The following is a 56,547-nucleotide window of genomic DNA, read 5'->3' on the forward strand; positions in this document are numbered from 1 at the left end:
ACCGAACTCCAGTCGAGCAACCCGGCCGTGATCGCCTTCCTGCGGGAGTACGAGGACGACCTCGTGCTGTGCGTGCACAACTTCTCCCGCTTCGCCCAGCCGACCGAACTCGACCTGCGGCCCTTCACCGGGCGGCATCCCGTCGAGCTGTTCGGCGGGGTGCGCTTCCCGGCGATCGGCGAGCTGCCGTACCTGCTGACGCTGGGCGGCCACGGCTTCTACTGGTTCCGGATCAGGAAGGACCCCGTGTAGCCGTACCGAAGTGCCCGGCAACGCGACGGTGGGGCGGTTTCCACCGCCCCACCCGGGGCACCCATCAGTGACACCCCGACGATCTGCCCGGGGAAAGGACACGACGCCATGGCGGAAACGGTCATCCCTTCCGGCACGACAAGTCCCGGCACCCTCCTCGCGTCGCTGGATCCGCTGTTGCGGGAGTGGCTGCCGCGACAGCGGTGGTTCGCGGGGAAGGGGCGTCCGGTCACCGGGTTCACGCCGGTCGCCACCACCGAACTGCTGCCGACGGGCAGCCGGGTCGGCCTGCTGCATCTGCTGGTTCGCGCCCATCAGCCGTCCGTGCTGGGCGCCCCGCCCCACCCCGGCGACTGCTACCAACTCCTCATAGGCGTGCGCGAGGCCCTGCCGCCCCGGCTGGCACCCGCGCTGATCGGACACGTGACGCAGGGCCCGCTCGCCGGACGCACGGTGTACGACGCCCTGTACGACCCCCGGCCCGCCGAGGTGCTCCTGGAGGCGCTGCGCTCCCAGGCCCGCATCGGCGGTCTGCGCTTCGAACGGGACCCCGGCCGCGAGATCGGCGGCGGCCTCGTGGCCCGCCTGATGACCACCGAGCAGTCCAACTCGTCGGTGGTGTACGGCGACACGCTCATCCTCAAGCTGCTCCGCCGGGTCGTGCCGGGCACCAATCCCGACCTGGAGCTGCCGCTGGCCCTGGCCCGGGAGGGCTGCGCCCGGGTGCCCGCGCCGACGGCGTGGCTGCGGGGATACGTAGAGGACCACGCGGAGCAGGCGCACGAGGCGTACGTCCTGGCCGTGCTGCAGCCCTTCGTGCGGGGCGCCTCGGACGGCTGGGAGCTGGCGCTGCGGGAGCTGGCCAAGGGCGAGGACTTCGGCGCCGAGGCACGGGCGCTGGGCCGGGCCACCGCCGAGGTCCACACGGCACTCGCCCACGCGCTGCCCACGGTCACCCTGGGCCAGAGCCAGCTGGGGCCACAGGTCGACGGCATGGCCGAGCGGCTGGCGGCCGTCGCGCAGGCGGTGCCCGCGCTGCGTCCGTACGAGGCCGGGCTGCGCTCCGCCTACGAGGCGCTGGCCGACCTCGCGGCCGAGGGCCACACCTGGACCGCCCAGCGCGTCCACGGCGACCTGCACCTCGGCCAGTGTCTGCGCGCGCCCTCCGGACAGTGGTCGCTGATCGACTTCGAGGGCGAGCCGGCCCGCCCGCTGGCCGAACGGCGCATGCCGCAGCCGCCGTTGCGGGACGTCGCCGGGATGCTGCGCTCCTTCGACTACGCGGCGCGCTCGGTGACCCCGCCGGCGCCGGGTTGGGCGGCCGCGTGCCGGGCCGCGTACTGCACCGGGTACGCCGAGGCCGCCGGCCACGATCCGCGGACCGACCCGGTGCTGCTGCGGGCCTACGAGACCGACAAGGCGGTCTACGAAGTCGCCTACGAGGCCCGCCACCGCCCCGACTGGCTCCCTGTCCCCCTGTCCGCGGTACGCCGCCTCGCCACGTCCGAGCTCAGCTGACCCTCTCCCGGGAGAACGCGTCCGTGACGTCCAAGAAGCCAGCACCCGCCAAGAAAGCCACGAAGACCACGAAGGCCGAGAAGGCCGAGGAGTCGGCCGCCGAGAAGACCGCCAAGAAGGCCACGGCCGGCAAGAAGGCCGCGCAGAAGGCCACTCGGAAAGCCGCGCAGAAACCCGCGCAGAAGTCCGCGCCGAAAGTCCCCCGGCAGGCCGGCCCGAAGACGGCCGCGCGGCAGGCGCCGGTGTCCCCCGCCGTCGCCGCCTCCGACCGCGAGCGCCTGCTGAACGGCATCCATCACGACCCGCACTCCGTCCTGGGCGCCCACGCGGTGGCCGGCGGGGTCGCCTTCCGCGCCTTCCGCCCGTACGCCCGCTCCGTCACCGTGGTCTCGGGCGGGCTGCGGGCCGAGCTGCACGACGACGGCGACGGCTTCTTCTCCGGGCTGCTGCCGCTGCGCGAGGTCCCGGAGTACCGGCTGCTGGTGGCGTACGAGGGCACGGTCCAGGAGACGGAGGACGCGTACCGCTTCCTGCCCACGCTCGGCGAGTTCGACCTGCACCTGATCGGTGAGGGCCGGCACGAGCGGCTGTGGGAGGTGCTCGGCGCGCACCCCATGACGCACCAGGGCGTGACCGGCACCCGCTTCTCGGTGTGGGCGCCGAACGCGCGCGGCGTGCGGGTGGCCGGCGGCTTCGACTTCTGGGACGGCACCGGTCACCCGATGCGCTCGCTGGGCTCCTCCGGCGTCTGGGAGCTGTTCGTGCCCGGCCTCGGCGAGGGCGAGCTGTACAAGTTCGAGATCACCCGCCCGGACGGCTCCCGCACCCTGCGCGCCGACCCGCTGGCCCGCCGCACCGAGACCCCGCCGGCCACGTCCTCGGTCGTGACGGCCTCACACTTCGAGTGGGGCGACCAGGAGTGGCTGGCGCACCGCGCGGACACCCCGGTGCACGAGGCGCCGTTCTCCGTGTACGAGGTCCACCTCCCCTCCTGGCGCCCCGGACTGACGTACCGCCAACTGGCCGAGCAACTCCCGGCGTACGTCAGCGACTTGGGCTTCACCCACGTGGAGTTGATGCCGGTCGCCGAGCACCCCTTCGGCGGTTCCTGGGGCTATCAGGTCACCGGCTTCTACGCGCCGACGGCACGCCTCGGCACGCCCGACGACTTCAAGTACCTGATCGACGCGCTGCACCGGGCCGGCATCGGCGTCATCATGGACTGGGTCCCGGCCCACTTCCCGCGTGACGCGTGGGCGTTGGCGGAGTTCGACGGGCGGCCGCTGTACGAGCACGAGGACCCGCTGCGTGCCGCCCATCCCGACTGGGGCACGCTCGAGTTCGACCTCGGCCGCCGTGAGGTGCGCAACTTCCTGGTGGCGAACGCCGTGTACTGGTGCGAGGAGTTCCACATCGACGGCCTGCGGGTGGACGCGGTGGCCTCCATGCTCTACCTGGACTACTCGCGCGAGGCGGGCCAGTGGACGCCGAACGCGCACGGCGGCCGGGAGAACCTGGACGCGGTGGCGTTCCTGCAGGAGATGAACGCGACCGTCTACCGGCGCTGTCCGGGCGTCGTCACGATCGCCGAGGAGTCGACGGCCTGGGACGGGGTCACGCGCCCCACGCACCACAAGGGGCCGAGCGGCTTCGGCGGTCTCGGGTTCGGGCTGAAGTGGAACATGGGCTGGATGAACGACTCGCTGCGCTACATGCGGCACGAGCCGGTCCACCGCAGGCACCACCACCACGACATGACGTTCTCGATGGTGTACGCCTACAGCGAGAACTACGTCCTGCCCATCTCCCACGACGAGGTCGTGCACGGCAAGCACTCCCTGGTGTCGAAGATGCCGGGCGACTGGTGGCAGCAGCGCGCAGACCTCCGCGCCTACCTGGGCTTCATGTGGGCCCACCCTGGCAAGCAACTCCTGTTCATGGGTCAGGAGTTCGCCCAGGGCGCCGAGTGGTCGGAGACGCACGGCCCCGACTGGTGGCTGCTCGACCCCGCCTACGGAGCGGCGGCGGACCACCGCGGCGTACGCGACCTGGTCCGCGACCTCAACACGGTGTACGGCGCCACCCCGGCCCTGTGGCAGCGCGACACCGACCCGTCCGGCTTCCAGTGGGTCGTCGGGGACGCGGCCGACGACGACGTGCTCGCCTTCCTGAGATTCGACGCCCACGGCAACCCGCTGCTCGCCGTCTCCCACTTCTCCCCCGTCGTCCGCCACGACTACCGCCTGGGCGTGCCGGACGACGTCCCCGCCTGGCTGGAGATCCTCAACACCGACGCGGCACGCTACGGCGGCGGCGACGTCACGCAGCCGCACCCGGTCAAACCGGAGCCGCACGCCTGGCACGGCCGGGCGGCGAGCATCCGGCTGACCCTGCCACCGCTGGCTACGGTGTGGCTGCGGCCCGACTGAGCCCCTCGGGCAGCGCGCCCCGGTGCAGCACCCCGAGCCGCTGCGTGGCCCGGGTCAGGGCCACGTACAGATCACTGGTGCCGTAGGCGCCCGGCTCCACGACCAGGACCGAGTCGAACTCCAGCCCCTTGGACTGGCGCGGGTCGAGCAGGACGACGGTGCGGGAGAGGTCCGGCTCGGCGCCGGCCGTCACGCCGTCCAGCCGCGCGGCCAGCGCCCGGTGCAGCTCGCGCGGGGCGATGACCGCAAGGCGGCCTTCCGCCGGCGTGAGCTCGGCGACCGCCTTCTCCACCGCGCCGGGCAGGTCGTCGGGCACGTGCCGCACCCAGGGCCGTACGCCGGTGGAGCGGACCGAGCTCGGCGGGCGGAAGTCCGGGTTCCCGGCCTGGACCACGGCCGCGGCCAGGTCCATGATCTCGGACGGGGTGCGGTAGTTGACGCCGAGGCGGGTGTGCTCCCAGCGGTCCTCGACGTACGGCTCGAGGATCTGCGACCAGGAGCCGACACCGTCCCCCACTGCCGAACGCGTGGGAGGCACCCCCACCTCGGCCGCCTGCGCCGGGTCGCCGACCAGGGTCATGGAGCGGGTGGGGCTGCGCCGCATGAGCAGCCGCCACGCCATCGGCGACAGCTCCTGCGCCTCGTCGACGATGATGTGCCCGAACGCCCAGGTGCGGTCGGCCGCCGCGCGCTCGGCGGCGCTGCGTGCGTCCTCTTCCTCCTGCCGTTCGGCGAAGCGCTCGGCGTCGATGATGTCGTGCGCGGAGAGGACCTCACTGTCCTCGTCGTGCTTGTCCTCGAACTCGTAGGTCCGGGAGGCGTACGACACGTCGAGGACGCCCTGCGCGTACGCCACCTGCGTCTCGCGCTCCCGCTCGGCCCGCGCCCTGGCCGTGCGCTCGTCCACGCCGAGCAGTTCGGCCGCCTCGTCGAGCAGCGGTACGTCCGACACGGTCCACTTGCGGGTGACCGGGCGGCGGATCGCGGCCGCGTCCTCGTCGCCGAGGTACCCCTCGGGCTCGGCGAGGAAGTCGGCGACGAGCCGCTGCGGGGTCAGCACCGGCCACAACCGGTCGATGGCGGACCAGACTTCGGGGTTGTCGGCGAGCTCGTCGCGGATCTGGGTGATGTCGCTGGGGTCGAGCAGGTTCGTACCGTCGTACGGGTCCGTGCCGATGCGCTCGGCGACCATGTCGGTGAGGGTGTTGAGGATGTGGCCCTCGAAGTGCTCGCGGGCCACGTTGTGCGGCAGCTTCGCCGCACGGGTGCGCTCGCGGGCGACGTTCACCAGGCCGTCGTCGAGCATCAGGACCTCACGGTCGTGCTCGATCGCGATGACCGGCTCGGGCAGCGCCTGCCGGTCGCGTACGACGGCGGCGAGCACGTCGGCCATGTCGTCGCGGCCCTTCACGGCGGCCGCGCGGGGGGTGTCCTGGGCCGTCGCCTTCACCCCGGGGAACAGCTCGCCGACGGTCGCGAGGAGCACGCCCGTCTCACCGAGGGAGGGCAGCACCTCGCCGATGTAGCCGAGGAACGCCGGGTTGGGGCCGACGATCAGGACGGCGCGGCGGGCGAGCAGTTCCCGGTGCTCGTAGAGCAGATACGCGGCCCGGTGCAGGGCGACGGCCGTCTTGCCGGTGCCGGGGCCGCCCTCGACGACCAGCACCCCGCGGTGCGGGGCCCGGATGATCTCGTCCTGCTCGGCCTGGATGGTCTGCACGATGTCGCTCATGCGGCCGGTGCGCGCGGAGTTGAGCGCGGCGAGCAGCACGGCGTCGCCGGTGGGGTCCTCGTGGCCGGTGCGGGTGGCGTCGCCGAGGTCGAGGATCTCGTCGTGCAAGGACGTGACGGTGCGGCCGCTGGTGGCGATGTGCCGCCGGCGCCTGAGCCCCATCGGGGTGTGCCCGGTGGCCAGGTAGAAGGGCCGGGCGACGTCGGCCCGCCAGTCGACGAGCAGCGGGGTGCGCTCGGTGTCGTCGGCGCGCAGACCGATGCGGCCGATGTGGTGGCCGGCGCCGGAGGTCAGGTCGATGCGGCCGAAGCACAGCGAGCCGTCCACGGCGTTCAGCGCCGCGAGCAGCCCGGAGCGCTCGGCGACGGCGATGTCCCGCTCGAGCCGGGCCTGCATGGGCTTGTCACCCTGGGCCAGCGCGTCCGCGACGCCGGCCTCGGTCTCGCCGCGCAGGGTGTCCACGCGGGCGTACAGTCCGTCGATGAATTCCTGCTCGTGGCGCAATTCATCGTCTGGAAATTCGCTGTTTGACAATTCCACTCCCGCCCGGATATACTGTGCTCACTGAACTTCTTTGCGACCCAATTTATGGAAGTCGCGAATCATCGAATATACGCAAAGAAATCCCCCGAGCGCAATCGCTCGGGGGATTTCTTTGGTTTTCGCGTCGCTCTACAGCACGTCGGACAGCTCCTCCAGCAGCCGTCGCTTGGGCCGGGCGCCCACCATCGCCTTCACGGGCTCACCGCCCCGGAACACCATGAACGTCGGCATCGACAGCACCTTGTAGGCGTTCGTGGTCGTCGGATTGGTGTCCACGTCCAGCTGGACCACCTTCAGCCGCTCCCCCTCCTCGCCGGCGAGCGCGCCGAGCACCGGTCCCATCTGCCGGCACGGCGGGCACCAGTCGGCGGTGAACTCCACCAGCACCGGCAGGTCCGCGCCGAGCACCTCGGCCTCGAAGTCCGCGTCCGTCACCTCGGTCACTCCGGGTGCCTTGATCACTGCTCCTGCCCTCCCAGTTCGCACAGGGGCTCCGGACTCCCCGGAGCATGCGCCTCGGCGGCCAGCTCGTCCCTGGCCCGCTCGGCCCTCGCCAGCTGGGCGCCGACCTGCGCCCGCACCGCCTGGAGCTCGCCGATCAGCGCGTCGAGCTCGTCCAGCTTGCGCCGGTAGACCGCGAGCGACGCGGGGCACGCGTCCCCCTCCGGGTGCCCGGCCCGCAGACACTCGACGAAGGGCCGGGTCTCCTCCAGCTCGAACCCGAAGTCCCGCAGCGTCCGGATCTGTGTGAGCAGCCTCAGGTCCCGCTCGTCGTACGCCCGGTACCCGTGCTCGTCACGCCGCGCGGGCAGCAGTCCCCGTGACTCGTAGTACCTGAGCGTGCGCGTGGTGGTCCCGGCCCGCTCGGCCAGCTCGCCGATTCGCATGAGTGCGACGGTAGGCGTTGACGCCGACGTGAAGGCAAGGCCCGGCGGCAGGGCCCTATGCGGGGACGCCCGCCGCCTCACCGACCTCCATCAGGGAGGCGCTGTGGCGCTCCTCGTCGAAGGCCTCGCGGCCGCCGCGCAGGCCGAACAGGCGCTTGGCGAGGGCGATGTAGAGGACGGCCAGGATGTTGAGGACGAGAGTGGCGATCTTCAGCCAGCTGATGTGCTCGGTGAGTTCGTAGATCTCCAGCGGGAGGAAGGCCGCAGTGGCGACGACGGTCAGGTACTCCGCCCAGCGCTTGGCGTACCAGAGGCCGACCGCCTCGACGAGTTCGGTCAGCGCGTACGCCAGGAGGAGGGCGGCGACCAGCATCAGCGTGGAGTGCCCGTAGCCGAACGTCTTCTGGACCGAACCGACGACCGGTGAGTGGTCGAGGTCGTAGTGGAAGTGCCGGAAGACGGGCCGGAAGACGTCGAGGTACTGGTCGAAGAGCCGCCGTACCGCGTCCTGGCTGTTGCTGAACTTCCACACCGCCACCGCGACCAGCACGATGAACACCCCGCGCACGGCCCGCTCGATCGCCAGGAACCGCAGGACGAACAGGTCTCGCAGCACCTTCCCGCGCGGCACCAGGGGCGCGTCGGCGGCCGGTCCCGAGCCGTGCGGCTCGCCGAGGACGAAGTCGCCGCAGCGCAGGCACCGCCAGACCTCCCCGAGCGCGGTGTCGGCGCGCAGCCGCATCCGGAGCCGTGCGGCGTCGGGCGCGTAGGTGACATGGCCCTTGCGGGCGCAGGTGCGCCGGTCCCAGTCGATCTTCATCCCCCGTACCTCCTCACACACAAAGACGGCTACCACGAGCGTGCCGTTCCGGACGGTCCGGCACGGCACGGCACGGCACGGCACGGCACGGCACGGCACGCTAGCGGATGGGCGCAGAGCCACGGCCCGGAGTCAGGCCGCCGCGCTGTCCACGAGCTCCTTCTCCTCGGCCTGCTCCTTTGCTGCGTCATGCTCCCGGCGCGGCAGCAGGACGGTCACCAGGAGCGTGCCGACGCCCAGGATCACCGCGCCGACCAGGCTGGTGTGGGCCACCGCGTCGGAGAAGGAGGAGCCGACGGCGTGTGCCATCTGCCGGGCCCCGGCCGTGAGGGCCTGAGCCTGTCCCTTCAGCTGCGCGGCCTGGTGCGGGTCGCTCGCCCGCGCCGCCTGGGCCGCGAGCCCGCGGGCCTTGTCCCCGATGCCCCGCGCGACGGCGTACCCGGCGCCGACCGAGTCCTGCGCGGTGGCCAGGGTGTGGGCGGGCAGCTTGCTCCCCTTCGTGGCGTCCCCGAGGTGGTGGTCGTACGACGTCGACAGGAGCGAGCCGAGGATCGCGATGCCGAGCGAGCCGCCGAGCTCCAGCGACGTGTCGTTGGTCGCACCGCCGACGCCCAGTTCGGACTCCGGGAACGCCCCCATGATCGCGTCCGTGCAGGGCGAGAGCGCGAGGCCGATGGACAGACCGAGCACGATGAGCGGGGCGACGAAATCGCCGTACGACGACGAGACGTCCACCCGGGTCAGCAGGGCGAGCGCGGTCGTGCCGCCGGCCATGCCCGCGCCGACCGTCCACTTCATGCCGACGCGCGGGGTGAGATACCCGGTCAGGGCCGAGCCGACCAGGACGGCGCCGGCCAGGGGCAGCATGCGCAGGCCGGTCTCCAGGGCGTCGTAGCCGAGGACGAACTGGAGGTGCTGGGTGAGGTAGTAGAAGGCGCCGAAGACGGCGAGGAAGAACAGGGCTACGGCGATGTTGGAGCCGGCGAACCGGCGGTTCGCGAAGCGGCGCACGTCGAGGACCGGGCGCGGGTGGCGCAGCTCCCACAGGACGAAGGCGAGCAGCCCCACGCCTGCGACGACCGCGGCGGTGACGGCCTTGGCGCCCCAGCCGAAGTGCGGCCCCTCGATGATCATGTAGATCAGCGAGCCGGTCCAGAGCACCGACAGCAGCCCGCCGACGTAGTCGATCCGGGCCGGGCCCCCGTCGCCCCTGTGGGCCTTGGACGGCGGGACGAGGGCGAGGGCGGCGACGATCGCGACGGCGGCGATGGGCACGTTGATCAGGAAGGTCGACGCCCAGCCGTGCCGGCGCAGCAGCGCGCCCGCGACCACCGGTCCGGCCGCGATGGCGAGCCCGGCGGTGGCGGTCCACAGCGTGATGGCCTTCGCACGCTCCTCGCGCGGGAAGGTCGCGGCGAGCAGGGAGAGCGTGGCAGGCATGATGAGCGCCGCGCCGACGCCCATCACGGCGCGGGCCGCGATGACGGTCGTGGAGCTGTCGGCGAGATAGCCGAAGACGGCGCCGCCCCCGAAGACGACGAGCCCGAGGATGAGCGCGCCCCGGCGGCTGTACTTGTCGCCGATCACTCCGAGCAGCAGCATCAGGGCGGCGTACGGGACGGTGTAGCCGTCGATCACCCACTGCAGGTCGGCGCTGGACAGACCGAGGTCACGGGTCATGTCGGGGGCCGCGACGGTGAGGGCCGTGTTGGCCATCACGATGATCAGCAGGCTCAGGCAGAGCACGAGGAGCGCCCACCAGCGCCGTGCGTAGGGGCGGTCCATCCTTTCGACCGGTTCGTTCGCGACGAGTCGCATGGGCAGGAGTCGCCTTCCTCACAGGTGCACACGACACAGATGCACACGACGCAGGTGCACACGATGGAATTGGTGATTTGCACAGTGGAGTGCAATTGCACAACGCTGTGCAATGTACGCCGCTGCACATTGATGTGCAAGTCGAGTGAAGGCACAATGATCGCCATGACCACGGGTAACACCAGTCGCGCCGACGCGAACCGGCGCCGCATCCTCGACGTCGCCCTCGCCGAGCTGCTGCGCGACCCCGACGCCTCCATGGACCAGATCGCGCGCGCCGCGGGCGTCGTACGGCGCACGGTGTACGGGCACTTCCCCAGCCGCGAGGCGCTGATCAGCACGCTCGTCGACGAGGCCGTGGCGTGCCTCATGACCGCGAAGGACGCGGGCCACGGCGGGGCCGAGGACCCGGCGGAGGCGGTGGCCCGGTCGGTGCTCGCCGTCTGGGAGATCGCCGACCGCTACCGGCTGCTGATCGCGCTGGCCCAGCGCACCGTCACCGTGCAGGGCATCCGCGAACGCCTCGCGCCGGCCCGCGAGTCGAGCGCCGAGCTGCTCCGGCAAGGCCTGGACGAGGGCGTCTTCCACTCCGTGCTGCCCGCGCCGGCGCTGGCGTACGTGCACGAGCAGATGCTGTTCGCACTGATGGAGGCGGTGAACGACGGACTGCTGGCAGCCCAGGAGGCGGGCCGCTCCGCCGCGATCACCGTGCTGACCGCGTCGGGCATGCCCGCCGCGCAGGCCACCGAGCTGGTGGCGAAGCTGAGCGACTGAGCGCTCGGGGCGGTGAAGGCCCCAGGGACGGCGAAAGCCGGACGCCCGGCCCCAGTTCAGGTGGGGCCGGGCGTCCGGCGTACGGGTGCGGTGGTCCGGTGTCAGGCCTGGGCCGGCTCCTTGTCGCCCGCACCGCCGCCGCGCTGCCCGGGCAGGCCGGCGGCCGGGGCGTCGTCGTGGTCGTCCAGCAGCGTCGTCTCGTCGAAGGGCAGCTCGCCGGCGAGCACCTTCTGGACGCGGTCCTTGTCGATCTCCTTGGTCCAGGTGCCGATCAGGACGGTGGCGACGGAGTTGCCCGCGAAGTTCGTCAGGGCACGGGCCTCGCTCATGAAGCGGTCGATGCCGACGATCAGGCCGACGCCGTCGACCAGCGCGGGCTTGTGCGACTGCAGACCGCCGGCCAGCGTGGCCAGACCGGCGCCGCTGACGCCCGCCGCGCCCTTCGAGGCGAGCAGCAGGAACAGCAGCAGCGGGATCTGCTCGCCGATGGACATCGGGGTGCCCAGGGCGTCGGCGATGTAGAGGGACGCCATGGTCATGTAGATCATGGTGCCGTCGAGGTTGAAGGAGTAGCCGGTCGGGACGGTGATGCCGACCACCGGCTTGCTCACGCCCAGGTGCTCCATCTTCGCGATGAGCCGCGGCAGCGCGGACTCGGAGGAGGAGGTGGACAGGATGAGCAGGAACTCCCGGGCCAGGTACTTCAGCAGGGAGAGGATGTTCAGCCCGGAGACGATCCGCAGCAGCGCGCCGAGCACGACGAAGACGAACAGGAAGCACGTCACGTAGAAGCCGAGCATCAGCACGGCCAGGCTCTTCAGCGCGTCCAGACCGGCGGATCCGACCACGGCCGCGATGGCACCGAAGGCACCGATCGGCGCGGCCCACATCACCATGGCGAGGATGCGGAAGACGAGCCGCTGGATGTGCTCGACGCCGCGCAGGATCGGCTGACCCACGGGACCCATCGCCTGCAGCGCGAACCCGGCGAGCAGCGCGACCAGCAGGGTCTGCAGCACCTGGCCCTCGGTGAAGGCGGAGACGAAGGTCACCGGGATGATCGACAGTACGAAGTCGACCGGCGGCAGCGCGTCCGGCGCCACCTGGGCGTGCCCGGTCTGCTTGAGCGCGGCGGTCAGGTGCAGCCCCTCACCGGGGTGCAGGACGTTGCCGACGACGAGGCCGATGGCGAGCGCGACGAGCGACATCACGAGGAAGTAGCCGAGCGCGATACCGCCGACGGCACCGACCTTGGCGGCCTTCCGGACGGACCCGATCCCGAGCACGATCGTGCAGAAGATGATGGGCGAGATCATCATCTTGATGAGGTTCACGAAGCCCGTGCCGACCGGCTTCAGCGCGACACCCGCGTCGGGCCAGATCAGTCCCACCGCGATGCCGAGCGCCACCGCGACGATCACGGCGATGTACAGGTAATGGGTGCGGTCCCGCTTCGTGGGGGGTGCGGCAGGTGCCGTATCGGGGGTACTGGCGGCGGCCACGGCAGTTCTCCTTGACGTCTTCGTCGGCTCACCGGCGTGCGGCTCACGTCCGGAGGTGGGGGAATGCCGTGACTATCTCCTGGTCTGTGGGGGCGGTCACCCTTCCGTTCATTGAGTTCACCGGGCATTTACCGCACCGGCCGACCGCCCCTGCGGCGAGCGTCGGCCTTACGCGGCGGGCGGGGGGACGACGGGCACGAGGAGGGCGCGGCTCGCCGTCCCGACCAAGAGGGCGAGGGTCTCGACGTGGCCCTTGTAGATCAGGGGCAGCCCCCTCTCGTGCCACAGGTTCTCGGCGATGGTCCAGGCCGTCTCGCGGGCCGTGTCGATGCTGAAGGTGCCCACCGCGTGCTTGAGGGCCTCGGCCGGCTGGGTCGCCACATGGAAGAGCCGGGTCTCGAACTCGGCGCGGACCTCGGCCTCCACCTCGGCGAGCAGGTCGTTGACCTTCTCGTAGTCCTGGTGCACCGGCGGGGTGCCGGGAGTGGTGCCGCGCTCGGTGCAGGTCTGTACGACCGCCAGGGGCAGGTCGTGGTTGATGTGCGCGTTCATCCCGGCGAACGCGAACTGGATCGGCCAGATGACGTCGTTGTCGCGCAGATCGAACAGCGGCTGCCACGAAGGGTCGACCCGGCGGCCGTCCGCGGCGGCGTCGACCTGGCTCAGGTAGAGGTTGGCGAAGATCACGTCCAGGCGCTCGAGGAACGCGTCGTCCTGGAACGTGCCCGCGCCGACGTGCTGCTTCACGAGACGGGTCACCTTCAGGTACATGCGGTTGAAGCAGGCCACGCCGTCGCGCGGGGCGAGCTGGTCGTCGATCCGCTGCATCCGGTCGATGACCTGGTCGATGGTCGTGGGCAGAGTCTGGGTGGTCATCTCAGTCCTTGGGGGTCGGGGTGACCGCGAGAGATTGCAGGTTGCCGGTCCGGCGCCCCGGACGTCAGGAGCGCCGCGACCCCGCCACCCGGGCGGCCGATGCCGTATCGATCCGGCATCCCCACCGGAGCGGCCCCCTTCGGACGGACGGTCTGCGGCGCAGCGGAAACCCCCGCGGCGCCTCCCGCTCGACCCGCCAGGCAGACTGGCCGGATGCGTTTCCCCGTCGTCCCCCGGCCCCGCAGCCTGGCCGGGCAGCTGTTCGCCATGCAGGCCGTGCTGATCGCGGTCGTCGTCGCGGGGTACGCGCTGTTCACCTACGTCAGCGACCGCCGCCAGGGCGAGGAGGCGGCGCGCCGTCAGGCCATGGCGGTGGCCCGCGCCGTCGCGGACGCCCCCTCCGTGCGGACGGCGATCCGCACCTCCGACCCCACGGCCCGCCTCCAGCCGTACGCGCTCCGGGTCACGCGCGACACCGGAGTCGACTTCGTCACGATCATGACTCCACGGGGAATCCGCTGGACCCACCCCGACGAGCGCGAGATCGGCAAGCGCTTTCTCGGCCATATCGCTGCCGCCCGCCAAGGCGGGTCCTTCACCGAGACCTACACCGGCACGCTCGGCGCGTCGGTCCGCGCGGTGACCCCGGTCGAGGACGACGGCCACGTCATCGGTCTGGTGAGCGCGGGCATCCGGGTCGACGCGATCAGCCGGCGCGTGCAGGAGCAGGTCACCGCCCTGCTCGGCGTCGCCACCGGCGCCCTGGTGCTCGGCGCGGTCGGCACGTACGTCGTCAACGCCCGGCTGCGCCGGCACACCCACGGCATGAACGCGGCCGAGCTCAGCCGCATGCACGACTACCACCAGGCCACGCTGCACGCCGTCCGCGAGGGGCTGCTGATGCTGGACGGGCAGTACCGGGTGGCCCTCGTCAACGACGGCGGCCGGGAGCTGCTCGGCGTCGGCCCCGAGGAGGACGTGGTGGGCAGGTCGGTGGCGGGCCTAAGGCTGCCGGCACCGCTGACCGGGGCGCTGCTGGCGTCGGAGCCCCGGGTGGACGAGGTGCATCTGACGGCGGACCGGGTGCTGGTCGTGAACACGTCCCCGGTGTCGGGCGGCGAGCGCCGCGGCACCGTGGTCACGCTCCGGGACGTCACCGAACTCCAGGCCCTGACGGGCGAGCTGGACTCCGAGCGCGGCTTCACCCAGGCCCTCCGCTCCCAGGCGCACGAGGCGGCGAACCGCCTGCACACGGTCGTCTCGCTGATCGAACTCGGCCGCGCGGAGGAGGCGGTGGACTTCGCGACCGCCGAACTGGAACTGGCCCAGGCGCTGACCGACCAGGTGGTGGCGGCGGTCGGCGAGCCGGTGCTGGCGGCACTCCTGCTGGGCAAGACGGCCCAGGCCCACGAACGGGGCGTCGAGTTGGTGGTGTCACCGGACAGCCGCCTCGACGACGGCCTGCTCCCGGAGAGCCTGTCGGCACGCGACCTGGTGACGATCCTGGGCAACCTGATCGACAACGCGGTGGACGCGGCCCAGGGCAGCACGCGGGCGAAGGTGACGGTGACGGCGTACGGCACCGGGACCGTGGCCGGGGAACTGGTGCTGCGGGTGGCCGACACCGGCACAGGTGTGGACCCCGCTCACGCCGATCTGGTATTCCAGCGAGGGTTCTCGACGAAGCCGGCCGCCGGACCCGGCGGCCGCGGGCTGGGGCTCGCGCTGGTGCGCCAGGCGGTCACCCGACTCCAGGGGGCACTCACGGTGACGGAGGGCGAGGAGGGCGGCGCGGTGTTCGAGGTACGGCTGCCCTTGGGCACGCCCGCCGCTCCGGCCGGGGCGACCGGACGCACGATGCCCCGAGGTGCCGTATGACAGCCGGGGAACCCATCCGCGTCCTCGTCGTGGAGGACGACCCCGTCGCGGCGGACGCCCACGTTCTCTACGTCGGGCGGGTCCCGGGCTTCGTGGCGGTGGGCACGGCGCACACCGGCGCGGAGGCCCGGCGCCTGCTGGACCGCACGCCGGTGGATCTCCTCCTCCTCGACCTCCACCTCCCGGACGTCCACGGCCTGCAGTTCGCCCGGTCGCTGCGGGCGGCCGGACATCTGGCGGACGTGATCGCGGTGACGTCGGCCCGCGACCTGACCGTGGTGCGCGAGGGGGTGTCGCTCGGGGTCGTGCAGTACGTGCTGAAGCCGTTCACCTTCGCGACCCTGCGCGACCGGCTGGTGCGGTACGCCGAGTTCCGTACGGCGGCCGGCGAGGCGAGCGGACAGGACGACGTGGACCGAGCGCTCGCGGCCCTGCGCGCCCCGGGCCCGGCCGCCCTGCCGAAGGGCCTGAGCGCCCCCACCCTGGAACGAGTCACGGCAGCCCTGCGGGACCACACGTCCGGCCTCACCTCGACGGGCGTGGCCGAGGCGGTCGGCATCTCCCGCATCACGGCCCGCCGCTACCTGGAACACCTGGTGGACACGGGCCGAGCGATCCGCAGCCCGCAGTACGGGACCGTGGGGCGGCCGGAGTTGCAGTACCGGTGGACGAAGAGACCGTGAATCGGGGGCAGTTCGCATGCATACGGCCCGACACCCAAATCCCGCACGCACATTGACCTGACTAGACCACTCCTCTTACCTTCGCACGGCAACCACCAGGCCACAGTCCAGTGAGCCCGCAGGAGGTCATGCCGTGCGCACCAATGCCGCCCGCACCGCCCTCGCTCCCCTCCTCACCACGGTCCTCGCCGCATCGATGCTCAGCGCCTGCGGCAGCGGTTCCGGCAGCAGTCCGGACACCGTCAGGGTCAGCTTCAAGCAGTCGACGGACAACAACGTCAAGGTGATGGACAACTTCCTCGCCGACGTCAAGAAGCAGTTCGAGAAGAAGTACCCGGGCAAGAAGGTCGAGCTCGTCCCCATCAAGGCGCCGGACTCGGAGTACTACACCAAGCTCCAGCAGATGCTCCGCTCCCCCAAGACCGCGCCCGACCTGGTCTACGAGGACACGTTCCTCATCAACTCGGACATCACCAGCGGGTACTTGAGACCGCTCGACCCGTACCTCGACAAGTGGTCGGACTGGAACCACTTCATCGACACCGCGAAGACCGCCGCACGGGCCGAGAACGGGAAGACGTACGGCGTGCCCGACGGCACCGACACCCGCGGACTCTGGTTCGACAAGGGCGTGTTCGAGAAGGCCGGGCTGCCGGGCGACTGGCAGCCGAAGACGTGGGACGACGTCCTCGCCGCCGCGCGCACCATCAAGCAGAAGGTCCCCGGCGTCACCCCGCTCAACGTCTACACCGGCAAACCGGCGGGTGAGGCGTCCACCATGCAGGGCTTCGAGATGCTGCTCTACGGCACGGGCGACGGCAGCTCCGATCCCCTCTACGACCACGCCACCAAGAAGTGGATCACCGCGGGCAAGCCCTTCAAGGACGCCCTCTCGTTCGTGGAGACCCTCTACAAGGAGAAGCTCGGCCCCGACCCCTCCGACGCCCTCGACCCCAACTTCCCCGTCACGATGGCCGGCGAGCTCCTCCCTCAGCACAAGGTCGGCATCGACCTCGACGGTTCCTGGCTCCCGCAGTACTGGCTCCCGGGCAGCGGTCACGCCTGGCCGAACTGGTCCAGGGAGCTCGGTCTCGCCGCCATGCCCACCCAGCACGGCCAGGCCCCGGGCAAGGTGAGCATGTCCGGCGGCTGGACCTGGGCCGTCCCGTCCAAGGCGGGCAACCCCGACCTCGCCTTCGACTTCATCAAGACGATGCAGACGGAGACGAACGCCAAGAAGTGGTACATCGCCAACTCCGGCATCTCGGTCCGCAAGGACGTCGCGAGCGACCCCTCGTACGCGACCGCCCAGCCCGGCATCAAGTTCTTCACCGATCTGGTCGCCACCACGCACTACCGGCCCGCGTACCCGGCGTACCCGAAGGTCTCCACGGCCATCCAGGAGGCGATGGAGGGAGTGACCACCGGTGACGCCACGGTCGACAAGGCGGCGAGCGCCTACGACGACGCGCTCAAAGCGGCCGCCGGCAACCAAGTGACCCAGAAGTGACCGTGACGTGATACGCCGCCGTCTGGCCCGTGCCCTGCCCGTCACCCCCGCCGTCGTCCTCCTGCTGCTCTTCCTCGCGGGCCCGATCGTCTACTGCGTCGTCATCGCCTTCACCGACCTCCAGCTCACCGGCCAGGCCCACTCCTCCTTCGTGGGCCTCGCCAACTTCCGTACGGCGTTCGGGGACGAAGACTTCCTGAACGCCGTATGGCTGACGCTGGTGTTCACGGTCGTGTCGTCGCTGGTCGGGCAGAACACACTGGGCCTGGCCCTGGCCGCCCTGATGCAGCGTGCGTCGAAGCCGGTGCGCACGCTCACCGGGGGGATCGTCATCACGGCGTGGGTGCTGCCGGAGGTCGTCGCCGGCTTTCTCCTCTACGCCTTCTTCCGTCGCGAGGGCACCCTGAACGCCATCCTCGCCTGGCTCCATCTCCCCACCCAGAACTGGCTGTTCACGCTCCCCATCCTGGCCGTGTCCTGCGCCAACGTCTGGCGCGGCACGGCCTTCTCGATGCTCGTCTACACCGCCGCGCTGGGCGAGATACCCCAGGACATCACGGAGGCCGCCGAGATGGACGGCGCGGGCGGCTGGCGGCGCATGTGGCACATCACGCTGCCGATGATCCGCCGCTCCATCGGCACCAACCTGATGCTCAACACCCTGCAGACGCTGTCGGTCTTCGGGCTGATCTGGGTGATGACGAGGGGCGGCCCGGGCAACCGCAGCCAGACGCTGCCGCTGTACATGTACGAACAGGCCTTCCAGGACAGCATGATCGGATACAGCACGGCCGTGGCCCTGCTGCTCCTCGTGGTCGGCTCCCTCTTCTCCGTCGTGTACCTGCGCCTGCTGCGCACGGAGGTGTGACGACACCCATGGCACGGACCCTCTCCACCCGCCGCACGACCCGCCGACTGGCCGCCGACACCGGCCTGTTGGCGGTGGCCGCCGCCTTCGCGCTCCCCCTCGCCTGGGTGGTCCTGTCCGCCCTAGACCCGGACGCCAGCCTCAGGGTGAAGGCACCCGGCAGTCTCACCCTGGGCAACTTCGACGCGGTCCTGACCCCGGACATCACGCTGACGCCGCTGCTCAACAGCCTGATCCTGTGCGGGACCGCCACCCTGCTGACCGTGGTCTGCGCCGCGCTGGCCGCCTATCCCCTCTCCCGCTTCCGCTCGCGCCTGAACCGCCCGTTCCTGCTGACGATCCTGTTCGCCACGTCCCTGCCGATCACCGCGGTGATGGTGCCGGTGTACGCGCTGTTCGTGCGGGTGAACCTCATCGACACGATGCAGGGCACGATCCTGTTCTTCGCCGCGTCCCAACTCCCCTTCGCCATCTGGCTCATGAAGAACTTCATGGACGGCGTGCCGAAGGAGCTGGAGGAGGCCGCGTGGACGGACGGTGCGTCGTCGCTTCAGTCGCTGGTGCGCGTCGTGCTGCCGCTCATGGGGCCGGGGGTCGCCGTGGTGACGGTCTTCGCGTTCGTGCTGATGTGGGGCAACTTCTTCGTCCCCTTCATGCTGCTGCTCACCCCGGACCAGCTGCCCGCCTCGGTCAGCATCAACGAGTTCTTCGGCAACCGGGGCGCGGTGGCCTACGGCCAGCTCGCCGCGTTCTCCGTCCTCTACTCGACGCCGGTGATCCTGCTGTATGTGCTGGTGGCGCGGCGGTTGGGGGGTGGGTTCGCGCTGGGCGGGGCGGTCAAGGGGTGACATCCCCGCACCAGAGGTGCTCCTAGAACACCGACTCCGCCTCGTCCATCCGGTCCTTGGGCACCGTCTTCAGCTCGGTCACCGCCTCCGCCAGCGGCACCATCGCGATGTCGGTGCCGCGCAGCGCGGTCATCTTGCCGAAGTCGCCCCGGTGTGCGGCCTCTACCGCGTGCCAGCCGAAGCGGGTCGCGAGGACGCGGTCGTACGCGGTCGGGGTGCCGCCGCGCTGGATGTGGCCGAGGATGACCGGCTTGGCCTCCTTGCCGAGGCGGCGCTCCAGTTCGTAGGCCAGGGCCGTGCCGATGCCCTGGAAGCGCTCGTGGCCGTACTGGTCGATCTCGCCGTGGCCGTAGTTCATGGTGCCCTCGGCGGGGTGGGCGCCCTCGGCGACGCAGACGACGGCGAACTTCTTGCCGCGGGCGAAGCGCTCCTCGACCATCTTGACCAGGTCGGCGGGGTCGAAGGCGCGCTCGGGCAGGCAGATGCCGTGGGCGCCGCCGGCCATGCCGGACTCCAGGGCGATCCAGCCGGCGTGCCGGCCCATGACCTCGACGACCATCACGCGCTGGTGGGACTCGGCCGTGGTCTTCAGGCGGTCCATGGCCTCCGTCGCCACGCCGACGGCCGTGTCGAAGCCGAAGGTGCGGTCCGTGGAGGAGATGTCGTTGTCGATCGTCTTCGGGACGCCCACGACCGGCAGGCCGGCGTCGGACAGCATGCGGGCCGCCGTCAGCGTGCCCTCGCCGCCGATCGGGATCAGCGTGTCGATGCCGAATTCGGCGGCCATGTCGGTCGCCCGCTCGCAGGCTTCGCGCAGTCGGTCGCGCTCCAGTCGGGAGGAGCCGAGGATGGTGCCGCCGAGGGAGAGGATGCCGCTGACCGCGTCCAGGTCGAGGGTGCGGAAGTGGCCGTCGAGCAGTCCCCGGTAGCCGTCCTCGAAGCCGATCACCTCGTCGTCGTACTGGGTCACCGCCCGGTGCACGACCGACCGGATCACTGCGTTCAGACCGGGGCAGTCGCCGCCTGCGGTGAGAATTCCGATACGCATCGTGCTGTGTCTCCTGCTCGCTGTTGATACCGGTGAGCCAGTCCGATTGTTTCACGTCACTCCGGACGGCGACGTTTGAGCGGGCGGCCTAGCTAGCGCCAGGGGTATTGTCAAGAGGGCTCCGCTCACCCTGGTGGGCGATTTTTGTGACGCAACCGATGACGCAGACGATGGCGCAGACGGAACGGAGAGCACGCGTGACCCGCAGCGTGTACGTGACCGGGATCGATCGCGGCGACGGCCGCCAGGTCGTCGAACTGGGGGTCATGGAGCTCCTGACCCGGCAGGTGGACCGGGTGGGCGTGTTCCGGCCCCTCGTCCACCACAGTCCCGACCGTCTCTTCGAGCTGCTGCGCGCCCGCTACCGGCTCTCCCAGGACCCGGCGACCGTGTACGGCATGGACTACCACGAGGCGTCGGCCCTCCAGGCCGAGCGGGGCAGCGACGAGCTGGTGTCCACGCTCGTCGACCGCTTCCACAAGGTCGCCCGCGACTACGACGTCGTCCTCGTCCTCGGCACCGACTTCGCCGACACCCAGCTCCCGGACGAGCTGTCCCTCAACGCCCGGCTCGCCAACGAGTTCGGCGCGTCCGTGATCCCGGTCGTGGGCGGCCGCAAGCAGACCGCCGAGTCGGTGCGCTCCGAGGTCCGCAACGCCTACCGGGCCTACACGGGGCTCGGCTGCGACGTCCTCGCGATGGTCGCCAACCGGGTGGACCGCGAGGACCGCGCCGAGATCGCCGACCGTCTCGCCTCCGGGCTGCCCGTTCCCTGCTACGTGCTGCCCGACGAGCCCGCGCTGTCCGCGCCCACCGTGTCCCAGATCGGCCACGCCCTCGACGCCAAGGTGCTGCTCGGCGACGACTCGGGGCTGGCCCGGGACGCGCTCGGCTTCGTCTTCGGCGGGGCCACGCTGTCCCACTTCCTCCCCGCCCTGACCCCGGGCTGCATGGTCGTGACCCCGGGCGACCGCGCCGACCTGGTCGTGGGCTCGCTCGCCGCGCACAGCGCCGGGACCCCGCCGATAGCCGGCGTGGTGCTCACGCTGAACGAGGTCCCGAGCGACGGCATCCTCACCCTGGCCGCCCGTCTCGCCCCGGGTACGCCGGTCCTCTCCGTGGCCGGCAACAGCTTCCCCACCGCCGAGCAGCTGCTCTCGCTGGAGGGCAAGCTGAGCGCTGCCACCCCGCGCAAGGCGGAGACCGCGCTCGGCGTCTTCGAGCGGTACGTCGACACCGGCGAGCTGCAGGACCGGGTGAGCGCCCCCAGCAGTGACCGTCTCACCCCGATGATGTTCGAGCACAAGCTGCTGGAGCAGGCCCGCTCCGACAGGCGCCGGGTCGTGCTGCCGGAGGGCACCGAGGCGCGCGTGCTGCACGCCGCGGAGGTGCTGCTGCGCCGGGACGTGTGCGACCTGACGCTGCTCGGACCGGTCGACCAGATCCGCAAGAAGGCCGCCGACCTGGGCATCGACCTCGCCGACGCCCAGCTGATCGACCCGGCCACGTCCGAGCTGCGCGACGGCTTCGCCGAGAAGTACGCCCAGCTGCGCGCCCACAAGGGCGTGACCGTCGAGTTGGCGTACGACGTGGTCAGCGATGTGAACTACTTCGGCACGCTGATGGTGCAGGAGGGGCTGGCCGACGGCATGGTGTCGGGGTCCGTGCACTCCACGGCCGCCACCATCCGGCCCGCCTTCGAGATCATCAAGACGAAGCCTGGGGGTGCCCCCTCTGGGGGAGCTTCGATCGTCTCGTCCGTCTTCTTCATGTGCCTCGCCGACCAGGTGCTCGTGTACGGCGACTGCGCGGTCAACCCGGACCCGAACGCCGAGCAGCTGGCCGACATCGCCATCCAGTCGGCTGCCACCGCCGCCCGGTTCGGCGTGGAGCCGCGGATCGCGATGCTGTCGTACTCCACGGGTACGTCCGGTTCGGGCGCCGACGTCGACAAGGTGCGCGCGGCGACCGAGCTGGCCCGCCAGCGGCGGCCCGACCTGAAGATCGAGGGGCCGATCCAGTACGACGCCGCCGTGGAGCCGACGGTCGCGGCGGCCAAGCTGCCGGGCTCCGAGGTCGCCGGGCAGGCCAGCGTGCTGATCTTCCCCGACCTCAACACCGGCAACAACACCTACAAGGCCGTGCAGCGCTCGGCCGGCGCGATCGCCGTGGGCCCGGTCCTGCAGGGTCTGCGCAAGCCGGTCAACGACCTGTCCCGGGGCGCCCTCGTCTCGGACATCGTCAACACCGTCGCCATCACGGCGATCCAGGCCCAGACCCCCGACGCGAAGGCAATCGCACCGTGAGCTCCACGCGCCCCACCCGCATCCTCGTCCTCAACTCCGGCTCCTCGTCGGTGAAGTACCAGCTGCTGGACATGCGGGACACCAGCCGGCTCGCCGTCGGCCTGGTCGAGCGCATCGGCGAGCAGACCTCGCGGCTGCGGCACACCCTCGTGGCCACCGGCGAGACCCGTGAGCAGAGCGGGCCGATCGCCGACCACGACACCGCCCTGAAGGCGGTCGCCGAGGAGCTGACGCGCGACGGCCTCGGCCTGGACTCGCCCGAACTGGCCGCGATCGGGCACCGGGTGGTGCACGGCGGCATGTTCTTCACCGAGCCGACCGTCATCGACGACGCCGTGCTCACCGAGATCGAGCGGCTGATCCCGGTGGCCCCGCTGCACAACCCGGCCAATCTGACGGGCATTCGTACGGCCATGGCGCTGCGGCCCGACCTGCCCCAGGTCGCGGTCTTCGACACCGCCTTCCACACCACGATGCCGGAGTCGGCCGCCCGTTACGCGATCGACCCGAGGATCGCCGACCGGCACCGCATCCGCCGCTACGGCTTCCACGGCACCTCGCACGCCTACGTCTCGCGGGAGACGGCTCGGCTGCTGGGAAAGGACCCGTCCGAGGTCAACGTCATCGTGCTGCACCTCGGCAACGGCGCCTCGGCCTCGGCGGTCGAGGAGGGCCGGTGCGTGGACACCTCGATGGGGCTGACGCCGCTGGAGGGGCTCGTGATGGGGACCCGGTCCGGCGACCTGGACCCGGCCGTCATCTTCCATTTGGCGCGGGTCGGCGGAATGTCCCTGGACGAGATCGACGCTCTTCTCAACAAGAGGAGCGGCCTGTTCGGTCTGTGCGGAGACAATGACATGCGGGAGATCCGCCGCCGCATCGACGAGGGCGACGAAGAGGCCGCTCGCGCCTTCGACATTTACATTCACCGGCTCAAGAAGTACATCGGCGCCTATTACGCCGTGCTCGGCCGGGTGGACGCGGTCGCGTTCACGGCCGGGGTCGGGGAGAACGCGGTGCCGGTGCGGGCGGCGGCGGTCGCGGGCCTGGAGGGCCTGGGCCTCGCCGTGGACGACGAGTTGAACGCCGGACGCAGTGACGAGCCGCGGCTGATCTCGCCCGCGTCGGCGCGGGTGGCGGTCGCCGTGGTGCCGACCGACGAGGAACTGGAGATCGCCACGCAGACCTACGACCTGGTCGGAAAGAACAGCGGAACAAATACATCGCGGTAACTCGCCTGAGCGCATGCCCGCCCATTTGCATCTTCCGTCAGCCGGAATATTCCGCAGCGAAACAAGCCGATAGGATCGTCTCATGCGCCGTTCGAAAATCGTCTGCACGCTCGGCCCCGCGGTCGACTCCCACGAGATGCTCGTCTCCCTGATCGAAGCCGGCATGAACGTGGCCCGCTTCAATTTCAGCCACGGCTCGCACGCCGAGCACCAGGCGCGGTACGACCGCGTCCGGGCCGCGTCCAAGGAGACCGGCAAGGCCATCGGCGTCCTCGCCGACCTGCAGGGCCCGAAGATCCGGCTGGAGACCTTCGCCGAGGGACCGGTCGAGCTGGAGCGCGGTGACGAGTTCGTCATCACGACCGAGGACGTTCCGGGCGACAAGCACATCTGCGGTACGACGTACAAGGGGCTGCCGGGCGACGTCTCGCGCGGCGACCAGATCCTCATCAACGACGGCAACGTCGAGCTGAAGGTCGTCGACGTCGAGGGCCCGCGGGTGAAGACGATCGTCATCGAGGGCGGCGTCGTCTCCGACCACAAGGGCATCAACCTGCCCGGCGCGGCCGTGAACGTGCCCGCGCTGAGCGAGAAGGACGTCGAGGACCTGCGGTTCGCGCTGCGCATGGGCTGCGACATGGTCGCCCTGTCCTTCGTCCGCGACGCCAAGGACGTCCAGGACGTCCACAAGGTCATGGACGAGGAGGGCCGCCGCGTCCCGGTCATCGCCAAGGTGGAGAAGCCGCAGGCGGTGGAGAACATGGCGGACGTCGTGATGGCGTTCGACGGTGTGATGGTCGCCCGCGGCGACCTGGCCGTCGAGTACCCGCTCGAGAAGGTCCCGATGGTGCAGAAGCGCCTGATCGAGCTGTGCCGGCGCAACGCCAAGCCGGTGATCGTGGCGACCCAGATGATGGAGTCGATGATCACCAACTCCCGCCCGACCCGCGCCGAGGCCTCCGACGTGGCCAACGCGATCCTGGACGGCGCCGACGCGGTCATGCTGTCGGCCGAGTCGAGCGTGGGCGCGTACCCGATCGAGACCGTCAAGACGATGTCGAAGATCGTCAAGGCGGCCGAGGAGGAGCTGCTGTCGAAGGGGCTCCAGCCGCTCGTGCCGGGCAAGAAGCCGCGCACGCAGGGCGGTTCGGTCGCCCGTGCCGCGTGCGAGATCGCGGACTTCCTGGGCGCCAAGGGCCTGATCGCCTTCACCAAGTCCGGTGACACCGCCCGCCGGCTGTCCCGCTACCGCGCGGCCCAGCCGGTCATCGCCTTCACCACGGACGAGTCCACCCGCAACCAGCTGACGCTCAGCTGGGGTGTGGAGTCGCACGTCGTGCCGTTCGTGAACAGCACCGACGAGATGGTCGACCTGGTGGACCAGGAGGTCATCAAGCTCAAGCGGTTCAACGACGGCGACACCGTGGTCATCACCGCGGGCTCGCCCCCCGGCGTCCCCGGCACCACCAACATGGTCCGGGTCCACCACCTCGGTGGCGGCGACGCCGACTGATCAGGCCGTAAAGGCCCTTGTACGGCGCTGAGGGCGCCCCCTGTGACAGGGGGCGCCCTCAGGCTTTGTGCGGCTCCCGAACGGGCCCGTGGCAGGCGTCAGTCGGTGGTGTACAGATGCATGCCGGGCACGTGCAGGGTGCCACCGAACTGGGCGGCCTGCGTCACCTGGACGTTGGTGAAGTAGATCGACGGGAGGTTCAGCGGCGGCGGGTTGTCCGGCGTGAACTTCAGCGGGATCAGACCGAACAGGTTGCCCGAGATGCTCTCGGTGTACATCACCGTCTTGCCGTCGCGGATCGTGGACGTCGAGCCCTTGGCAGCCTGCACGTGGTAGGTCTTGCCGGACTGCTTGTCCTTCACCGTCTGGTGCAGGTCACCGATGTCGGTGCCCTTCGAGATGACGTACTTCAGCACCTTCTTGGTGGACCCGTTGGCCGTCTTCACCTGGACGACGCCCTGGTAGTCGGCGCCCTTGAGGAGCAGCGAACTGGCGCTCAGGTACCACGGGTCGTCCGCCACCGGCACCTGGTTGTCGACGCCGCCCTTGTCGTCGGTGGCCGTCGGGCAGCCGTCCGCGGACGGGGCGGAGCCCGTCAGCGGGCTGGCCACGTGGGTCACCGAGCCGACGGTCTTCTGCAGCGCCCCGGTCGTGTCCCCGACCGTCTTGGTCGCCGTGTCGGTGGTCTTCTTGACCGTGTTCCCGACATCCCCGACCGTCTTGGTGACCTGGTCGGTCGTGTCCTTGACGGTGCCGGCGACGTTGTCCGTGGCGCTGCCGGCCGAAGCCGTGGACGTAGACGTGGACGGAGCGGGGCTCGTGCTCGTGGAGGAGCCCGAGTCGCCACCGCCGCCCAGCAGGCCGCCCACGGTGTCACCGACGGCGCCGAGCAGGCCCCCGCCGGAGGACGACGACGTGCCCGCGGTGTCGCCGGAGCCGGACGTGCCCGAACCGGTCTGCGGCGCCTTGGGGGTGGACGGCGTGGGTGCGGGCGTGGCCGTGTCGCCGGAATCCGCATGCGACGACGTGCCCGACCCGTCCTTCGCGTCGGTCGACGCCGAGGGCTTCGGCGTGGCCTTGTCCGCGGACTTGCTCTCGGACGGCGACGGCTTGGCCGCCGCGTCCTTGGAGCCGTCCATGGCGGTGACGCAGTCCTTGTACTCGTCGGCCGTCAGGCTCTTCGCCGACTTCGGCGACGACGTGCTGCCGCTGTCGGCGATGGCGAGCGTGGACGTGAAGCCCATGCCCATGAGGACGGCCGTCGGCATCGCCACGGAGGCGATCGCCTTGCCCGCAGGCATGTGGAACCTGGTGAACAGCGGCTTCTTGGGTGCCGCGTGGCGCGGCCCGGTTCTCGCACAGGACTCGTCCACATCAGTCCCGTGGGTCACCTCGTCAGCCGGCACTGTGCCTCCCGTTCGCCCCGTTGGCCGGGCTCGTTCCTGACAGGTTGTTCTCCCCCAGCGGCTTGAAGGCCTGGAAGGGGGTCCCATCGCTCGTCGCGTCGTTGCTGTCCTCGCGCGCGACACCCGGCTCGGGAGCGGGGGCCTCACCCGGCGACCACGCCACGGCCAACGCCCCGCCGATCAGCGCGAGCAGGAAGCCGACGAGGAAGCCGCCGAGGTTGGAGACGGGAATGGACACCAGCGCCAGCAGGATCGCCGCGATACCCGCGAAGACCTTGATGTGCTTCTGGAACCAGAGGCTGATGCCCAGGACGACGAGCAACACGCCGATGATCAGGGACCCGGCACCAGCCGTGGTCGCCATCGCCAGCGTGAGGTGACCGACCTGCAGGTGTGCGTACGGGAAGTAGGCGATCGGGAAACCGCCGAGCAGGACGAACAGACCGGCCCAGAACGGCCTTTCACCCCGCCAGACGCGGAACTGCAGCCTCCTGCGGGCGAACTGGCCGGTTTCGGCAGGAGTCTCGGCGCTCATGGAAAACAGCTCCCTGGTGCGGCGTTGCTGTAGTGGTGGTGTGTGCCGCGTGTGAAGACACGGCCGAAGAGGGGACGGGCGGGGGCGCCATCGGCTCCCCCGCCCGTCATCGAGCGCTTAGTAGCACTCCTTGACACCCTTGTGCAGCGACATCTTCAGGCCGCTGAGCTTGAAGGTTCCGGCGGTGGTCGCCCACGCCGTCTGCTTCACATGGGTCAGCGTGGCCGACTCGGCCTGCTGCGCGAACCCGTTGGGGTTCGTGCTGTCGCCCTTGCCGATACCGGGACCCTTGTTGGCGTCCTTGGCGGCCACACCGATGTCGATGTTGTGGAACGTGGCGTCGGCATTGAGGTCGGCGACATCGATGTAGAGGTTGTCGGCCTCCACAGCCTTGCCGTCGCCGCCCGCCTTCAGCACCAGGCTGACGGAGCCGAGCACCGGGACGTCCGGGGTGACCACGGACTGGCACATGTTCTGGATCGACGCGGACTTGAACGCCGAGACGGCGACGGGGTGCACCGTCTTCTGGCCGTCGAGCGTGTAGCCCGAGTCCAGCGCCCCGTACTGCTCGAAGCCCTGACCGTCGAGCCGGTCGGCCGTGACCTTGAACGACTGACCGGAGACGCTGAACGATGCGGCGAGAGCGCCCTGCGCGAGGGCGACGCCTATGCATGCCGTGGCGGCAACGCTGGGCACCATGACCACAGCGAACCGCTTCCATCTGGTCCCGCCACGCACCTGGGACTCCATATTTCCTCCTTCTCGGACGTACATCTCCTGGCCCGGACGCGCCCCAGTCGGGCGGCCCAGCCGGGCAGGGATGGGAGAAGTGCTACGTCCTCGGGAAGGAGAGCGCCCGCGCTCGAAGGCGCGAACCGCGCCCGAAATCACCGGCGATCACCCCCGAGCGACAACCACTGGTCGCGCCTGACACACATCACGCACAACCTTGCTGGACAGGCATCGCCGTTCTGACGAAGACCCCCCTGTCCTAGAGCCGGCGCCACTGGCGTCGGCTCTGCCCGGTGGGGACCCAGATAATCCCATGGCCCGATTGGCTGTCGGGGAACGGGGAATGGACCGAGCGTCGCCGATCGTGGTGCATTCTCGCCGCCCGCACAAGGGGGGTCATTACCGACTAGTAACGGCCCGGTAACCGAACGACGACCCACTGGCACCATGGCGCCACACTCGGTGGCATCCAAGGGCAGAACAAATTTGTTGATCTCTGGATGGAATCAGACAGATCGGCCGTCTCGGTTTACTCCGAGTAACAGCGGCCGTGATTACCAAGATTTGGTAAAGCACGGCCGCCCTGACATATCGTCAGCAAATCTTTCACACCGGCATCACATGCGCCAGCGTTTAGCGACTGGTCAGAACCGGGGCCCTCGCCCCGCCCCGAACCCGATCAGAACAGGGCGCGCGCCAGCGCCCGGCGCGCCTTCACGACCCGCGGATCCTCGGCCCCGACCACCTCGAAGAGTTCGAGCAGCCGGCGCCGTACGGCATCGCGGTCGTCGCCGGTCGTGCGCTGCACGGTGTCGACGAGGCGCCCGAGGGCGTCGTCCACATGACCGCCGACCAGGTCCAGATCCGCCGCGGCGATCTGCGCCTCGACATCAGCCGGCCTGTCCGCGGCCTCCTTGCGCACCTGCTGCGGGTCGGCACCCTGCACGCGCTGCAGCAGCTCGGCCTGCGCAAGGCCCAGCTTGGCCTCGGTGTTGCCCGGGTCCTCGCTCAGCACGTTCTTGTACGCCTGCACGGCGCCGCCCAGATCGCCCGCGTCCAGGGCCTGCACGGCGGCCTCCAGAAGCGCGTCGTACGGCCCGGCCGGCTCGGGGGCGGCCTCCTCGCGACCGCCCTCGGCGTCCGCGTCGACGGTCAGGCCGGTCAGCCCGAACCGCTGCTCCGCGACCTGCACCAGCTGATCGAGGGTCTGACGGATCTGCTGCTCGCTCGCGGCCCCCTGGAAGAGCGGCAGCGCCTGCCCCGCCAGGACGGCGAAGACGGCCGGGATCCCCTGGACCCCGAACTGCTGCATCAGCATCTGGTTGGCGTCGACGTCGATCTTGGCGAGCACGAAGCGCCCGTCGTACTCGACGGCAAGTCGCTCCAGGACCGGGCTCAGCTGCTTGCAGGGCTGACACCACTCGGCCCAGAAGTCGAGGACGACGGGCACCTCGGCGGAGAGCTGGAGGACGTCCCGCTCGAAGGTGGCCTCGTCGACGTTGATCACGAGATCGGCCGGGGAGACCGCCGCCGGGCCGCCCTGCCGGGCCGCTTCGGCGCGCGCCTGCTCCGCCTTGCTCTTGGCCTCCTGGGCCGCCTTCACCGCGGCGAGGTCGACGACGCCGCTCATGGACATGTTCCGTGGCTGCATGCGTCTATCCTCCCCCGTTCCCGTGCGTGTGTGAAAAACGATGTGAAAGCGCGGGGTCCCCACCCCACGTCATGTGGTCGTCGCTCGTGCGCGAAACCGGCGCACGAGTCTCGCGCGCGCTTTCGCTACGACCCGTAGCGTAATGGCACGAGACTCCCCCGGAACGCCACTCCTTGGTGACTTGCCTCACGGTCGATCAGAACCGGCCGGTTATGGTCATGTCATGCAGAGCCGCACACCCGCCACCCGCACGGGCCGTCCCCGCAGCGCCGCCGCGGACACGGCGATCCTCTCCGCGACGCGGGAGGCGCTGGTCGAACTGGGCTGGTCCAAGTTGACGTTGGGAGACGTGGCGACGCGGGCCGGGGTCGCCAAGACGACCCTCTACCGGCGCTGGGCGGGCAAGAACGAACTCGTCGTGGACGCGGTGGCGGAGCTCTTCGACGAACTGACGCTGCCCGACCACGGCTCCCTGTCCGCCGACATCACGGACGTGATCCTCCAGTTCGTGGCCATCCTCGACCGCCCCGAGGCCAACAGCGGCCTGGTCGCGGTCGTGGCCGAGGCGACGCGGGACGACGCCCTGCGCGCCCGCATCCGCGAGTCCATCGTCAAGCGGCAGAAGCACCTGGTCCTGGAGGGCCGCGCCCGCGCCCAGGCCCGCGGCGAACTCCCGCCCGATCCGGACACCGACACCGCCACCCGCACGGCCGACCTCGTCTACGACATCGTGGCGGGCACCGTGGTCCACCGCATGCTGGTGAGCGCGGAACCGGCGGACGAGCGGTGGGTACGGAGCCTGACGCGGGTGCTGCTGCTGGGACTGCTCGGTACCTCGCCGCCCCCGTTGCCGTAGGGGGCCGGGTTCCGCGCCGGCAGCAGCACCCGGGCGCCTCAGAAGCCGGCGGGCTCGGTGTACACGCCCCACTCGTCGCGCAGCACCCCGCAGATCTCGCCGAGCGTGGCCTCGGCGCGCACCGCGTCCAGCATCGGCTCGATCATGTTGGCCCCGGACCGGGCCGCGGCGATCATCCCGTCGAGCGCCACCCGCACCTGGGCCTCGTCCCGTGCGCCCCGCCGGGCACCGAGCACCCGCACCTGCTCCCGCTCCACCTCATGACTGACCCGAAGGATCTCCAGGTCCCCGGTGACGGAGCCGGTGTTGACGTTGACGCCGACGACCTTCTTGTCGCCCTTCTCCAGGGCCTGCTGGTAGCGGAACGCGGACTCCGCGATCTCACCGGTGAACCAGCCGTCCTCGATGCCGCGCAGGATGCCGGAGGTGATCGGGCCGATGGGGTGCCGCGCGTCGGGGTGGGCGCGCAGGCCACGTTCCTTGATCTGGTCGAAGATCTTCTCGGCGTCCGCCTCGATCCGGTCCGTCAGCTGCTCGACGTACCACGAACCACCCAGCGGATCCGCCACGTTGGCGACCCCGGTCTCCTCCATCAGCACCTGCTGCGTGCGCAGCGCGATCTCGGCGGCCTGCTCGCTCGGCAGCGCGAGGGTCTCGTCGAGGGCGTTGGTGTGCAGCGAGTTGGTCCCGCCGAGCACCGCGGCCAGCGCCTCCACGGCCGTACGCACGACGTTGTTGTACGGCTGCTGCGCGGTCAGCGAGACCCCGGCGGTCTGCGTGTGGAAGCGCAGCCACTGGGCCTTCTCGCTCTTCGCCCCGTACACGTCCCGCAGCCAGCGGGCCCAGATGCGGCGCGCGGCACGGAACTTGGCGATCTCCTCGAAGAAGTCGACGTGCGCGTCGAAGAAGAAGGACAGACCCGGCGCGAAGACGTCGACGTCGAGGCCGCGGGACAGGCCCAGCTCGACGTACCCGAACCCGTCCGCGAGCGTGTACGCCAGCTCCTGCGCCGCCGTCGACCCCGCCTCGCGGATGTGGTAGCCGGAGACGGACAGCGGCTTGTAGGCGGGGATGCCGGCCGCGCAGTACTCCATCAGGTCGCCGATCAGCCGCAGATGGGGCTCCGGCTGGAAGAGCCACTCCTTCTGGGCGATGTACTCCTTGAAGATGTCGGTCTGCAGCGTGCCGTTCAGCACCGACGGGTCCACGCCCTGCCGCTCGGCCGCGACCAGGTACATGCAGAAGACCGGGACCGCGGGCCCGCTGATCGTCATCGAGGTGGTGACGTCACCCAGCGGGATGTCCTTGAAGAGGACCTCCATGTCCGCCGCCGAGTCGATCGCGACGCCGCAGTGGCCGACCTCGCCCAGCGAGCGCGGGTCGTCGGAGTCGCGGCCCATCAGCGTCGGCATGTCGAAGGCGACGGACAGGCCCCCGCCGCCGTTGGCGAGGATCATCTTGTAGCGCTCGTTGGTCTGCTCGGCGTTGCCGAACCCGGCGAACTGCCGGATCGTCCACGTACGCCCCCGGTAGCCGGTCGGATAGAGGCCGCGCGTGAAGGGGTACTCCCCGGGCCAGCCGATCCGCTCGAAGCCCTCGTAGGTGTCCCCGGGCCGCGGCCCGTACACCGGCTCGACGGGATCGCCGGAGAGAGTGGTGAAGTCAGCGTCGCGCTTGCGCGCGGCGTCGTAGCGGGCCTGCCAGCGACGGCGGCCTTCCTCGATGGCGTGAGCGTCCATACCATCGAATTTACTTGGACGTCCTAGTAAATGTCGATGGCAAACCGCCGCACGTTGCCATGCGGCGGTGAGATCGCGGGGGTGCGACTGGGCCTTCTAGACCTTCGCGACCGCGGGAGAACCGTCCGCGACCCTGGACTCCAGCTCGCGGGAGATCCGGCGCTCGACGAAGAACGCGGCGGTCGGGATGGTGCCCGCCAGCAGGACCCACAGCTGCTTGCCGACCGGCCACTTCGCCTTGGAGCCCAGATCGAAGGCGAAGATGAGGTAGACCACGTAGAGCCAGCCGTGCGCGATGGCCACGACACGAGTGAAGTCGGCGGCGCCGTTCAGCTCCAGCCCGTACTTGGCGATCATGCCGAGGCACAGCAGCACCAGCAGGACACCGGTGATGTAGGCCAGGGCGCGGTAGCGGGTCAGCACGCTCTTTTTCATGGGGACGAGCGTAACCACCCGTTCCGGGAGATCTTGCCCCGGGTCAGGCGTCCTGGAATCCGGGCTCGGGCGTCCCGGCATCCAAGGGGCAGGCGTCCTCGAAGTCGCCCGCGGCGACCCGCAGCGGGCGCAGCATCGCGAAGATCTCCCCGCACTCCTCGGCGTCGTACGCCCCGAGCCCGAAGTCCATCGCCATCAGGTCCCTGGTGGCCGCCTCGACCACCTCGCGCCCCTTCTCGGTGATGACGGCGAGCGTGCCGCGCCCGTCGTTGGGGTTGGGGCGCCTGGCCACCAGACCGGACCTCACCAGCCGGTCGACGGTGTTCGTCACGGACGTCGGATGCACCATGAGCCGCTCACCGATCTTCGACATCGGCAGCTCGCCGGCCTTGGAGAAGGTGAGCAGCACCAGGGCCTCGTAGCGCGCGAACGTCAGCCCGTACGGCTTGACCACCGCGTCGACCTCGGCCAGCAGGATCTGGTGCGCCCGCATGATCGAGGTGATCGCGGGCATCGAGGGCACGTTTCCCCAGCGCTGCTTCCAGAGGTCGTCGGCTCTGGCGATGGGATCGAAGGCGAGACTGAGAGGCTTGGACACGCCTTCGACAGTACCGGCCGGTCATATGCCGGTCAGCCCCGTCTCAGGTTTCGGGAGATCCCTGGTCCGTGAGATGCCGCTCCACGGTCGCCACCTTGGCGGTGAGCCCGTCACTCACGCCGGGGCGGATGTCCGCCTTGAGGACGAGGGAGACGCGGGGCGCGCGCTCCTCGACGACGGCGACGGCACGCCTCACGACGGCCATGACCTCGTCCCACTCCCCCTCGATCGAGGTGAACATGGCGTCGGTGCGGTTCGGCAGGCCGGATTCGCGGACGACGCGCACGGCGTCGGCGACGTACTCCCCCACGTCCTCGCCGACACCGAGCGGCGTCACGGAGAAGGCGACGATCATGCGTTGACGGTTCCTTCCCGGCGGGCGCGGGCGGCGACGACGGCGTCCTCCGCCTCACGGCGCAGCTTGCGCTCGGCGAAGAAGCCACCGGTGGGCAGCACCGAGAGGACGAAGTAGACGATGCCGGTCTTCAGGTCCCACTTGGTGCGGTTCCAGGCGTCGGCCCAGAAGATCACGTACAGGATGAAGAGGACACCGTGGATCGCGCCCATCACGGGCACCGCGTTGAAGTCCGTGGTCCGCTTCAGCACCGAGCACACGAGCAGGATGAGGAAGGACACGGCCTCGGGGGCGGAGACCAGACGGAGGCGGCGGAGGGCGGAGGCGGTCTTGATGTCCACGGGTCACCTTCGGTGGGAGAGTCGTCGCCGTTCGTGAACGTGAGCACAAACGCTCGCCCATTGTGGCAAACAGTCGGACGAACCTGTCCGCAGGCCCCGCCGTCCCGCTACCGTCACTGCGTGGCGATGTTCCGACTCCAAGGGAGCAAGGTGCTCGCCGTCGACATGACCGGGGACGCCGTGAAGGCGAAGAACGGCTCGATGGTCGCGTACGACGGGGAGATGGCCTTCAAGAAGCTGAGCGGCGGCGGTGAGGGACTGCGCGGGATGGTGACCCGGCGGCTCACCGGTGAGCAGATGACCGTGATGGAGGTGCGGGGCCGGGGCACCTGCTGGTTCGCGGACCGGGCGGCCGAGATCAACCTGGTCGGCCTGCAAGGGGACAGGCTGTACGTGGAGTCGAGCAACCTGCTCGCGACGGACGCCGGGCTGCGGACCGGGACCACCTTCACCGGGCTGCGCGGGGCGTCCCAGGGCGACGGACTCTTCACGACGACGGTCGAGGGGCACGGGCAGGCGGCCATCACGTCCGACGGCCCGGCCGTCGTACTGCGCGTCGCTCCGCAGTATCCGCTCGTCGTCGACCCGGGGGCGTACATCGCCCACCAGGGGAACGTACGGCAGTCCTTCCAGTCCGGCGTGACCTTCCGCACACTCCTCGGGGAGGGCGGGGGCGAGGCCTTCCAGATCCGGTTCGAGGGGGACGGGCTGGTGTACGTGCAGCCGAGCGAGCGGAACACGATCGCGGGGGATGTGTGAGATGGCCCTGCGGGAGATCAACTCGAAGATGGTGGAAGCGACCGTCGTGCCCGGTCAGCGGCTGTTCAGCCAGCGCGGCGCGATGCTCGCGTACAAGGGCGACGTGTCCTTCACGCCCGACATCCACGGCGGGCAGGGCGGCGTCATGTCGATGATCGGGCGCCGGGTCGCCGGTGAGGCCACGCCCCTGATGACCGTCGAGGGCAGCGGCACCGTCTTCTTCGGGCACGGCGGCCACCACGTCCAGGTCATCGGCCTCACCGGCGACACCCTGTACGTCGAGGCCGACCGGCTGCTCGCCTTCGAGGGCACGCTGCGGCAGGGGACGATGTTCCTGGGCGCGCAGGGCGGCGTCATGGGGATGGTCCGGGGGCAGGTCACCGGGCAGGGGCTGTTCACCACGACCCTCACCGGGCACGGCGCGGTGGCCGTCATGGCGCACGGCGGGGTGTTCGAGGTGCCGATCACACCCCAGCGGCCCGTCCACGTCGACCCCCAGGCCTACGTCGCCCACCACGGCGACGTACGCAACAGGCTGTCCACCGCGCTGGGTTGGCGGGACATGGTGGGACGCGGCTCCGGCGAGGCGTTCCAGCTGGAGCTGAGCGGCAGCGGCGCGGTGTACGTCCAGGCCTCGGAGGAAAAGCTGTGAGCGCATACGGAGGCCCGGGCGGCCCGGTGGTGTACGACCCCGTGACGCTGCCCGTCGACGACAACGTGAACAAGTACACCTTCTGCGTCGAGCTCAAGGGGAGCCAGTGGTTCCTGCAGAAGGGGAAGATGATCGCCTACTACGGGGCGGTCGAGTTCAACGGGATCGGGCACGGGCGACTCGACCGACTTGTCCGCTCCTCGTTTCATTCGCCTCTGCACGCGAGCGACTGGGTCGTGGCGGAGGGCTCGGGCAAGATGCTGCTCGCCGACCGGGCCTTCGACGTCGATTCCTATGACCTGGACGATGGCAACCTGACCATTCGCTCGGGCAACTTGCTCGCTTTTCAGCCAAGTCTCGCGCTCAAGCAGTCGATCGTGCCGGGCTTTCTGACGCTGATCGGAACCGGAAAGTTCGTGGCCGCATCCAACGGACCGGTGGTGTTCATGGAACCCCCGATCCGGGTGGACCCGCAGGCGCTGGTCGGCTGGGCCGACTGCCCCTCGCCGTGCCACCACTACGACCACGGTTACCTGACCGGGGTCATGGGCGGTCTACGTGCGATGACGGGCCTCGGCGGGGCCTCGGGGGAGGAGCATCAGTTCGAGTTCGTGGGCGCCGGCACGGTGCTGCTCCAGTCGACCGAGACGCTGATGGCGGAACAGGCGACGGGGGCGGTTCCGCTGGAGCCGGGGGTTCCCGGCGGTAGCGGGGTGACCGGAGGCCACGGACAGCCTCCGGGCGCACCGCGCCTTCCCGGACAGCTGGGGGACCTCCAGCGTCGCTTCGGGCTGTGAGCGGTAGTCTGCGGAGTGTGACGTCGAACGCGTGCGCACGTCACGCCGCCCTCACTCGTTCGCATTTCAACCTCTTAGGTAGACTTCATTCATGGAGACCGAGACGGCCACGCGCTGGCTGACCGATGCGGAGCAGTGCGCCTGGCGCACCCACCTGGAGGTCAACAGGCTGTTGACGTACCAGCTCGAAAAGGACTTGCAGCCGTTCGGCCTGACGATGAACGACTACGAGATCCTCGTGAACCTGTCCGAGTCGGAGGACGTACGGATGCGGATGAGCGACCTCGCGTCCGCCACCCTCCAGTCCAAGAGCCGACTCTCGCACCAGATCACGCGCATGGAGAACGCCGACCTGGTGCGCCGTGAGAACTGCGAGTCCGACCGCCGCGGGCTGTACGCCGTCCTCACCGAACACGGCATGGAAACCATGCGAAAGGTCGCGCCGCACCATGTGGCGTCCGTACGACGGCACTTCATCGACCTGCTGTCGCCGCAGGCCCTGGCGGACCTGTCCAAGTCCCTCAAGCCGATCGCCGACCATCTGAGGGGGCAGCGGGGACGCCTCTGAGCGACCGGCCGCAGCACAGGAGCCGAGCGGCAGACGAGTGTTCAGGTCTCGTCTGCCGCTCGGCTCCCTTCCGACCGGGCGGGTCCAGCGCCGCGTTGAGAGAACGTCGGTGAGGAGAGCGCCCCCGCGGGGATCAGCCCTCCGTCAGGCTCGCCACCAGTTCGTCCGCGGCGCGGTACGGGTCCAGTTCGCCGGAGACGACGCGTTCGGCCAGGGCGTCCAGGTGGCGGTCGCCGTGGAGGTCGCCGATGCGTTCGCGCAGGGCCGTGACCGCGATCGTCTCGACCTCGCGGGAGGCGCGGGCCAGGCGGCGCTCCGCCAGGACCCCGCGCTCCTCCATCCACGCGCGGTGCTTCTCCAGGGCCTCCACGACCTCGTCGATGCCCTCGGCGCGGGCCGCGACCGTCTTGACGATGGGCGGACGCCAGTCGCCGGGGCCGCGGGTCTCGCCCAGGCCGAGCATGTGGTTCAGTTCGCGGGCCGTGGCGTCGGCGCCGTCGCGGTCGGCCTTGTTGACGACGTACACGTCGCCGATCTCCAGGATTCCCGCCTTCGCGGCCTGGATGCCGTCGCCCATGCCGGGGGCCAGGAGGACCACGCTCGTGTCCGCCTGGGAGGCGATCTCCACCTCCGACTGGCCGACGCCCACCGTCTCGACCAGGATCACGTCGCAGCCCGCCGCGTCCAGCACGCGGATCGCCTGCGGGGCGGCCCAGGCGAGGCCGCCGAGGTGGCCGCGGGTGGCCATCGAGCGGATGTAGACGCCGGGGTCGGACGCGTGCTCCGACATCCGCACGCGGTCGCCGAGCAGCGCGCCGCCCGAGAAGGGCGACGACGGGTCGACGGCCAGGACGCCGACCCGCTTGCCCTGCTTGCGGTACGCCGTCACCAGTGCGGAGGTCGAGGTCGACTTGCCGACGCCCGGCGAGCCCGTCAGGCCGACCACGTAGGCGTTGCCCGTCAGCGGGGCCAACGCCGCCATGACCTCCCGGAGTTGCGGGGACGCCCCCTCCACCAGGGAGATCAGCCGGGCCACGGCCCGCGGCCGGCCTTCCCTGGCCTGGGCCACCAGAGAGGAGACGTCCTGCATCAAACAGCTCCGATCACTTACGAGACGAACCGCTTACGAGTCGTACCCCGGAATTCAGGCCTTCGGCACCCGCACGATCAGCGCGTCGCCCTGGCCGCCGCCACCGCACAGCGCGGCCGCGCCGACACCGCCGCCCCGGCGCTTCAGCTCCAGCGCGAGGTGCAGCACGAGGCGGGCGCCGGACATGCCGATCGGGTGCCCCAGGGCGATGGCGCCGCCGTTGACGTTCACCTTTTCCGTGGAAACCTCGAGGTCCTTCATTGACTGGGCCGCCACGGCCGCGAAGGCCTCGTTGATCTCGATCAGGTCGAGGTCGGAGACCTCCAGGCCCTCCTTCTTCAGGGCGTGCAGGATCGCGTTGGAGGGCTGCGACTGCAGGGAGTTGTCCGGGCCCGCCACATTGCCGTGGGCGCCGATCTCGGCGATCCACTCCAGGCCCAGCTCCTGCGCCTTGGCCTTGCTCATCACGACCACGGCGGCCGCGCCGTCCGAGATCTGCGAGGCGGAGCCGGCGGTGATCGTGCCGTCCCGGGTGAACGCCGGGCGCAGCTTGCCCAGGGACTCCGCGGTCGTGTCGCCGCGGATGCCCTCGTCCTTGCTGAAGACGACCGGCTCGCCCTTGCGCTGCGGGATCTCGACCGGGGTGATCTCGGCCTCGAAGATGCCGTTCTTCTGGGCGGCGGCGGCGCGCTGGTGGGAGAGGGCCGCGATCTCGTCCTGCTCGGCGCGCTTGATGCCGAGACGCGTGTTGTGCTTCTCGGTGGACTCGCCCATGGCGATGCCCTCGAAGGCGTCGGTCAGGCCGTCGTGGGCCATCGAGTCGAGCATCTCCACCGCGCCGTACTTGTAGCCCTCGCGGGACTTCGGCAGCAGGTGGGGCGCGTTGGTCATGGACTCCTGACCGCCGGCGACGACGATGTCGAACTCGCCGGCGCGGATCAGCTGGTCGGCGAGCGCGATCGCGTCGAGGCCGGACAGACACACCTTGTTGATGGTGAGCGCCGGGACGCTCATCGGGATGCCGGCCTTGACCGCCGCCTGGCGCGCCGGGATCTGACCGGCGCCGGCCTGCAGCACCTGGCCCATGATCACGTACTGCACCTGGTCGCCGCCGATCCCGGCGCGGTCCAGGGCGGCCTTGATCGCGAAGCCGCCCAGGTCGGCTCCGGAGAAGGACTTGAGCGAGCCCAGAAGCCGTCCCATCGGCGTCCGGGCACCCGCGACGATGACCGACGTCGTGCTGTTCGTTCCTGACATGAGGTGCGATCCCCTTCCAGCTGCACAAGCTGAGGAGTGAACGAGGGTTTACGTCGAATGTACTGAGCGGTAGTCCGGCCCGTCATCGGCCTTTCAGTGTGATCGCGCGCACGTTGCGTAACCACCTCCGGAGCGCTGCACTGAATTCATGCTGACGCGAATCGACCACATCGGGATTGCCTGTCACGACCTCGACGCCACCGTCGAGTTCTACCGTGCCACGTACGGCTTCGAGGTGTTCCACTCCGAGGTCAACGAGGAGCAGGGCGTGCGCGAGGCCATGCTCAAGATCAACGATACGTCCGACGGCGGGGCGTCGTACCTCCAGTTGCTGGAGCCCACCCGGGAGGACTCCGCGGTCGGCAAGTGGCTGGCGAAGAACGGAGAGGGCGTCCATCACATCGCCTTCGGTACGGCGGACGTGGACGCGGACGCCGCGGACATCCGGGAGAAGGGCGTACGCGTGCTGTACGACGAGCCCCGGCGCGGTTCGATGGGGTCGCGGATCACCTTCCTGCACCCCAAGGACTGTCACGGCGTTCTCACAGAACTGGTCACATCAGCGGCTGTTGAGTCACCTGAGCACTGACCCTCGTACATAGGGGCCGGTAGGGTTGGGGGCGGTCGTCGCTTCTCCCAGGGCGACCGCATGCCGGGGTCCGGGTTTCGGGGGGCGAGCGTCGGGGCGGCAGCCCATGCTCCGCCGCACATCTGACACCATTCCCCGGGGGCCCCGTTCGGCGGATGGACGGTGCTCTTTGAGACAGGCTTGCGACCAGGGGACGGATGGACCGCGCAGTGCGGGGCTACGAGAGCCAGGAGCGAGAGCCGGCGGCTGACGTCGACCACCTCTCTCGGTTCGAAGCCGAGATGAAGCGGCTGAAGACCGAGCGGGAAAAGGCGATCCAGCACGCCGAGGACCTCGGCTACCAGGTCGAGGTACTGCGCGCCAAGCTGCACGAGGCGCGGCGCACCGTCATGTCCCGGCCCGCGTACGAGGGCGGCGACATCGGCTACCAGGCCGAGCAGATGCTGCGGAACGCGCAGATGCAGGCCGACCAGTTGCGCCAGGACGCCGAGCGGGAGCTGGGCCAGGTCCGGGCGCAGACGCAGCGGCTGCTCCAGGAGCACGCCGAGCAGGCGGCTCGCCTGCAGTCGGAACTGCACCAGGAGGCGGTCACCCGCCGCCAGCAGCTGGACCAGGAGCTGGCCGAGCGCCGGCAGACGGTCGAGTCGCACGTCAACGAGAACGTGGCGTGGGCCGAGCAGCTGCGCGCCCGCACCGAGTCCCAGGCGCGCCGGCTCCTCGACGAGGCGCGCGCCGAGTCCGAGCAGTCCATGAACGCCGCCCGCGCCGAGGCCGAACGGCTGACCGGCGAGGCCCGGCAGCGGCTGCAGAGCGAGGCGGAGGCCGCGCGCGCGGAGGCGGACCAGATCCTGCGCCGCGCCCGCACGGACGCCGAGCGGCTGCTGAACGCCGCGTCGACGCAGGCCCAGGAGGCCGCCGATCACGCCGAGCAGCTGCGCAGCACCACGGCGAGCGAGTCCGACACCGCGCGCCGGCAGTCCACCGAGCTGAGCCGCGCCGCCGAGCAGCGCATGGCCGAGGCCGAGGAGGCGCTGCGCAAGGCGCAGACCGAGGCCGACAAGCTGGTCACCGAGGCCAAGGACGCCGCGGCCAAGGCCCTGGCGAGCGCCGAGGCCACCAACGAGCAGCGCACGCGCACGGCCAAGGAGCAGGTCGCCCGGCTGGTCGGCGAGGCCACCAAGGAGGCCGAGAGCACCAAGTCCGAGGCCGAGCAGGTCGTCGCGGACGCCCGCGCCGAGGCCGAGAAGATCGTCGCCGAGGCCTCGGAGCGGGCCCGCACGGTCACCGCCGAGGAGTCGGCCTCCCAGCTGTCGAAGGCCGCGAAGACCGCCGAGGACGTCCTCAACAAGGCGGCGGCGGAGGCCAGGAACACCACCAAGGCGGCCTCCGAGGAGGCCGAGCGGATCCGCACGGAGGCCGAGGCGGAGTCCGACCGGCTGCGCGCCGAGGCGCACGACCTCGCCGAGCAGCTCAAGGGCGCGGCGAAGGACGACACCAAGGAGTACCGCGCCAAGACGGTCGAGCTGCAGGAGGAGGCCCGCCGGCTGCGCGGCGACGCCGAGCAGCTGCGCTCCGACGCGGTCGCCGAGGGCGAGAGCATCCGCGCCGAGGCCCGGCGCGAGGCGGTCCAGCAGATCGAGGAGGCGGCGGGGTCCGCCGAGGAGCTGCTGGCGAAGGCGAAGGTCGACGCCGACGAGCTGCGCCAGAGCGCCGCGACGGACAGCGAGAAGGTCCGCGCCGAGGCCATCGAGCGGGCGACCGGTCTGCGCAAGCAGGCCGAGGAGACCCTGGAGCGCACCCGCGAGGAGGCCGAGCGCAACCGCACGGAGGCCGCCGAGCGGGCCGAGGCGGTCACGGCGGACGCCGAGCGCGCCGCGAACGAGCTGCGTGAGGAGACCGAGCGGGCGGTCGAGGCCCGGCGGACCGAGGCGGCCGAGGAGCTGACCCGGCTGCACACGGAGGCCGAGGAGCGCCTCACCGCCGCCGAGCAGGCGCTGTCGGAGGCCCGCGACGAGGCGGCCCGTATCCGCCGCGAGGCCGGCGAGGAGGCCGACCGGCTGCGCGCCGAGGCGGCCGAGCGCATCCGTACGCTGCAGCAGCAGGCGGAGGCCGAGGCCGAGCGGCTGCGCGACGAGGCCGCGTCGGACGCGTCCGCCTCCCGCGCGGAGGGCGAGGCCGTCGCCGTACGGCTGCGTTCGGAGGCCGCGGCCGAGGCCGAGCGGCTCAAGTCGGAGGCCCAGGACACCGCGGACCGGGTGCGGGCCGAGGCGCAGGCCGCCGCCGAACGGCTGGGCGCGGAGGCGTCGGAGACGCTGGCCGCCGCCCAGGAGGAGGCCGCCCGGCGCCGCCGCGAGGCCGAGGAACTCCTCGGCTCCGCCCGCCAGGAGGCCGACCAGGAGCGCGAGCGGGCCCGCGAGCAGAGCGAGGAGCTGCTGGCCGTCGCGCGCGCCCGCGTGGAGGAGGCGCAGACCGAGGCCGTACGGCTGGTCGAGGAGGCCGACCAGCGCGCCACCGAGATGGTGTCGGCGGCCGAGCAACACGCCCAGCAGGTACGGGAGTCCGTCGCCGGGCTGCACGAGCAGGCGCAGGAGGAGATCACCGGGCTGCGCAGCGCCGCCGAGCACGCGGCGGACCGTGCCCGGCGGGAGGCCGAGGAGGAGGCGGACCGGGTCCGCGCCGACGCCTACGACGAGCGGGAGCGGGCCGGCGAGGACGCGAGCCGGCTCCGGCGCCAGGTCCAGGAGGAGAGCGAGGCGGCCCAGGCGCTCGCCGAGCGCACGGTGGCCGATGCCGCCACCGAGGCGGAGCGGCTGCGTGCCGAGGCGACCGCGCACGCCGAGCGGCTGCGCACGGAGGCCGCGGACGCCGCCGAGCAGGCCGAGCAGGACGCCACGCGCACGCGCAACGAGGCCCGGGAGGACGCCAACCGCCGCCGCTCGGACGCGGCGACGCAGGCGGACGCCCTCATCACCGAGGCGCGAGGCGAGGCCGAGCGGCTGCAGTCGGAGACGGTCGCGGAGGCGGACCGGGTCCGCGCCGAGTCCGTCGCCAGGGCCGAGAAGCTCATCGCGGACGCCACCGGCGACGCCGAGCGGCTGCGTGCCGAGGCCGCCGAGACGGTCGGCTCCGCGCAGGCGCAGGCCGACCGTATCCGCACCGACTCCGAGCGGCTCAGGGTGCAGGCGGAGGTGGAGGCCGAGCGGCTGGTCAACTCCGCGCGCGCGGAGGCCAACGAGATGCTGGACGCGGCCCGCCAGGACGCCAACAAGCGGCGCTCCGACGCGGCCGGGCAGGTCGACAAGCTCATCACGGAGACCACGGCCGAGGCCGACAAGCTGCTGAGCGAGGCGCAAGCGCAGGCGCACAAGACCACGGCGGACGCCGAGGCGCAGGCCGACACCATGGTCGGCGCGGCCCGCAAGGAGGCCGACCGGCTGGTGTCCGAGGCGACGGTCGAGGGCAACTCCCGTGTGGAGAAGGCCCGTACGGACGCGAACGAGCTGCTCGCCGGCACCCGCCGGGACGCGACCGCGATCCGGGAGCGCGCGGAGGAGCTGCGCGACCGCATCACGTCCGAGGTCGAGCAGCTGCACGACCGGGCGCGCCGCGAGTCGGCCGAGGCGATGAAGACCGCCGGCGACCGCTGCGACGCGCTCGTCAAGGCCGCCGAGGAGCAGCTGTCCAAGGCGCAGGTGAAGGCCAAGGAGATCGTGTCGGAGGCCAACTCCGAGGCGGGCAAGGTGCGGATCGCCGCGGTCAAGAAGGCGGAGGGTCTGCTCAAGGAGGCCGAGCAGAAGAAGGCCACGCTCGCCAAGGAGGCCGAGGAGCTGAAGGCCGAGGCGGAGCGCGAGGCGAAGCGCACGGTCGAGGAGGGCAAGCGCGAGCTGGAGATCCTGACGCGCCGGCGCGAGGACATCAACTCCGAGATCTCCCGTGTCCAGGACGTCCTGGCGGCGTTGGAGTCCTTCGAGGCCCCCGGGTCCGGGAAGGACGGCGCGGTCAAGGCGGGCGCCACGGTGGGGGCACCTCGATCGGGTGGCAAGTCGTCGGAGGGCTAGCCGGGTGAGAGGGTTTCCGTGTCTGCTGGGGCCTTTGACCTGTTTTTGGCAACCAGTCCTGCATTCAGCCACCCAAAAGTGGTGTCATTCTCCAGATCAAACACGTATCCGCTCGATGACACACCGCTTCGGCCCCTAGGATTCCCCCTATCACCTCACCGGTCTCATTCGACAGGAACCCCATGAGCGACACTTCCCCCTACGGATTCGAGCTTGTGCGGCGTGGGTACGACCGCGCACAGGTGGACGAACGGATCTCCAAGCTCGTCTCCGACCGTGACAGCGCTCTCGCCCGCATCACCGCTCTGGAAAAGCGCATCGAGGAGCTCCACCTCGAGACGCAGAACGCCCAGACCACCGTCACCGACGCCGAGCCGTCGTACGCGGGTCTCGGTGCGCGCGTCGAGAAGATCCTGCGCCTCGCCGAGGAAGAGGCCAAGGACCTGCGCGAGGAGGCCCGGCGCGCGGCCGAGCAGCACCGCGAACTCGCCGAGTCGGCGGCCCAGCAGGTCCGCAACGACGCCGAGGCGTTTTCCGCGGAGCGCAAGGCCAAGGCCGAGGACGAGGGCGTCCGGATCGTCGACAAGGCCAAGACCGAGGCGTCGCAGCTGCGTTCCGAGGCGCAGAAGGACGCGCAGTCCAAGCGCGAGGAGGCGGACGCCCTCTTCGAGGAGACCCGCGCCAAGGCCGCGCAGGCCGCCGCCGACTTCGAGACGAACCTGGCCAAGCGCCGCGAGCAGTCCGAGCGCGACCTGGCCTCCCGTCAGCAGAAGGCCGAGAAGCGCCTGGCCGAGATCGAGCACCGCGCCGAGCAGCTGCGCCTGGAGGCGGAGAAGCTGCGCACCGACGCCGAGCGCCGTGCCCGTCAGACCGTCGAGACGGCCCAGCGCCAGGCCGAGGACATCGTGGCCGACGCGAACGCCAAGGCGGACCGCATCCGTTCGGAATCCGAGCGCGAGCTCGCGGCGCTCACCAACCGCCGTGACAGCATCAACGCTCAGCTGACGAACGTCCGCGAGATGCTGGCCACGCTCACGGGTGCCGCGGTGGCCGCCGCCGGCGCTCCGGCCGAGGACGAGCCGATCTCCCGGGGTGTCCCGGCCCAGCAGTCCCGGTAACGACCCGGCGTCCACGCCTGGCGTAGCGCGACCGCACATGGGCGACGGTCCGTGAGTCGCCCCTTGAGGCGAACGAACAGACACAGCCTCCTGCCGCTCCGGTGGCAGGGGGCTGTGTCGCGTCTTAGCGTGGCCGCATGATCGAGCTCGAAGGCCTGACCAAGCGGTACGGCGAGAAGGTCGCGGTCGACGACCTCACCTTCCGCGTGAGACCGGGCCTCGTCACGGGCTTCCTCGGCCCCAACGGTGCGGGGAAGTCGACCACCATGCGCATGGTCCTCGGGCTGGACCACCCCACCGCCGGTGACGTCCTCATCGACGGCAGGCACTACGACCAGTTGAAGGACCCCCTCACCCGCATCGGGGCGCTGCTGGACGCCAAGGCCGTGCACGGCGGGCGCAGCGCGCTGAACCATCTGCGCTGTCTCGCCCAGAGCAACGGCCTCCCCGAGAGCCGGGTGCACGAGGTGCTGGACACCGTCGGGCTCACGGCCGTGGCCCGCAAGAAGGCCAAGGGGTTCTCGCTCGGCATGGGGCAGCGGCTCGGCATCGCGGGCGCGCTGCTCGGCGATCCGCGGATCCTGATGTTCGACGAGCCGGTCAACGGGCTCGACCCCGAGGGCATCCACTGGATCCGGACGCTGATGAAGACCCTGGCGGCGCAGGGGCGGACGGTGTTCGTCTCCAGTCACCTCATGAGCGAGATGGCCCTGACCGCCGATCACCTCGTCGTCATCGGGCAGGGCCGGCTACTGGCCGACACCTCCATGGCCGACTTCATCCGGGAGAACTCGCGGTCGTACGTCCGCATCCGCACCCCTCACCACGAGCGGCTGCTCGATGTGCTGCACGAGGACGGGATCACGGTCGTCGAGACGGCCGGCGGGGTGCTGGAGGTGGAGGGCGACAAGGCCGAGCGGATCGGCGAGATCGCCGCCCGGGGCGGGGTCGTGCTGTACGAGCTCAGTCCCCAACAGGCCTCACTGGAGGAGGCGTTCATGCGGCTGACGGCGGAGTCGGTCGAGTACCACGCGCACGCCGGCACCACCCCGGACCCGCAGGGCTGGAGTGCCGACTGGAAGGGGGAGTGAGCCATGGCGGCCGCCCAGGTGATCCGGTCCGAGTGGACGAAGATCCGGTCTGTCGCGTCCACCGTGTGGGCGCTGTCCCTCGCGGTGGTCGTCACCGTCGCCGTCGGGATGCTGCTCTCCGCGCTGTCGAACAGCCAGTTCGACCAGATGCCGGTGCAGCGGAGGATGTCCTTCGACCCCACGTTCGTCAGCTTCGCGGGCATGACGCTCGGCCAGCTCGCGATGATCGTGTTCGGGGTGCTGGTGGTGTCGAACGAGTACAGCACCGGCATGATCCGCACGTCGCTGTCCGCGGTCCCGCGGCGCGGCGTCTTCCTCTTCAGCAAGGTCGCGGTGGCGAGCGGGCCGGCGCTCGTCGTCGGCATGGCCACGAGCTTCGCCGCGTTCTTCCTCGGGCAGGCGATGCTCGGCTCCCACCGGGCGCAGATCGGCGATTCCGGGGTGCTGCGGGCCGTCATCGGCGGCGGCCTCTACATGACGCTCATCGCGATGTTCTCGATGGGCGTGGCCGCGATGCTGCGTTCGCCGATGCTGTCGCTCGGCATCCTGATGCCGTTCTTCTTCCTGGTCTCCAACATCCTCGGCAACGTCGACGCGACGAAGAAGATCGGCCGCTTCCTGCCCGACCAGGCCGGCGGCCACATCATGCAGGTGGTCCCCCGCGTCGGCGACGACACCCCGTACGGCCCGTGGGCGGGCCTCGGGATCATGGGGCTGTGGGTGCTCGCGGCGCTCGCAGGCGGATATCTGCTGCTGCGGAAGCGGGACGCGTGATGCGTGGCGCGGAGTGTGCGGCTCTTTACCCGCTCTTGAGCGGAACCGTCAGTACGTCGATATCCTCCTAACCCTTACGGGGGCGTGCGCCCCGCCGTCCTGAACCTTGCGATGGGTGCGGAGCATGATCGAGGCTGTCGGCCTTACCAAGCAGTACGGCGACAAGACCGCCGTGTACAACCTTTCCTTCCAGGTGCGACCGGGCGCCGTCACGGGCTTCCTGGGCCCCAACGGCTCGGGCAAGTCGACGACCATGCGGATGATCCTCGGCCTGGACAATCCCACCGCCGGCACGGTGACCATCGGCGGCTACCCCTACCGCAGACTGCCGAACGCCCCGCGCCAGGTCGGCGCGCTGCTCGACGCCAAGGCGGTGCACGGCGGCCGCAGCGCCCGCAACCATCTGCTGTGTCTGGCGCAGCTGTCGGGCATCCCGGCCCGGCGCGTGGACGAGGTGCTCGGGGTCGTCGGCCTGCAGGAGGTGGCCAGACGGCGGTCGAAGGGGTTCTCGCTGGGCATGGGGCAGCGGCTCGGCATCGCCGCGGCCCTCCTCGGCGACCCGCAGGTGCTGCTGTTCGACGAGCCGGTCAACGGCCTCGACCCCGAGGGCATCCTGTGGGTACGGAACCTGATGAAGGCGCTGGCCGCCGAGGGCCGGACCGTGTTCGTCTCCAGCCACCTCATGAGCGAGATGGCGCTGACCGCCGACCACCTGATCGTCATCGGGCGCGGGCAGCTGCTCGCCGACATGACCGTGCAGGACTTCATCGCGGCCAACTCCGCCGGTTTCGCGCGGGTGCGCACGCCCGACACCGAGCCCCAGCAGCGCGAGAAGCTGAGCACCGCGCTGACCGAGGCGGGCGGGCACGTGATGCCGGAACAGGACGGCGCGCTGCGTGTGACCGGGCTGCCGCTCCCCCGCATCAGCGACCTCGCGCACGACGCCGACGTACGCCTGTGGGAGCTGTCGCCGCACCAGGCGTCGCTGGAGGAGGCGTACATGCGGATGACGCAGGGCGCCGTGGACTACCGCTCGACCGTCGACCAGAAGGCGGGCCTCCAGCAGCCCCTGCCGCCCGGCGCCCAGCCCCCGATGCCGGTGCCGGGCCAGGGCCAGCCGGGCTGGTACGCCCCGCCGCCGCCCCAGCAGGGCGGCCAGCCGTTCGCGCCGCCGCAGGGCGCGGTGCCCTCGACGCCGTACGGCGGTGCGTACGGCGCTGCGGACGCGGGGCAGCCGAACCCGTACGCGCAGCCGGTACTGCAGGCGCCGCAGGACCAGACGCCCGCACCGGCACCGGCGCCCCAGGCTCAGGCTCCGGCCCCCGCGCCGACCGCCGAGACGGCTCAGCCGGCCGCGCCCGCCACCGCCCCCTCCGACCTGACCAAGCCCGAGGACGCCCGATGAGCACGCACCAGCCCCCGATGCCGCAGGCAGCCCCCGCGCCCGACTGGCAGGCGGCGCCCGGTGGTTCGTACGCCGGATACACCTCGCCGATCCCGGTGGTGCGCACGCACCTCGGGCATGCCGTCGCGTCCGAGTGGACGAAGATCAAGTCGGTGCGCTCGACGCTCTGGACACTCGGGGTGTTCGTCCTGCTCGTCGTCGGCATCGGGCTGGCCACCGGCGCCCTGGTCGCGAGCACCCCCTCCGACATGTCCGGACAGAGCCCGCTGGGCATGGGCTTCTTCGGGCTGCTCCTCGGCGCGATGCCCATCATCACGCTCGGCGTGCTGACCACGGCGTCCGAGTACGGCACGGGCATGATCCGTACGACGATGACCGCCTGCCCGTCGCGGGTGCGCGTGCTCGGGGCGAAGGCGATCGTGTTCTTCGTCGTCGCCTTCGTGGTGACCCTGGTGTCCAGCTCCCTCGTGGCCATGGCGCAGGCGTCCATGCTGGACGGGAACGGTGTGCGGACCCCGTCCGGCGGGGAGTGGCTGCGGGGCACCGTCGGCATCAGCCTCTACATCGCGCTGCTCGGGCTGCTCTCGCTGCTCGTCGGATCGATGGTCCGGCACTCGGCGGGTGCCATCACCATCATGATCGGCGCGGTGCTCGCGCCGCTGGTGATCGCGCTGTTCATGTTCGCGTCGTCGCTGGAGGACGTGCGTCAGGCGCTGCTCGAGTACTCGATCCCGAACCAGTTGAGCGTCTTCTACTCCAACTCCCTCAGCCAGTCGGGCCCGTCGGGCTGGGACCCGCTGTGGATCATGCTGGGCGTGACGGCGGCCGCGTTCGCCGGAGCCTGCGCGCTGCTTCAGCAGCGGGACGTCTGAGGCCCTTCCGGCCCCGGCCGAGGGGCTAGAACTTCGGCCAGTTCCTGGACCGCTGCACCCGCGTGGTGCGGCGGTCCTTCGCGTTCCAGCACGCCTTGTGCCAGTGGCGGCGGTCGTCGACGCCCGCGTGCTCCGGCCAGGCCACCACGTGCGGGACTCCGGAGGGGATCACCTGGTCGCAGCCCGGGCAGCGGTAGGTCTTGCCCTCCGCGCTCGCCCCGGCCACATGCCGCACGCTCCAGTTCTCGCCCTGCCAGCTCTCCGAGGACTGCCAGCCGCCGTAGCGTCCGGTGCGGTCCTCCTCGGGGCTCCGGCCGGACGAGGCCTCGCCTTTCGGGCCCTTGGGTCGGTTGCGACGCGGGGACACGGAACACCTCACGGGGGCTGTACAGGAAGCACGGGCTGTGTCCAGCGTACGCGGCGGCCGCGGGGGTACGCGTAGGGAACCAACCCCCACAAGTCCCCGCCCGGGGCGCCCCATTCCACAGAAAATCCGGAAATCGCTTCGTCAAGCCGTGTCCTCGGCACGTGTCGACCGGTTATGCCGGGTGGGGGAGCTCCCGTGTCGGAGCCGAGAAAGCAGGAAAAGCACATGCACGTCGGAAGTTTTGTGCTGTCGGCCCAGTTCCCGGGCCAGGGTCAGGGGGAGGCCCTGCACCGAACGGTCCGCTCGGCGGAGGTCGCCGAGGAAGCGGGGCTGGACACCGTCTGGCTGGCCGAGCACCACTTCATGCCGTACGGCACCTGCCCGTCCGCGATCACCCTCGCCGCGTTACTCCTGGGCCGCACCCGCCGCATCCGGGTCGGCACGGCGGTCAGCGTGTTGCCCACCGCCCACCCGGTCGCCCTCGGCGAACAGGCGGCGCTGCTGCATGTGACGAGCGGCGGCCGCTTCACGCTGGGCGTGGGGCGCGGCGGGCCCTGGGTGGACCTGGAGGTGTTCGGATCGGGACTCGGAGCGTACGAGCACGGGTTCCCGGAATCACTCGATCTGCTGATGCGCTGGCTGCGTGAACCGGCGGTCGCGGCCTCGGGCGAGCGCTTCTCCTTCCGTGAAGTCCCCGTCGTACCAAGGCCGTCGGAGGCGCTGACGGACGCCCCGGGGCCCGAGGTCGTCGTGGCCTGCACCTCGCCGGCGAGCGTGCGGCTGGCCGCCGAGCGCGGGCTGCCGATGCTGCTCGGGATGCACATCGGGGACGAGGAGAAGGCCGAAATGGTCGCCCGATGGCGGCAGTTCGCCCGCGCGGCCGGGCGCCCCGCGGACGAGGTGGCCCGCGCCGCCCATGTCGCGGCGGGCGTCTGCCAGATCGCGGACCGGCGCACGGACGCGGCGGAGACGCTGCTGAAGGCGATGCCGGGCTGGCTGAAGCAGGGCCTCGAGGCCCATGTGACGGTCGACGGCCGGGTGCGCGCGATGCGCGATCCGCTCGCGTACACCGAACTGCTCTGCGGACTGCACCCGGTGGGCACCCCGCACCTGTGTGCCGACCGGCTCGCGGCGACCTCGGAGCGGACCGGCATCACCCGCTTCGCGCTGCTCGTGGAGGGGTCGGGAGACCTCGCGGCCACGGAGGAGAACGTACGGCGGCTGGGCGCCGAGGTGCTCCCCCACCTCCGCTGAGCGAACCGTCGCCCGTGCCGGGCAACCCCTATGTCGCGCCGGGAGCTTGCCGCCCCAGTACCGAATGCACCTCCCCCAGTGGAGCGACAAGCCGGCGACTCACTGCGTCAGCAGTCCCGGAGCTCGGGCGACTGGTTCAGCAACTGGCCGCGCACCGAGGTGAAACGGGCCAGCCGCTCGTCGGCCGAGCTGTCGAGCGGGAACACCGCCACCCGATGACAGTTCTGGAAGGCCAGCCGCACACCGAAGTGCCGCTGCAGCGCCCCGCGTATGGCGTCACTCGCGAGCGCACGCAGCAGCTGACCACGGGCCTGCTCGTCCGGCGGGGGCGTCTGGTTGTCGGCGAAATGACCGCCGTCCACCTTCAGCTGGGCCACCAGGGAGCTGATCATCTCCCACGCATAGGGCAGGGAGGTCCGGACGCAGTCGACGAAATCGGCTTCGTCGACCTCGCCTCGCTCGGCCTGTTCGAGTAGGGCCGGTGAGACGTCGAGCGACATGGGTTCTCCTCTCGCACCCCCGGACAGCGGGGGTTGCCGGACAGGGAAGGGAGTTCACGGCACCGACTATCGAACACGCTGCGTACACGCGCCGCGACCTCCCGTTTACTACGTTATGCAACCGCCGGTGACGGCACCAGGAGAATGCGCACATGCGCCGGTCCCCTGGGGCACACAATCGGCCAGGGAAGGACCCGGGAGGAAACAGACGGTTTCGCCGATCAAGGAGGCGGCCCGGTGGAGCGGCTCACACACCCCGGCCGAGGGCGGTGAGGGGGGTGGGGCAGACGGGCGAATCGCGTCGACCGCCGGGTGTCGAGTAGCGTTGCCGACCATGCGTCTCGTCATTGCCCGGTGCTCCGTCGACTACGCCGGCCGGCTCACCGCCCACCTTCCCTCGGCCCCCCGCCTGATCCTGGTCAAGGCGGACGGCAGTGTCTCCATCCACGCGGACGACCGGGCCTACAAGCCCCTGAACTGGATGTCGCCGCCCTGCACGCTCAAGGAAGGCAGCGGCGAGGAGACAGGCGTCTGGACCGTCATCAACAAGGCGGGCGAGAAGCTCATCATCACGATGGAGGAGGTCCTGCACGACTCCTCGCACGAACTCGGCGTGGACCCCGGCCTGATCAAGGACGGCGTGGAAGCGCACCTCCAGGAGCTGCTCGCCGACCGCATCGAGACGCTCGGCGACGGCTACACCCTGATCCGCCGCGAGTACATGACCGCCATCGGCCCGGTCGACATCCTGTGCCGGGACGCCGAGGGGCAGACCGTCGCCGTCGAGATCAAACGGCGCGGCGAGATAGACGGTGTGGAACAGCTCACGCGCTATCTCGACCTGCTCAACCGCGATCCGCATCTCGCGCCGGTCCGCGGTGTCTTCGCCGCCCAGGAGATCAAGCCCCAGGCCCGCGTCCTCGCCACCGACCGGGGCATCGGCTGCCAGGTCCTCGACTACGACGCGCTCAGGGGCATCGAGGACGACAAGCTGCGGCTGTTCTGAGGCGGCGGCGCGCACGCCTCCGTACGACGGTGAGGGCCGGGTCCCGGACGGGGACCCGGCCCTTCTCGTGCGTCACGTCACCTCACATGACCGAACCCGCACCGCCGCTCTGCGGAGCGCCGGCCGAACCGCTGGAGGCGGGGCCGCTCGCCGAGATGGAGATCGACGGTTGCGTCGAGGGCGTCGACGGCGGGGGCGAGTCCGAGGGCGGCGGCGAGGGCGACTTGTCCGGCGGCGGCGACTTCGAGGGCGACGGCTTCGGTGAGGGCTTGTCGGGCGTCGACTTCGACGGTGAGGGCGACGAACCGTCCTTGCCGGTCCCCTTCGTCCCGCTCGGCTCGTCCGAGGGCTTGGCCGAGTCCGCGGGCGAGGTCGGGTCGTCCGACGTGCCGGGCGTGCCGTCGAGGCCCGGCTGCGTCGGCCGGCCGGTCGCCGTACCGGTGTCTTTGCCGTCCTTGTCCGAGGAGACGGCGCCCAGGCTGCCGTCGTCGGCGCCCTGGCTCGCGGACGGGTTGACGTTCACGTGGTCGGACGGGTCGTCGGCGTTGTCGCGGGAGGTCATGCCGAGCGTCACCACCGTGCCGAGCACGGCGACCAGCAGCGCGCCGGAGCCGATGGCCGCGAGGTTGCGCCGGGCCGGCAGCCGGACGCCGCCGCGGGACTTCGCCTCCGATGACGCCGCCGCGGCCCGGTGGGTCACCACGGTGTCGGCGACGGGCGGCCGCTTGGTCGGGAAGGCCGAGGGGGTGCCGCCCGGGGGCGAGGCCGACTCCTCGTGACGCGCGGAGGGCACCTCCTCGCCCACGGTGGCCGCGACACCGGGCGCGTCGCCCAGCCGGTCGGCGACCAGGGCGAGCGCACGGCGGCCGGCGACGGTGCCGTGCTTGTCGGCGAGCGCGCCGCGCAGGCCGATGGCCGCCTCCAGTTCGGCGCGGGCCCGGTCGAGCTGCCCGTCGCAGAGCGCGAGGATGCCCAACTCGTGCTGGAAGTAGGCCTGTTCGGTCACATCGCCGACGAGCCGGGCGGCCTCGACGCCGCCGCGCAGCGCCCGCTCCCAGGCGCCCCAGTGCAGACCCGCGGCGAAGGCGGGCGCGGCGCTGCGGGCCAGCTTCAGCGTGGCGTTCTCCTCGCCCTCGGCCGGCGCGGCCCCGGGGCCCGCCGGCTCGGCCGGGACCGAGAGGCCGGGGGACAGCGGCACCAGGACGGCCAGCGCGGCGAGCACGGCGTCGGCCTCGGCGCACACCCGCTCGGGAGTGACGGAGGGGTGTCCGGCCCACCAGGTGTAGTGCTGGGCGGCGGTGAGGGCCTGGGCCTCGATGTCGTCGGCGTATCCGGCGGCTTCGAGCTGGAGGCGTACACCGGCCGCGAGGCGGTAGCGGTGGCCGACCGGCGAGACCAGTCCGCAGGCGGCGAGTTCGCCGAGGGCGGCGTCCGCGTGGGTGTCGCCGACCAGCGCGGGCAGATGCGCCTGGTGCGGCACCTCGCCGTCGAGGGCGACGGCGAACCGGAGGGCCGCGCGCGCGGAGTCGCTCAGCCGGGAGGCGAGCAGCGGCGCGGGCCCGGCGGCCTGACCGAGGGACGGCAGCGGCACGTCCGTGCCGTCGGCCGCGTCGATCGGGGGCGCGTCGGCCGGGGGCGCGCCCTCGAACACGCCGAACTCGTCGACGGCTCCGGCACCGGCGCGCAGCCGGTCCCGCTGCCGGAGGAGGGCGCCGGCCTGGACGAACCGCAGGGGCAGGCCCTCGGACTCGAACCAGAGGTCGCCGGCCCAGTTGGCCTCCTCCTCGGTGAGGGCCCGCCCGACGGCGCGCTCCAGCAGGTCGGTCGCCGCCGCGCGGCCGAGTCCGCCGAGGACGACTTCCTCGACGGACGAGTCGGCCGAGGGCGCGGGCGCGGCCGAGGTGGCGCTCATCAGGAAGGCGCACTCGGGAGTGGCGTCGAGCAGCTCGTCGAGGGCCGCGCCGCCGAACTCGATGTCGTCGAGGACGACGACGGCGCCGATCTCCCGGACCAGGGCGAGCAGTTCGTCCCGCTCGGGCTGGTACCCGGGCGCCTTGTAGACGGCGCGGAAGAGATCGTCGAGCAGGTCGCCCGTCGTACGGCGGAAGCCGGACAGGCGGACCACGCCGTCGGGGGCGAGGTCCGAGCAGTCCTCGGCGACGAGGCCGAGCAGGGCGGTACGGCCCGAGCCCCCGGGTCCGGTGAGGCGTACGGAGCGGCCGCGGGCGAGCAGACGCACCAGCTGCTCGCGCTCGTCCTGCCGTTCCAGCAGCGGCAGCTCCGGCTGGGCGGGGCCGGCCGGAGCGGGGGGCAGGGCGGCGCGGTCGGCGTCCGCGCGCTCGGCCTCGGTGAACTTCTGGGGTCTGCCCGGCACGTTGGCGGGCGGGCAGTTCTCCATCTCGCTGCCGTCGACGGGATTGACGGTCAGCAGGAAGTCGCCCGAGACGACCTCCACCGTGCGCACGGGCACCGGTGTGCTGTGGCCGAAGTCCTGTGTGAGGGGATCCCGGGGCGGGCGCGGGCGCGGCGTGTGGCCGTCACCGTCCTGGCCGTACCTCTCGGGTCCCCGGTTGATCGGGTCCATAGGTTCCAAGCCCCCCAAGAGCGTCGTGTGCCCGATTCCAGCCCCTCCCGGCCTGCAGCACATCGCGCTGTCCCTTGTGGTCCGGGCCCGCTCGAGGGTTGCGAGGCTGCGGGCGACCGAACCCTAAACCTTCGCACAGTGTCTACGACAGCCCGGGGTACCACGGCGCCCGAGACGTCACGGTCTCGTGAGGATTGCACGTGCCGCGCGGTGCGCCGCCGTGCTCCGCCCCTCCCGGCCGGGATGTCACGCCCGATCGGCGTGTCACACCCGGGGCAGGGACTCCACCCCGAGGCCACCCTCGATGGCCAGGATCCGGTGCAGCCGGGTGGCCACCAGCAGGCGCTGCATCTGCGGCGGTACGTGACGCAGCACCAGGCGGCGGCCCCGGCGGCCGGCCCGTCGGTGGACCCCCATGATCACCCCGAGCCCGGTGGCGTCCCACGAGTCGAGTTCGGACAGGTCCAGCACCAGGTCGCCGACTCCGTCGTCGACGGCCGAGTGCAGGACCGTACGGGCGTCCGCCGCGCTGCGGACGTCGAGGCGGCCCCCGACGACCAGCTCGGCGTGGTCGCCCCTGATGTACATATGCGCTCCCCGTGAGTTTGCGGCGTCGTACTCCGTGTACTCCGTAACGGTGCTGTGCAAGGTCTGACTGTTTCCGCGACGGCGAGGTTGCCGTCTGTGAGCGAACCGATACCGAATTCACCCCTGGGCGTGATACTCCCGGGGCGGGTGCGGTTCCGGTGACGGTACGTACGTGCTGATTCAGTACGTGTAGAAGCCCTGCCCGCTCTTGCGCCCGATGTCACCGGCGTCAACCATCCGGCGCATCAGCTCCGGCGGCGCGAACTTCTCGTCCTGCGACTCGGTGTAGATGTTGCTGGTGGCGTGCAGCAGGATGTCGACGCCGGTGAGGTCCGCCGTGGCGAGCGGGCCCATGGCGTGGCCGAAGCCCAGCTTGCAGGCGAGGTCGATGTCCTCGGCCGTCGCGACGCCCGACTCGTACAGCTTGGTCGCCTCGACGACGAGCGCCGAGATGAGACGGGTGGTCACGAAGCCGGCGACGTCGCGGTTGACGACGATGCAGGTCTTGCCGACGGACTCGGCGAACTCCCGCGCGGTGGCGAGGGTTTCGTCGCTGGTCTTGTAGCCGCGGACGAGCTCGACGAGCTGCATCATCGGTACGGGCGAGAAGAAGTGCACGCCGACGACCCGCTCGGGGCGCTCGGTGGCCGCCGCGATCTTGGTGATCGGGATGGCGGAGGTGTTGGAGGCCAGCACGGTGTCCGGGCGCACGATCTTGTCGAGCGCGCGGAAGATCTCGTGCTTGACCTCCAGCTTCTCGAAGACGGCCTCCACGACGACATCGGCGTCCGCCGCCGCGTCCAGGTCGGTGGTCGCGGTGATGCGGGCGAGCGCGGCGTCGGCGTCGTGCGCCTCCATCCTGCCCTTGCCGACGAACTTGTCGTACGAGGCCTTGATGCCGTCGGTGCCGCGCTTGAGTGCCTCGTCGGTGACATCCCGCAGGACGACGTCCCAGCCCGCCTGCGCGGAGACCTGGGCGATGCCGGACCCCATGAGACCGGCCCCGATGACGGCGAGCTTCCGTGCCACTCCGACTCCCCTTACACGCTGTTTAGCTATCCCTGTTCGGCGGACCCTAGCGCTAGTGAGGCGCTGTGTGACGGGTTAGTAACGCGCGTCACGTCCCATCCGACGGACATCACACCGGCACCCTCCCCGGCGTGTAACTAGGCTGTCCATATGGTCAATCTGACGCGCATCTACACCAGGACCGGCGACCGGGGCACCACCGCCCTCGGTGACATGAGCCGGGTCGCCAAGACCGATCTGCGGATCTCGGCGTACGCCGACGCCAACGAGGCGAACGCGGTGATCGGCACGGCCATCGCGCTGGGCGGTCTGGACGAGGAGGTCGTCGGGGTCCTCACCCGCGTCCAGAACGACCTGTTCGACGTGGGCGCGGACCTGTCGACGCCGGTGGTGGAGAAGCCGGAGTTCCCGCCGCTGCGGGTCGAGCAGTTCTACGTCGACAAGCTGGAGGCGGACTGCGACCGCTTCAACGAGCGCCTGGAGAAGCTGCGCTCCTTCATCCTC

At 70.9% G+C, this 56,547-nt stretch carries 51 protein-coding genes (1 of these 51 only partly in view); 27 read left to right on the top strand and 24 right to left on the bottom strand.

The window, feature by feature from the left end; all coding sequences use genetic code 11:
• The 3 genes from ABZ910_RS15835 to glgB form a co-directional block, all read left to right on the top strand.
• Positions 1 to 252: alpha-glucosidase C-terminal domain-containing protein (locus ABZ910_RS15835; protein ID WP_361364362.1), on the top strand; the 252-nt coding region annotated here is incomplete at its 5' end.
• Between the two features lie 108 nt (positions 253 to 360).
• Positions 361 to 1,770 (top strand): maltokinase, encoded by a 1,410-nt coding sequence (locus ABZ910_RS15840; protein WP_361364365.1) that lies wholly within the window; start codon positions 361 to 363, stop codon positions 1,768 to 1,770.
• A 23-nt stretch (positions 1,771 to 1,793) separates the two neighbouring features.
• A complete protein-coding gene (glgB, locus tag ABZ910_RS15845; protein ID WP_361364368.1) occupies positions 1,794 to 4,199 on the top strand; it encodes a 1,4-alpha-glucan branching enzyme in 2,406 nt (801 codons plus the stop codon).
• Here glgB and ABZ910_RS15850 read toward each other — a convergent pair.
• From ABZ910_RS15850 to ABZ910_RS15870, 5 genes are all read right to left on the bottom strand, one after another.
• Complete coding sequence (locus tag ABZ910_RS15850; RefSeq protein WP_361364371.1) at positions 4,174 to 6,435, bottom strand: UvrD-helicase domain-containing protein; 2,262 nt, start codon at positions 6,433 to 6,435, stop codon at positions 4,174 to 4,176. The genes glgB and ABZ910_RS15850 overlap by 26 nt on opposite strands.
• Before the next feature lie 168 nt (positions 6,436 to 6,603).
• Positions 6,604 to 6,936, bottom strand: coding sequence for a thioredoxin domain-containing protein (locus ABZ910_RS15855; protein WP_361364374.1), 333 nt, complete (start codon positions 6,934 to 6,936; stop codon positions 6,604 to 6,606).
• A complete protein-coding gene (locus tag ABZ910_RS15860) occupies positions 6,933 to 7,361 on the bottom strand; it encodes a MerR family transcriptional regulator (RefSeq protein WP_361364377.1) in 429 nt (142 codons plus the stop codon). Before ABZ910_RS15860 ends, ABZ910_RS15855 begins: the two co-directional genes overlap by 4 nt.
• A 55-nt stretch (positions 7,362 to 7,416) precedes the next feature.
• Positions 7,417 to 8,181 (bottom strand): DUF2127 domain-containing protein, encoded by a 765-nt coding sequence (locus tag ABZ910_RS15865; RefSeq protein ID WP_361364379.1) that lies wholly within the window; start codon positions 8,179 to 8,181, stop codon positions 7,417 to 7,419.
• A 132-nt stretch (positions 8,182 to 8,313) separates the two neighbouring features.
• Positions 8,314 to 9,999: an MFS transporter gene (locus ABZ910_RS15870; protein ID WP_361364381.1), complete on the bottom strand. Its 1,686-nt coding sequence runs from the start codon at positions 9,997 to 9,999 to the stop codon at positions 8,314 to 8,316.
• A gap of 156 nt (positions 10,000 to 10,155) precedes the next feature.
• Here ABZ910_RS15870 and ABZ910_RS15875 point away from each other — a divergent pair, with 156 nt between their 5' ends.
• Positions 10,156 to 10,773, top strand: coding sequence for a TetR/AcrR family transcriptional regulator (locus tag ABZ910_RS15875; RefSeq protein WP_361364384.1), 618 nt, complete (start codon positions 10,156 to 10,158; stop codon positions 10,771 to 10,773).
• A gap of 101 nt (positions 10,774 to 10,874) precedes the next feature.
• Here ABZ910_RS15875 and ABZ910_RS15880 read toward each other — a convergent pair whose 3' ends face one another.
• Together ABZ910_RS15880 and ABZ910_RS15885 are read right to left on the bottom strand one after the other, a co-directional pair.
• A complete protein-coding gene (locus ABZ910_RS15880; RefSeq protein ID WP_361364387.1) occupies positions 10,875 to 12,275 on the bottom strand; it encodes a cation:dicarboxylase symporter family transporter in 1,401 nt (466 codons plus the stop codon).
• 168 nt (positions 12,276 to 12,443) lie between these two features.
• On the bottom strand, positions 12,444 to 13,151 hold the full coding sequence (locus tag ABZ910_RS15885; RefSeq protein WP_361364390.1) for a DUF5995 family protein: 708 nt from the start codon (positions 13,149 to 13,151) through the stop codon (positions 12,444 to 12,446).
• A 213-nt stretch (positions 13,152 to 13,364) separates the two neighbouring features.
• Here ABZ910_RS15885 and ABZ910_RS15890 point away from each other — a divergent pair, with 213 nt between their 5' ends.
• The 5 genes from ABZ910_RS15890 (at position 13,365) to ABZ910_RS15910 (ending at position 18,938) form a co-directional block, all read left to right on the top strand.
• Entirely contained in the window at positions 13,365 to 15,029 is a 1,665-nt protein-coding gene (locus tag ABZ910_RS15890) for a sensor histidine kinase (protein WP_361364393.1), read from the top strand.
• Positions 15,026 to 15,712 carry a response regulator gene (locus ABZ910_RS15895; protein WP_361364395.1) on the top strand — a complete coding sequence of 229 codons (687 nt, stop codon included), beginning with the start codon at positions 15,026 to 15,028 and terminating at the stop codon, positions 15,710 to 15,712. Before ABZ910_RS15890 ends, ABZ910_RS15895 begins: the two co-directional genes overlap by 4 nt.
• A gap of 196 nt (positions 15,713 to 15,908) precedes the next feature.
• Complete coding sequence (locus ABZ910_RS15900) at positions 15,909 to 17,222, top strand: extracellular solute-binding protein (RefSeq protein ID WP_361364817.1); 1,314 nt, start codon at positions 15,909 to 15,911, stop codon at positions 17,220 to 17,222.
• Positions 17,223 to 17,229: 7 nt separating this feature from the next.
• Positions 17,230 to 18,090: a sugar ABC transporter permease gene (locus ABZ910_RS15905; RefSeq protein WP_361364398.1), complete on the top strand. Its 861-nt coding sequence runs from the start codon at positions 17,230 to 17,232 to the stop codon at positions 18,088 to 18,090.
• Between the two features lie 8 nt (positions 18,091 to 18,098).
• Positions 18,099 to 18,938 (top strand): carbohydrate ABC transporter permease, encoded by an 840-nt coding sequence (locus ABZ910_RS15910; RefSeq protein WP_361364401.1) that lies wholly within the window; start codon positions 18,099 to 18,101, stop codon positions 18,936 to 18,938.
• A 22-nt stretch (positions 18,939 to 18,960) separates the two neighbouring features.
• On the opposite strand, the gene ABZ910_RS15915 is transcribed toward ABZ910_RS15910, so the two are convergent.
• Positions 18,961 to 19,986, bottom strand: coding sequence for an ATP-dependent 6-phosphofructokinase (locus ABZ910_RS15915; protein ID WP_361364404.1), 1,026 nt, complete (start codon positions 19,984 to 19,986; stop codon positions 18,961 to 18,963).
• Between the two features lie 197 nt (positions 19,987 to 20,183).
• Here ABZ910_RS15915 and pta point away from each other — a divergent pair, with 197 nt between their 5' ends.
• The 3 genes from pta (at position 20,184) to pyk (ending at position 25,037) form a co-directional block, all read left to right on the top strand.
• Positions 20,184 to 22,292: a phosphate acetyltransferase gene (gene pta, locus ABZ910_RS15920; RefSeq protein ID WP_361364408.1), complete on the top strand. Its 2,109-nt coding sequence runs from the start codon at positions 20,184 to 20,186 to the stop codon at positions 22,290 to 22,292.
• Positions 22,289 to 23,524, top strand: coding sequence for an acetate kinase (locus tag ABZ910_RS15925; protein WP_361364410.1), 1,236 nt, complete (start codon positions 22,289 to 22,291; stop codon positions 23,522 to 23,524). Before pta ends, ABZ910_RS15925 begins: the two co-directional genes overlap by 4 nt.
• A gap of 82 nt (positions 23,525 to 23,606) precedes the next feature.
• Entirely contained in the window at positions 23,607 to 25,037 is a 1,431-nt protein-coding gene (gene pyk / locus ABZ910_RS15930) for a pyruvate kinase (RefSeq protein WP_361364413.1), read from the top strand.
• A 98-nt stretch (positions 25,038 to 25,135) separates the two neighbouring features.
• On the opposite strand, the gene ABZ910_RS15935 is transcribed toward pyk, so the two are convergent.
• The 4 genes from ABZ910_RS15935 to ABZ910_RS15950 form a co-directional block, all read right to left on the bottom strand.
• Entirely contained in the window at positions 25,136 to 26,443 is a 1,308-nt protein-coding gene (locus ABZ910_RS15935; protein ID WP_361364416.1) for a hypothetical protein, read from the bottom strand.
• Positions 26,433 to 26,978, bottom strand: a complete 546-nt coding sequence (locus ABZ910_RS15940; protein ID WP_361364418.1) for a DUF6114 domain-containing protein — start codon at positions 26,976 to 26,978, stop codon at positions 26,433 to 26,435. Before ABZ910_RS15940 ends, ABZ910_RS15935 begins: the two co-directional genes overlap by 11 nt.
• Positions 26,979 to 27,095: 117 nt before the next feature.
• The gene (locus ABZ910_RS15945) at positions 27,096 to 27,728 is read right to left on the bottom strand and encodes a DUF6230 family protein (protein ID WP_361364420.1); all 633 of its coding nucleotides are present in this window, start codon (positions 27,726 to 27,728) and stop codon (positions 27,096 to 27,098) included.
• Between the two features lie 661 nt (positions 27,729 to 28,389).
• Positions 28,390 to 29,361, bottom strand: coding sequence for a tetratricopeptide repeat protein (locus ABZ910_RS15950; RefSeq protein ID WP_361364423.1), 972 nt, complete (start codon positions 29,359 to 29,361; stop codon positions 28,390 to 28,392).
• Positions 29,362 to 29,584: 223 nt separating this feature from the next.
• On the opposite strand from ABZ910_RS15950, the gene ABZ910_RS15955 reads away from it, so the two are divergent.
• Positions 29,585 to 30,217, top strand: a complete 633-nt coding sequence (locus ABZ910_RS15955) for a TetR/AcrR family transcriptional regulator (RefSeq protein ID WP_361364426.1) — start codon at positions 29,585 to 29,587, stop codon at positions 30,215 to 30,217.
• A 38-nt stretch (positions 30,218 to 30,255) separates the two neighbouring features.
• On the opposite strand, the gene ABZ910_RS15960 is transcribed toward ABZ910_RS15955, so the two are convergent.
• From ABZ910_RS15960 to ABZ910_RS15980, 5 genes are all read right to left on the bottom strand, one after another.
• Positions 30,256 to 31,956, bottom strand: coding sequence for a methylmalonyl-CoA mutase family protein (locus ABZ910_RS15960; protein ID WP_361364428.1), 1,701 nt, complete (start codon positions 31,954 to 31,956; stop codon positions 30,256 to 30,258).
• Positions 31,957 to 32,052: 96 nt separating this feature from the next.
• Entirely contained in the window at positions 32,053 to 32,391 is a 339-nt protein-coding gene (locus ABZ910_RS15965; protein ID WP_361364431.1) for a DUF3817 domain-containing protein, read from the bottom strand.
• Positions 32,392 to 32,434: 43 nt separating this feature from the next.
• The gene (locus ABZ910_RS15970; RefSeq protein WP_361364434.1) at positions 32,435 to 32,989 is read right to left on the bottom strand and encodes a MarR family transcriptional regulator; all 555 of its coding nucleotides are present in this window, start codon (positions 32,987 to 32,989) and stop codon (positions 32,435 to 32,437) included.
• Positions 32,990 to 33,032: 43 nt separating this feature from the next.
• The gene (locus ABZ910_RS15975) at positions 33,033 to 33,344 is read right to left on the bottom strand and encodes an MTH1187 family thiamine-binding protein (protein ID WP_361364437.1); all 312 of its coding nucleotides are present in this window, start codon (positions 33,342 to 33,344) and stop codon (positions 33,033 to 33,035) included.
• Positions 33,341 to 33,685 (bottom strand): DUF3817 domain-containing protein, encoded by a 345-nt coding sequence (locus ABZ910_RS15980; protein WP_361364440.1) that lies wholly within the window; start codon positions 33,683 to 33,685, stop codon positions 33,341 to 33,343. Before ABZ910_RS15980 ends, ABZ910_RS15975 begins: the two co-directional genes overlap by 4 nt.
• Before the next feature lie 126 nt (positions 33,686 to 33,811).
• Here ABZ910_RS15980 and ABZ910_RS15985 point away from each other — a divergent pair, with 126 nt between their 5' ends.
• The 4 genes from ABZ910_RS15985 (at position 33,812) to ABZ910_RS16000 (ending at position 36,461) form a co-directional block, all read left to right on the top strand.
• Positions 33,812 to 34,444 (top strand): AIM24 family protein, encoded by a 633-nt coding sequence (locus ABZ910_RS15985; RefSeq protein WP_361364820.1) that lies wholly within the window; start codon positions 33,812 to 33,814, stop codon positions 34,442 to 34,444.
• Position 34,445: 1 nt separating this feature from the next.
• A complete protein-coding gene (locus ABZ910_RS15990) occupies positions 34,446 to 35,096 on the top strand; it encodes an AIM24 family protein (RefSeq protein WP_361364823.1) in 651 nt (216 codons plus the stop codon).
• Positions 35,093 to 35,893: an AIM24 family protein gene (locus tag ABZ910_RS15995; RefSeq protein ID WP_361364442.1), complete on the top strand. Its 801-nt coding sequence runs from the start codon at positions 35,093 to 35,095 to the stop codon at positions 35,891 to 35,893. Before ABZ910_RS15990 ends, ABZ910_RS15995 begins: the two co-directional genes overlap by 4 nt.
• Positions 35,894 to 35,984: 91 nt before the next feature.
• Positions 35,985 to 36,461 carry a MarR family transcriptional regulator gene (locus ABZ910_RS16000; RefSeq protein WP_361364445.1) on the top strand — a complete coding sequence of 159 codons (477 nt, stop codon included), beginning with the start codon at positions 35,985 to 35,987 and terminating at the stop codon, positions 36,459 to 36,461.
• A gap of 133 nt (positions 36,462 to 36,594) precedes the next feature.
• On the opposite strand, the gene meaB is transcribed toward ABZ910_RS16000, so the two are convergent.
• Both meaB and ABZ910_RS16010 read right to left on the bottom strand, forming a co-directional pair.
• Positions 36,595 to 37,551, bottom strand: coding sequence for a methylmalonyl Co-A mutase-associated GTPase MeaB (gene meaB, locus ABZ910_RS16005; RefSeq protein WP_361364448.1), 957 nt, complete (start codon positions 37,549 to 37,551; stop codon positions 36,595 to 36,597).
• Positions 37,552 to 37,605: 54 nt separating this feature from the next.
• On the bottom strand, positions 37,606 to 38,808 hold the full coding sequence (locus ABZ910_RS16010) for an acetyl-CoA C-acetyltransferase (RefSeq protein WP_361364451.1): 1,203 nt from the start codon (positions 38,806 to 38,808) through the stop codon (positions 37,606 to 37,608).
• Positions 38,809 to 38,956: 148 nt separating this feature from the next.
• On the opposite strand from ABZ910_RS16010, the gene mce reads away from it, so the two are divergent.
• The 7 genes from mce (at position 38,957) to ABZ910_RS16045 (ending at position 48,715) form a co-directional block, all read left to right on the top strand.
• Positions 38,957 to 39,397, top strand: a complete 441-nt coding sequence (gene mce / locus ABZ910_RS16015) for a methylmalonyl-CoA epimerase (RefSeq protein ID WP_361364454.1) — start codon at positions 38,957 to 38,959, stop codon at positions 39,395 to 39,397.
• A gap of 209 nt (positions 39,398 to 39,606) precedes the next feature.
• A complete protein-coding gene (scy, locus tag ABZ910_RS16020; RefSeq protein ID WP_361364826.1) occupies positions 39,607 to 43,455 on the top strand; it encodes a polarized growth protein Scy in 3,849 nt (1,282 codons plus the stop codon).
• A gap of 182 nt (positions 43,456 to 43,637) precedes the next feature.
• Complete coding sequence (locus ABZ910_RS16025) at positions 43,638 to 44,573, top strand: cellulose-binding protein (RefSeq protein WP_361364456.1); 936 nt, start codon at positions 43,638 to 43,640, stop codon at positions 44,571 to 44,573.
• 137 nt (positions 44,574 to 44,710) lie between these two features.
• Entirely contained in the window at positions 44,711 to 45,664 is a 954-nt protein-coding gene (locus ABZ910_RS16030) for an ATP-binding cassette domain-containing protein (protein ID WP_361364458.1), read from the top strand.
• 3 nt (positions 45,665 to 45,667) lie between these two features.
• Positions 45,668 to 46,438 carry an ABC transporter permease gene (locus ABZ910_RS16035; RefSeq protein ID WP_361364461.1) on the top strand — a complete coding sequence of 257 codons (771 nt, stop codon included), beginning with the start codon at positions 45,668 to 45,670 and terminating at the stop codon, positions 46,436 to 46,438.
• Positions 46,439 to 46,562: 124 nt separating this feature from the next.
• Positions 46,563 to 47,843, top strand: a complete 1,281-nt coding sequence (locus ABZ910_RS16040) for an ABC transporter ATP-binding protein (RefSeq protein WP_361364464.1) — start codon at positions 46,563 to 46,565, stop codon at positions 47,841 to 47,843.
• Positions 47,840 to 48,715, top strand: a complete 876-nt coding sequence (locus ABZ910_RS16045) for an ABC transporter permease (RefSeq protein WP_361364466.1) — start codon at positions 47,840 to 47,842, stop codon at positions 48,713 to 48,715. The genes ABZ910_RS16040 and ABZ910_RS16045 overlap by 4 nt, the downstream gene beginning before the upstream one ends.
• A 25-nt stretch (positions 48,716 to 48,740) precedes the next feature.
• On the opposite strand, the gene ABZ910_RS16050 is transcribed toward ABZ910_RS16045, so the two are convergent.
• Entirely contained in the window at positions 48,741 to 49,082 is a 342-nt protein-coding gene (locus ABZ910_RS16050; RefSeq protein WP_361364469.1) for an ATP/GTP-binding protein, read from the bottom strand.
• Positions 49,083 to 49,307: 225 nt separating this feature from the next.
• On the opposite strand from ABZ910_RS16050, the gene ABZ910_RS16055 reads away from it, so the two are divergent.
• Complete coding sequence (locus ABZ910_RS16055) at positions 49,308 to 50,336, top strand: LLM class flavin-dependent oxidoreductase (protein WP_361364471.1); 1,029 nt, start codon at positions 49,308 to 49,310, stop codon at positions 50,334 to 50,336.
• A 107-nt stretch (positions 50,337 to 50,443) separates the two neighbouring features.
• On the opposite strand, the gene ABZ910_RS16060 is transcribed toward ABZ910_RS16055, so the two are convergent.
• A complete protein-coding gene (locus tag ABZ910_RS16060) occupies positions 50,444 to 50,836 on the bottom strand; it encodes an SCO5389 family protein (protein WP_361364474.1) in 393 nt (130 codons plus the stop codon).
• Between the two features lie 334 nt (positions 50,837 to 51,170).
• Here ABZ910_RS16060 and nucS point away from each other — a divergent pair, with 334 nt between their 5' ends.
• Complete coding sequence (gene nucS / locus ABZ910_RS16065; protein ID WP_361364477.1) at positions 51,171 to 51,842, top strand: endonuclease NucS; 672 nt, start codon at positions 51,171 to 51,173, stop codon at positions 51,840 to 51,842.
• Between the two features lie 82 nt (positions 51,843 to 51,924).
• Here the strand turns inward: nucS and ABZ910_RS16070 are convergent, their stop codons facing one another.
• From ABZ910_RS16070 to ABZ910_RS16080, 3 genes are all read right to left on the bottom strand, one after another.
• On the bottom strand, positions 51,925 to 54,426 hold the full coding sequence (locus tag ABZ910_RS16070) for an ATP-binding protein (RefSeq protein ID WP_361364480.1): 2,502 nt from the start codon (positions 54,424 to 54,426) through the stop codon (positions 51,925 to 51,927).
• Positions 54,427 to 54,690: 264 nt separating this feature from the next.
• Positions 54,691 to 55,014 (bottom strand): STAS domain-containing protein, encoded by a 324-nt coding sequence (locus ABZ910_RS16075; protein ID WP_361364483.1) that lies wholly within the window; start codon positions 55,012 to 55,014, stop codon positions 54,691 to 54,693.
• Positions 55,015 to 55,194: 180 nt separating this feature from the next.
• A complete protein-coding gene (locus ABZ910_RS16080) occupies positions 55,195 to 56,043 on the bottom strand; it encodes a 3-hydroxyacyl-CoA dehydrogenase family protein (protein ID WP_361364486.1) in 849 nt (282 codons plus the stop codon).
• 150 nt (positions 56,044 to 56,193) lie between these two features.
• Here ABZ910_RS16080 and ABZ910_RS16085 point away from each other — a divergent pair, with 150 nt between their 5' ends.
• Positions 56,194 to 56,547, top strand: the 5' portion of a protein-coding gene (locus ABZ910_RS16085) for a cob(I)yrinic acid a,c-diamide adenosyltransferase (protein ID WP_361364488.1). It continues 219 nt past the right edge of the window; 354 of the gene's 573 nt are visible here — the first part of the coding sequence; the start codon lies at positions 56,194 to 56,196; its stop codon lies beyond the right edge, outside the window.

Origin of the sequence: Streptomyces sp. NPDC046805 (assembly GCF_040645355.1) — a bacterium.
Classification (GTDB): Bacteria; Actinomycetota; Actinomycetes; order Streptomycetales; family Streptomycetaceae; genus Streptomyces.

What these genes read in the sequence shown, in the direction of transcription:
- ABZ910_RS15840 (WP_361364365.1), top strand. Translation starts at nt 361, where the DNA reads ATGGCGGAAACGGTCATCCCTTCCGGCACGACAAGTCCCGGCACCCTC.
- ABZ910_RS15860 (WP_361364377.1), bottom strand. Translation starts at nt 7,361, where the DNA reads ATGCGAATCGGCGAGCTGGCCGAGCGGGCCGGGACCACCACGCGCACG.
- ABZ910_RS15865 (WP_361364379.1), bottom strand. Translation starts at nt 8,181, where the DNA reads ATGAAGATCGACTGGGACCGGCGCACCTGCGCCCGCAAGGGCCATGTC.
- ABZ910_RS15870 (WP_361364381.1), bottom strand. Translation starts at nt 9,999, where the DNA reads ATGCGACTCGTCGCGAACGAACCGGTCGAAAGGATGGACCGCCCCTAC.
- ABZ910_RS15875 (WP_361364384.1), top strand. Translation starts at nt 10,156, where the DNA reads ATGATCGCCATGACCACGGGTAACACCAGTCGCGCCGACGCGAACCGG.
- ABZ910_RS15885 (WP_361364390.1), bottom strand. Translation starts at nt 13,151, where the DNA reads ATGACCACCCAGACTCTGCCCACGACCATCGACCAGGTCATCGACCGG.
- ABZ910_RS15890 (WP_361364393.1), top strand. Translation starts at nt 13,365, where the DNA reads ATGCGTTTCCCCGTCGTCCCCCGGCCCCGCAGCCTGGCCGGGCAGCTG.
- ABZ910_RS15895 (WP_361364395.1), top strand. Translation starts at nt 15,026, where the DNA reads ATGACAGCCGGGGAACCCATCCGCGTCCTCGTCGTGGAGGACGACCCC.
- ABZ910_RS15900 (WP_361364817.1), top strand. Translation starts at nt 15,909, where the DNA reads ATGCTCAGCGCCTGCGGCAGCGGTTCCGGCAGCAGTCCGGACACCGTC.
- ABZ910_RS15910 (WP_361364401.1), top strand. Translation starts at nt 18,099, where the DNA reads ATGGCACGGACCCTCTCCACCCGCCGCACGACCCGCCGACTGGCCGCC.
- ABZ910_RS15915 (WP_361364404.1), bottom strand. Translation starts at nt 19,986, where the DNA reads ATGCGTATCGGAATTCTCACCGCAGGCGGCGACTGCCCCGGTCTGAAC.
- pyk (WP_361364413.1), top strand. Translation starts at nt 23,607, where the DNA reads ATGCGCCGTTCGAAAATCGTCTGCACGCTCGGCCCCGCGGTCGACTCC.
- ABZ910_RS15940 (WP_361364418.1), bottom strand. Translation starts at nt 26,978, where the DNA reads ATGAGCGCCGAGACTCCTGCCGAAACCGGCCAGTTCGCCCGCAGGAGG.
- ABZ910_RS15945 (WP_361364420.1), bottom strand. Translation starts at nt 27,728, where the DNA reads ATGGAGTCCCAGGTGCGTGGCGGGACCAGATGGAAGCGGTTCGCTGTG.
- ABZ910_RS15950 (WP_361364423.1), bottom strand. Translation starts at nt 29,361, where the DNA reads ATGCAGCCACGGAACATGTCCATGAGCGGCGTCGTCGACCTCGCCGCG.
- ABZ910_RS15955 (WP_361364426.1), top strand. Translation starts at nt 29,585, where the DNA reads ATGCAGAGCCGCACACCCGCCACCCGCACGGGCCGTCCCCGCAGCGCC.
- ABZ910_RS15960 (WP_361364428.1), bottom strand. Translation starts at nt 31,956, where the DNA reads ATGGACGCTCACGCCATCGAGGAAGGCCGCCGTCGCTGGCAGGCCCGC.
- ABZ910_RS15965 (WP_361364431.1), bottom strand. Translation starts at nt 32,391, where the DNA reads ATGAAAAAGAGCGTGCTGACCCGCTACCGCGCCCTGGCCTACATCACC.
- ABZ910_RS15975 (WP_361364437.1), bottom strand. Translation starts at nt 33,344, where the DNA reads ATGATCGTCGCCTTCTCCGTGACGCCGCTCGGTGTCGGCGAGGACGTG.
- ABZ910_RS15985 (WP_361364820.1), top strand. Translation starts at nt 33,812, where the DNA reads ATGTTCCGACTCCAAGGGAGCAAGGTGCTCGCCGTCGACATGACCGGG.
- ABZ910_RS15990 (WP_361364823.1), top strand. Translation starts at nt 34,446, where the DNA reads ATGGCCCTGCGGGAGATCAACTCGAAGATGGTGGAAGCGACCGTCGTG.
- ABZ910_RS16000 (WP_361364445.1), top strand. Translation starts at nt 35,985, where the DNA reads ATGGAGACCGAGACGGCCACGCGCTGGCTGACCGATGCGGAGCAGTGC.
- meaB (WP_361364448.1), bottom strand. Translation starts at nt 37,551, where the DNA reads ATGCAGGACGTCTCCTCTCTGGTGGCCCAGGCCAGGGAAGGCCGGCCG.
- ABZ910_RS16010 (WP_361364451.1), bottom strand. Translation starts at nt 38,808, where the DNA reads ATGTCAGGAACGAACAGCACGACGTCGGTCATCGTCGCGGGTGCCCGG.
- mce (WP_361364454.1), top strand. Translation starts at nt 38,957, where the DNA reads ATGCTGACGCGAATCGACCACATCGGGATTGCCTGTCACGACCTCGAC.
- ABZ910_RS16025 (WP_361364456.1), top strand. Translation starts at nt 43,638, where the DNA reads ATGAGCGACACTTCCCCCTACGGATTCGAGCTTGTGCGGCGTGGGTAC.
- ABZ910_RS16030 (WP_361364458.1), top strand. Translation starts at nt 44,711, where the DNA reads ATGATCGAGCTCGAAGGCCTGACCAAGCGGTACGGCGAGAAGGTCGCG.
- ABZ910_RS16035 (WP_361364461.1), top strand. Translation starts at nt 45,668, where the DNA reads ATGGCGGCCGCCCAGGTGATCCGGTCCGAGTGGACGAAGATCCGGTCT.
- ABZ910_RS16040 (WP_361364464.1), top strand. Translation starts at nt 46,563, where the DNA reads ATGATCGAGGCTGTCGGCCTTACCAAGCAGTACGGCGACAAGACCGCC.
- ABZ910_RS16045 (WP_361364466.1), top strand. Translation starts at nt 47,840, where the DNA reads ATGAGCACGCACCAGCCCCCGATGCCGCAGGCAGCCCCCGCGCCCGAC.
- ABZ910_RS16055 (WP_361364471.1), top strand. Translation starts at nt 49,308, where the DNA reads ATGCACGTCGGAAGTTTTGTGCTGTCGGCCCAGTTCCCGGGCCAGGGT.
- ABZ910_RS16060 (WP_361364474.1), bottom strand. Translation starts at nt 50,836, where the DNA reads ATGTCGCTCGACGTCTCACCGGCCCTACTCGAACAGGCCGAGCGAGGC.
- nucS (WP_361364477.1), top strand. Translation starts at nt 51,171, where the DNA reads ATGCGTCTCGTCATTGCCCGGTGCTCCGTCGACTACGCCGGCCGGCTC.
- ABZ910_RS16070 (WP_361364480.1), bottom strand. Translation starts at nt 54,426, where the DNA reads ATGGACCCGATCAACCGGGGACCCGAGAGGTACGGCCAGGACGGTGAC.
- ABZ910_RS16075 (WP_361364483.1), bottom strand. Translation starts at nt 55,014, where the DNA reads ATGTACATCAGGGGCGACCACGCCGAGCTGGTCGTCGGGGGCCGCCTC.